Source organism: Shimia aestuarii, assembly GCF_900114635.1.
Taxonomy (GTDB): Bacteria; Pseudomonadota; Alphaproteobacteria; order Rhodobacterales; family Rhodobacteraceae; genus Shimia; species Shimia aestuarii.
The window spans coordinates 1-57671 of record NZ_FOTQ01000002.1; the positions used below are offsets into that span (position 1 = coordinate 1).

Annotated in this window: 50 protein-coding genes and 4 tRNA genes (1 of these 54 running past the window's edge); 24 read left to right on the forward strand and 30 right to left on the reverse strand. The window is 61.1% G+C overall.

Features of this window, described 5'->3' with window-relative positions:
• The 11 genes from acs to BMZ35_RS07765 all read left to right on the forward strand — a co-directional run.
• Positions 1–1842, forward strand: a 1842-nt coding sequence (gene acs, locus BMZ35_RS07715) for an acetate--CoA ligase (protein WP_093092692.1), incomplete at its 5' end; no start/stop codon positions are given.
• A 6-nt stretch (positions 1843–1848) separates the two neighbouring features.
• Positions 1849–2532, forward strand: a complete 684-nt coding sequence (locus BMZ35_RS07720; RefSeq protein WP_093092694.1) for an adenylate kinase — start codon at positions 1849–1851, stop codon at positions 2530–2532.
• Between the two features lie 73 nt (positions 2533–2605).
• Positions 2606–2866 (forward strand): DUF4212 domain-containing protein, encoded by a 261-nt coding sequence (locus tag BMZ35_RS07725; RefSeq protein WP_093092696.1) that lies wholly within the window; start codon positions 2606–2608, stop codon positions 2864–2866.
• 15 nt (positions 2867–2881) lie between these two features.
• Positions 2882–4666 carry a sodium:solute symporter family protein gene (locus tag BMZ35_RS07730; protein WP_093092698.1) on the forward strand — a complete coding sequence of 595 codons (1785 nt, stop codon included), beginning with the start codon at positions 2882–2884 and terminating at the stop codon, positions 4664–4666.
• Positions 4667–4769: 103 nt separating this feature from the next.
• On the forward strand, positions 4770–6599 hold the full coding sequence (locus tag BMZ35_RS07735; protein WP_093092700.1) for a DUF294 nucleotidyltransferase-like domain-containing protein: 1830 nt from the start codon (positions 4770–4772) through the stop codon (positions 6597–6599).
• A 67-nt stretch (positions 6600–6666) separates the two neighbouring features.
• Positions 6667–7185: a hypothetical protein gene (locus BMZ35_RS07740; protein ID WP_093092702.1), complete on the forward strand. Its 519-nt coding sequence runs from the start codon at positions 6667–6669 to the stop codon at positions 7183–7185.
• A gap of 3 nt (positions 7186–7188) precedes the next feature.
• The gene (locus BMZ35_RS07745; protein ID WP_093092704.1) at positions 7189–8601 is read left to right on the forward strand and encodes a 3'-5' exonuclease; all 1413 of its coding nucleotides are present in this window, start codon (positions 7189–7191) and stop codon (positions 8599–8601) included.
• Between the two features lie 189 nt (positions 8602–8790).
• Positions 8791–9294, forward strand: a complete 504-nt coding sequence (locus BMZ35_RS07750) for a flavin reductase family protein (protein WP_093092706.1) — start codon at positions 8791–8793, stop codon at positions 9292–9294.
• 82 nt (positions 9295–9376) lie between these two features.
• Positions 9377–10318: a bifunctional enoyl-CoA hydratase/phosphate acetyltransferase gene (locus BMZ35_RS07755; RefSeq protein ID WP_242654736.1), complete on the forward strand. Its 942-nt coding sequence runs from the start codon at positions 9377–9379 to the stop codon at positions 10316–10318.
• On the forward strand, positions 10315–11472 hold the full coding sequence (locus tag BMZ35_RS07760) for an acetate/propionate family kinase (RefSeq protein WP_093092710.1): 1158 nt from the start codon (positions 10315–10317) through the stop codon (positions 11470–11472). The genes BMZ35_RS07755 and BMZ35_RS07760 overlap by 4 nt, the downstream gene beginning before the upstream one ends.
• 84 nt (positions 11473–11556) lie before the next feature.
• Positions 11557–12372 carry a universal stress protein gene (locus tag BMZ35_RS07765; RefSeq protein WP_093092711.1) on the forward strand — a complete coding sequence of 272 codons (816 nt, stop codon included), beginning with the start codon at positions 11557–11559 and terminating at the stop codon, positions 12370–12372.
• A gap of 68 nt (positions 12373–12440) precedes the next feature.
• On the opposite strand, the gene BMZ35_RS07770 is transcribed toward BMZ35_RS07765, so the two are convergent.
• The 9 genes from BMZ35_RS07770 to BMZ35_RS07810 form a co-directional block, all read right to left on the reverse strand.
• Entirely contained in the window at positions 12441–15647 is a 3207-nt protein-coding gene (locus tag BMZ35_RS07770; protein ID WP_093092713.1) for a 2Fe-2S iron-sulfur cluster-binding protein, read from the reverse strand.
• Between the two features lie 59 nt (positions 15648–15706).
• Positions 15707–16576 (reverse strand): amidohydrolase family protein, encoded by an 870-nt coding sequence (locus tag BMZ35_RS07775; RefSeq protein ID WP_093092715.1) that lies wholly within the window; start codon positions 16574–16576, stop codon positions 15707–15709.
• 57 nt (positions 16577–16633) lie between these two features.
• Positions 16634–18451 (reverse strand): feruloyl-CoA synthase, encoded by a 1818-nt coding sequence (locus BMZ35_RS07780; protein WP_093092717.1) that lies wholly within the window; start codon positions 18449–18451, stop codon positions 16634–16636.
• Positions 18444–18929: a MarR family winged helix-turn-helix transcriptional regulator gene (locus tag BMZ35_RS07785; RefSeq protein ID WP_093092719.1), complete on the reverse strand. Its 486-nt coding sequence runs from the start codon at positions 18927–18929 to the stop codon at positions 18444–18446. The genes BMZ35_RS07780 and BMZ35_RS07785 overlap by 8 nt, the downstream gene beginning before the upstream one ends.
• 4 nt (positions 18930–18933) lie before the next feature.
• Positions 18934–19704, reverse strand: a complete 771-nt coding sequence (locus BMZ35_RS07790) for a crotonase/enoyl-CoA hydratase family protein (protein WP_093092721.1) — start codon at positions 19702–19704, stop codon at positions 18934–18936.
• 101 nt (positions 19705–19805) lie between these two features.
• Complete coding sequence (locus BMZ35_RS07795; protein WP_093092723.1) at positions 19806–21119, reverse strand: TRAP transporter large permease; 1314 nt, start codon at positions 21117–21119, stop codon at positions 19806–19808.
• Positions 21116–21700 carry a TRAP transporter small permease gene (locus BMZ35_RS07800; RefSeq protein WP_093092725.1) on the reverse strand — a complete coding sequence of 195 codons (585 nt, stop codon included), beginning with the start codon at positions 21698–21700 and terminating at the stop codon, positions 21116–21118. The genes BMZ35_RS07795 and BMZ35_RS07800 overlap by 4 nt, the downstream gene beginning before the upstream one ends.
• Positions 21701–22104: 404 nt before the next feature.
• Positions 22105–22803, reverse strand: a complete 699-nt coding sequence (locus tag BMZ35_RS07805; RefSeq protein WP_093092727.1) for a fumarylacetoacetate hydrolase family protein — start codon at positions 22801–22803, stop codon at positions 22105–22107.
• Entirely contained in the window at positions 22800–23837 is a 1038-nt protein-coding gene (locus BMZ35_RS07810; protein ID WP_093092729.1) for a cupin domain-containing protein, read from the reverse strand. Before BMZ35_RS07810 ends, BMZ35_RS07805 begins: the two co-directional genes overlap by 4 nt.
• A gap of 98 nt (positions 23838–23935) precedes the next feature.
• Between BMZ35_RS07810 and BMZ35_RS07815 the strand changes: the two genes are divergently transcribed.
• Complete coding sequence (locus tag BMZ35_RS07815; protein ID WP_093092731.1) at positions 23936–24394, forward strand: MarR family winged helix-turn-helix transcriptional regulator; 459 nt, start codon at positions 23936–23938, stop codon at positions 24392–24394.
• Positions 24395–24508: 114 nt separating this feature from the next.
• On the opposite strand, the gene BMZ35_RS07820 is transcribed toward BMZ35_RS07815, so the two are convergent.
• The 5 genes from BMZ35_RS07820 to BMZ35_RS07840 all read right to left on the reverse strand — a co-directional run bounded on the left by BMZ35_RS07820 (position 24509) and on the right by BMZ35_RS07840 (position 30138).
• Positions 24509–25054: an RSP_2648 family PIN domain-containing protein gene (locus BMZ35_RS07820; RefSeq protein ID WP_278247131.1), complete on the reverse strand. Its 546-nt coding sequence runs from the start codon at positions 25052–25054 to the stop codon at positions 24509–24511.
• Positions 25051–26247, reverse strand: coding sequence for an RSP_2647 family RNA methyltransferase (locus tag BMZ35_RS07825; protein ID WP_093092733.1), 1197 nt, complete (start codon positions 26245–26247; stop codon positions 25051–25053). The genes BMZ35_RS07820 and BMZ35_RS07825 overlap by 4 nt, the downstream gene beginning before the upstream one ends.
• A gap of 37 nt (positions 26248–26284) precedes the next feature.
• On the reverse strand, positions 26285–26947 hold the full coding sequence (locus BMZ35_RS07830) for a DUF6778 family protein (RefSeq protein ID WP_093092734.1): 663 nt from the start codon (positions 26945–26947) through the stop codon (positions 26285–26287).
• 133 nt (positions 26948–27080) lie between these two features.
• A complete protein-coding gene (locus BMZ35_RS07835) occupies positions 27081–27365 on the reverse strand; it encodes a hypothetical protein (RefSeq protein WP_093092736.1) in 285 nt (94 codons plus the stop codon).
• Positions 27331–30138, reverse strand: coding sequence for a [protein-PII] uridylyltransferase family protein (locus tag BMZ35_RS07840; RefSeq protein WP_093092739.1), 2808 nt, complete (start codon positions 30136–30138; stop codon positions 27331–27333). Before BMZ35_RS07840 ends, BMZ35_RS07835 begins: the two co-directional genes overlap by 35 nt.
• 229 nt (positions 30139–30367) lie before the next feature.
• Between BMZ35_RS07840 and BMZ35_RS07845 the strand changes: the two genes are divergently transcribed.
• Positions 30368–30835 carry a YbaK/EbsC family protein gene (locus BMZ35_RS07845; protein WP_093092741.1) on the forward strand — a complete coding sequence of 156 codons (468 nt, stop codon included), beginning with the start codon at positions 30368–30370 and terminating at the stop codon, positions 30833–30835.
• Here BMZ35_RS07845 and BMZ35_RS07850 read toward each other — a convergent pair whose 3' ends face one another.
• Positions 30836–31222: a DUF302 domain-containing protein gene (locus tag BMZ35_RS07850; protein WP_093092743.1), complete on the reverse strand. Its 387-nt coding sequence runs from the start codon at positions 31220–31222 to the stop codon at positions 30836–30838. It lies immediately after the preceding gene.
• Positions 31223–31427: 205 nt separating this feature from the next.
• On the opposite strand from BMZ35_RS07850, the gene BMZ35_RS07855 reads away from it, so the two are divergent.
• The 3 genes from BMZ35_RS07855 (at position 31428) to BMZ35_RS07865 (ending at position 33300) form a co-directional block, all read left to right on the forward strand.
• Entirely contained in the window at positions 31428–31850 is a 423-nt protein-coding gene (locus BMZ35_RS07855; protein ID WP_093092745.1) for a DUF2852 domain-containing protein, read from the forward strand.
• 88 nt (positions 31851–31938) lie between these two features.
• The gene (locus BMZ35_RS07860) at positions 31939–32388 is read left to right on the forward strand and encodes an RDD family protein (protein ID WP_093092746.1); all 450 of its coding nucleotides are present in this window, start codon (positions 31939–31941) and stop codon (positions 32386–32388) included.
• Between the two features lie 90 nt (positions 32389–32478).
• Positions 32479–33300: an arginyltransferase gene (locus BMZ35_RS07865; RefSeq protein WP_093092748.1), complete on the forward strand. Its 822-nt coding sequence runs from the start codon at positions 32479–32481 to the stop codon at positions 33298–33300.
• A gap of 43 nt (positions 33301–33343) precedes the next feature.
• Here the strand turns inward: BMZ35_RS07865 and BMZ35_RS07870 are convergent, their stop codons facing one another.
• A complete protein-coding gene (locus BMZ35_RS07870; protein ID WP_093092750.1) occupies positions 33344–34156 on the reverse strand; it encodes a helix-turn-helix transcriptional regulator in 813 nt (270 codons plus the stop codon).
• A 114-nt stretch (positions 34157–34270) separates the two neighbouring features.
• Here BMZ35_RS07870 and BMZ35_RS07875 point away from each other — a divergent pair, with 114 nt between their 5' ends.
• Positions 34271–35359 (forward strand): extracellular solute-binding protein, encoded by a 1089-nt coding sequence (locus BMZ35_RS07875; RefSeq protein WP_093092752.1) that lies wholly within the window; start codon positions 34271–34273, stop codon positions 35357–35359.
• 84 nt (positions 35360–35443) lie between these two features.
• Positions 35444–36388 (forward strand): agmatinase, encoded by a 945-nt coding sequence (gene speB / locus BMZ35_RS07880; protein ID WP_093092754.1) that lies wholly within the window; start codon positions 35444–35446, stop codon positions 36386–36388.
• 67 nt (positions 36389–36455) lie between these two features.
• Here speB and BMZ35_RS07885 read toward each other — a convergent pair whose 3' ends face one another.
• The 3 genes from BMZ35_RS07885 to BMZ35_RS07895 all read right to left on the reverse strand — a co-directional run bounded on the left by BMZ35_RS07885 (position 36456) and on the right by BMZ35_RS07895 (position 40946).
• Complete coding sequence (locus BMZ35_RS07885) at positions 36456–38810, reverse strand: TRAP transporter large permease (RefSeq protein ID WP_093092756.1); 2355 nt, start codon at positions 38808–38810, stop codon at positions 36456–36458.
• Positions 38811–38827: 17 nt separating this feature from the next.
• Entirely contained in the window at positions 38828–39742 is a 915-nt protein-coding gene (locus tag BMZ35_RS07890) for a TRAP transporter small permease subunit (RefSeq protein ID WP_093092758.1), read from the reverse strand.
• Between the two features lie 118 nt (positions 39743–39860).
• Positions 39861–40946, reverse strand: coding sequence for a TRAP transporter substrate-binding protein (locus tag BMZ35_RS07895; protein WP_093092760.1), 1086 nt, complete (start codon positions 40944–40946; stop codon positions 39861–39863).
• Between the two features lie 246 nt (positions 40947–41192).
• Between BMZ35_RS07895 and BMZ35_RS07900 the strand changes: the two genes are divergently transcribed.
• Together BMZ35_RS07900 and BMZ35_RS07905 are read left to right on the forward strand one after the other, a co-directional pair.
• Positions 41193–42623, forward strand: coding sequence for a cache domain-containing protein (locus tag BMZ35_RS07900; RefSeq protein ID WP_093092762.1), 1431 nt, complete (start codon positions 41193–41195; stop codon positions 42621–42623).
• On the forward strand, positions 42620–43264 hold the full coding sequence (locus tag BMZ35_RS07905) for a response regulator transcription factor (RefSeq protein WP_093092764.1): 645 nt from the start codon (positions 42620–42622) through the stop codon (positions 43262–43264). The genes BMZ35_RS07900 and BMZ35_RS07905 overlap by 4 nt, the downstream gene beginning before the upstream one ends.
• Positions 43265–43500: 236 nt before the next feature.
• Here BMZ35_RS07905 and ispG read toward each other — a convergent pair whose 3' ends face one another.
• From ispG to hemA, 3 genes are all read right to left on the reverse strand, one after another.
• The gene (gene ispG / locus BMZ35_RS07910; protein ID WP_093092766.1) at positions 43501–44622 is read right to left on the reverse strand and encodes a flavodoxin-dependent (E)-4-hydroxy-3-methylbut-2-enyl-diphosphate synthase; all 1122 of its coding nucleotides are present in this window, start codon (positions 44620–44622) and stop codon (positions 43501–43503) included.
• Between the two features lie 93 nt (positions 44623–44715).
• On the reverse strand, positions 44716–45915 hold the full coding sequence (locus BMZ35_RS07915) for a helix-turn-helix domain-containing protein (RefSeq protein ID WP_093092768.1): 1200 nt from the start codon (positions 45913–45915) through the stop codon (positions 44716–44718).
• A gap of 110 nt (positions 45916–46025) precedes the next feature.
• Positions 46026–47249, reverse strand: coding sequence for a 5-aminolevulinate synthase (hemA, locus tag BMZ35_RS07920; protein WP_093092770.1), 1224 nt, complete (start codon positions 47247–47249; stop codon positions 46026–46028).
• A 227-nt stretch (positions 47250–47476) separates the two neighbouring features.
• On the opposite strand from hemA, the gene BMZ35_RS07925 reads away from it, so the two are divergent.
• Both BMZ35_RS07925 and BMZ35_RS07930 read left to right on the forward strand, forming a co-directional pair.
• On the forward strand, positions 47477–48853 hold the full coding sequence (locus tag BMZ35_RS07925) for a dipeptidase (protein ID WP_093092772.1): 1377 nt from the start codon (positions 47477–47479) through the stop codon (positions 48851–48853).
• Between the two features lie 28 nt (positions 48854–48881).
• Positions 48882–49763 carry an alpha/beta fold hydrolase gene (locus BMZ35_RS07930; protein ID WP_093092774.1) on the forward strand — a complete coding sequence of 294 codons (882 nt, stop codon included), beginning with the start codon at positions 48882–48884 and terminating at the stop codon, positions 49761–49763.
• Here the strand turns inward: BMZ35_RS07930 and BMZ35_RS07935 are convergent.
• The 3 genes from BMZ35_RS07935 to BMZ35_RS07945 all read right to left on the reverse strand — a co-directional run bounded on the left by BMZ35_RS07935 (position 49729) and on the right by BMZ35_RS07945 (position 50216).
• Positions 49729–49950, reverse strand: coding sequence for an RND transporter (locus BMZ35_RS07935; protein WP_093092776.1), 222 nt, complete (start codon positions 49948–49950; stop codon positions 49729–49731). The genes BMZ35_RS07930 and BMZ35_RS07935 overlap by 35 nt on opposite strands.
• A gap of 35 nt (positions 49951–49985) precedes the next feature.
• Positions 49986–50062 (reverse strand) — tRNA-Asp (locus tag BMZ35_RS07940).
• Between the two features lie 77 nt (positions 50063–50139).
• Positions 50140–50216: transfer RNA gene (locus BMZ35_RS07945), tRNA-Asp, on the reverse strand.
• 214 nt (positions 50217–50430) lie between these two features.
• Between BMZ35_RS07945 and BMZ35_RS07950 the strand changes: the two genes are divergently transcribed.
• The gene (locus BMZ35_RS07950; RefSeq protein WP_093093300.1) at positions 50431–50616 is read left to right on the forward strand and encodes a hypothetical protein; all 186 of its coding nucleotides are present in this window, start codon (positions 50431–50433) and stop codon (positions 50614–50616) included.
• A 162-nt stretch (positions 50617–50778) separates the two neighbouring features.
• Here BMZ35_RS07950 and BMZ35_RS07955 read toward each other — a convergent pair.
• Positions 50779–50854, reverse strand: a tRNA-Val gene (locus BMZ35_RS07955).
• Between the two features lie 55 nt (positions 50855–50909).
• Here BMZ35_RS07955 and BMZ35_RS07960 point away from each other — a divergent pair.
• Positions 50910–51977 (forward strand): GlxA family transcriptional regulator, encoded by a 1068-nt coding sequence (locus BMZ35_RS07960; protein ID WP_242654738.1) that lies wholly within the window; start codon positions 50910–50912, stop codon positions 51975–51977.
• A gap of 129 nt (positions 51978–52106) precedes the next feature.
• On the opposite strand, the gene BMZ35_RS07965 is transcribed toward BMZ35_RS07960, so the two are convergent.
• The 4 genes from BMZ35_RS07965 to lon all read right to left on the reverse strand — a co-directional run.
• Entirely contained in the window at positions 52107–54893 is a 2787-nt protein-coding gene (locus BMZ35_RS07965) for a bifunctional aconitate hydratase 2/2-methylisocitrate dehydratase (protein ID WP_093092778.1), read from the reverse strand.
• Between the two features lie 317 nt (positions 54894–55210).
• Positions 55211–55285, reverse strand: a tRNA-Val gene (locus BMZ35_RS07970).
• A gap of 19 nt (positions 55286–55304) precedes the next feature.
• Positions 55305–55748 (reverse strand): HU family DNA-binding protein, encoded by a 444-nt coding sequence (locus tag BMZ35_RS07975; RefSeq protein WP_165610030.1) that lies wholly within the window; start codon positions 55746–55748, stop codon positions 55305–55307.
• A 184-nt stretch (positions 55749–55932) separates the two neighbouring features.
• Positions 55933–57671, reverse strand: partial view of an endopeptidase La gene (lon, locus tag BMZ35_RS07980; protein WP_093092780.1) — the 3' portion only. It continues 664 nt past the right edge of the window; the window shows 1739 of its 2403 coding nt (coding positions 665–2403); its start codon lies off the right edge, out of view; the stop codon is at positions 55933–55935.

A 57671-nucleotide genomic window follows, 5' to 3' on the forward strand; every position in this document is an offset into this window, starting at 1 on the left:
TTCTGGGCCGAGCATGGCAAGCGGATCGACTGGATCAAGCCGTTCACCAAGGTCAAGAGCACGTCCTTCGCGCCCGGTGAGATCGACATCAAGTGGTTCGAGGACGGCACGCTGAACGTCAGCGCCAACTGCATCGACCGGCATCTGGAGACCCGCGCCGATCAGACCGCGATCATCTTTGAGCCCGACGATCCCAACGAGGCGGCGCAGCACATCACCTATAAACAGCTGCACACCCGCGTCTGCCGTTTTGCCAACATTCTCGAGGAACTGGGCGTGCGCAAGGGCGACCGCGTCGTCATTTACCTGCCGATGATCCCCGAGGCCGCCTATGCCATGCTGGCCTGTGCCCGCATCGGCGCGATCCATTCGATCGTGTTTGCCGGCTTCAGCCCGGACGCGCTCGCGGCCCGCATCAACGGCTGTGACGCCAAGGTCGTGATCACCGCCGACACCGCGCCGCGCGGCGGGCGCAAGACCGCGCTCAAATCCAATGCCGACGCGGCACTGCTGCACTGTAAGGACTCTGTTAAGTGCCTGGTGGTAAAACGGACCGGCGATCAGACCACGTGGATTGCCGATCGCGATTTTGACTATAACGAAATGGCGCTGGAGGCGAACGACTACTGCAAACCGGCCGAGATGAGTGCCGAGGATCCGCTCTTCATCCTCTACACCTCCGGCTCGACGGGACAGCCCAAGGGCGTGGTGCACTGCTCGGGCGGCTATCTTGTCTATGCGGCGATGACGCATCAATACACCTTCGATTATCACGAGGGCGACATCTTCTGGTGTACGGCGGATGTGGGCTGGGTCACGGGCCACAGCTACATCGTCTATGGCCCGCTCGCCAATGGCGCCACCACCGTAATGTTCGAAGGCGTGCCGACCTACCCGGATGCCTCGCGCTTCTGGCAGGTCTGCGAAAAGCACAAGGTGAACCAGTTCTACACCGCGCCGACCGCGATCCGCGCGCTGATGGGCCAGGGCAACGAGTTCGTCGAGAAATGCGATCTTTCCGATCTGCGCATCCTCGGCACCGTGGGCGAACCGATCAACCCCGAGGCCTGGAACTGGTACAATGACGTGGTTGGCAAGGGGCGCTGCCCGATCGTCGACACCTGGTGGCAGACCGAGACCGGCGGCCACATGATGACGCCCCTGCCCGGCGCCCATGCGACCAAACCCGGTTCGGCGATGAAGCCGTTCTTTGGCGTGCACCCGGTTGTGCTCGACCCGCAGTCGGGCGAGCGGATCGAGGGCAACGGGGTTGAGGGCGTGCTCTGCATCGCCGACAGCTGGCCGGGCCAGATGCGCACCGTCTGGGGCGATCACGAGCGCTTCGAGAAGACCTATTTCTCGGATTACAAGGGCTATTACTTTGCCGGTGACGGGTGTCGCCGCGACGCCGATGGCGATTACTGGATCACGGGACGCGTCGATGACGTGATCAACGTCTCGGGCCACCGCATGGGCACCGCCGAGGTCGAAAGCGCGCTGGTGGCGCATGCCGCCGTGGCCGAGGCCGCCGTGGTGGGCTATCCGCATGACATCAAGGGCCAGGGCATCTATTGCTATGTCACCCTGATGAACGACGTGGAGCCGTCGGACGAGCTGATGAAGGAACTGCGCACCTGGGTGCGCACCGAGATCGGCCCGATCGCCTCGCCCGACCTGATCCAGTGGGCCCCCGGCCTGCCCAAAACCCGCTCGGGCAAGATCATGCGCCGCATCCTGCGCAAAATCGCCGAAAACGACTACGGCGCCCTCGGCGACACATCCACACTCGCTGACCCCTCCGTCGTCGACGACCTCATCGAAAACCGCATGAACAAGGGGTAAGGGCGGATGCTGGACACCAACAAAACCACCGCCCCCGTTCTGATCCTTCTCGGCCCTCCGGGCGCCGGGAAGGGCACACAAGCCCGCATGCTCGAAGAGAAATTCGGCCTCGTGCAGCTTTCGACCGGCGACCTTCTGCGCGCCGCCGTGGCCGCAGGAACCGAGGCAGGCAAGGCCGCCAAGGCCGTCATGGAAGCCGGTGATCTCGTCAGTGACGAGATCGTCATCGCCATCCTGCGTGACCGCCTTGGGGATGAAGACTGCGCGAAGGGCGTGATCCTCGACGGGTTCCCGCGCACCACGGTGCAGGCCGAGGCGTTGGACGCGCTGCTCGCGGAATCGGGTCAGAAAATCAACGCCGCCATCAGCCTTGATGTGGAAGACGCCGCCATGGTGACACGCATCTCGGGCCGCTACACCTGTGGCGCGTGTGGCGAAGGTTATCACGACGAATTCAAGCAGCCCGCCAAGGATGGCGTCTGCGACAAATGCGGCGGCACGGAAATGAAACGCCGTGCCGACGACAATGCCGAAACCGTGGCCAGCAGACTTGAGGCTTACCACGCGCAGACGGCACCGCTCATTGCCTTCTACGACGGCAAGGGCACCCTGCAACGGGTCGACGCCATGGGCGATATCGACGCGATCGCAGGAAATCTGAGCGCGATCGTCGCATCGGCGACCGCGTAAAGGGGAAGTGCAAGGGCGCGCGGGGGGACCCGCGCTAACTTGTGGAGGAAACGGAAACGAGGGAGGAGCCATAATGGCCGACAACTCATCCAACACTGCATACTGGTCCGCGAACGTGCGGATCATTCTGATCAGCCTCGTCATCTGGGCGCTGGTCTCTTTCGGGTTCGGCATCCTGCTGCGTCCGATGCTGTCCGGCATCGCCGTTGGCGGCACTGACCTGGGCTTCTGGTTTGCCCAGCAAGGGTCGATCCTGGTCTTCTTGGCGCTGATTTTCTTCTACGCCTGGCGGATGAACAAACTCGACGCCGAGCATGGCGTTGAGGAAGAGTAAAGGGACACACAAACAATGAGTCAGTTTGCAATCAACCTGCTGTTTGTTGGCGCGTCCTTTGCGCTCTACATCGGCATCGCGATCTGGGCCCGCGCGGGTTCCACATCTGAATTTTACGCTGCAGGCCGCGGCGTTCACCCTGTAACCAACGGTATGGCCACCGCCGCTGACTGGATGTCGGCTGCGTCGTTCATCTCGATGGCGGGCCTCATCGCCTTCACCGGCTATGACAACTCGTCCTTCCTGATGGGCTGGACCGGTGGTTACGTGCTTCTGGCACTGCTGCTTGCGCCCTACCTGCGCAAGTTCGGCAAGTTCACCGTGTCGGAATTCATCGGCGATCGTTTCTACAGCCAGACCGCACGTATCGTGGCGGTTGTCTGTCTGATCGTTGCCTCGACCACCTACGTGATCGGTCAGATGACCGGCGTGGGCGTGGCCTTTGGCCGCTTCCTCGAAGTCAGCAACACTGCTGGCCTGCTGATCGGCGCCTGTGTGGTGTTCGCCTATGCCGTTTTCGGCGGCATGAAAGGTGTGACCTACACCCAGGTAGCTCAGTACGTCGTACTGATCATGGCCTACACCATCCCGGCCATCTTCATCTCGCTGCAGCTGACCGGCAACCCGATCCCGGCACTGGGTCTGTTTGGCGACCACGTTGCCTCGGGCGAACCTCTGCTGGCCAAGCTGGACGCCATCGTTCAGGAACTGGGCTTCAACGAGTACACCGCACACCACGCCGACACCTTCAACATGGTGCTCTTCACCCTGTCGCTGATGATCGGTACCGCGGGTCTGCCCCACGTGATCATGCGCTTCTTCACCGTGCCGCGCGTTGCTGACGCACGCTGGTCGGCTGGCTGGGCGCTGGTGTTCATTGCCCTGCTGTATCTGACTGCTCCGGCAGTGGGTGCCATGGCGCGTCTGAACATCACGGACATGATGTGGCCCAACGGCACCAACGGCGAAGCGGTTTCGGTTGAACAGATCGAAAACGAGGCCCGTTACGACTGGATGGCCACCTGGCAGAAAACCGGTCTGCTGGACTGGGAAGACAAGAACGGCGACGGCAAAATTCAGTATTACAACGATCAAAATGCTGAAATGCAGGCCAAAGCGGCTGAAAAAGGCTGGGAAGGCAACGAGCTGACCAAGTTCAACCGTGACATCCTGGTTCTGGCCAACCCTGAAATCGCCAACCTGCCCTCCTGGGTGATCGGTCTGGTGGCTGCGGGTGGTCTTGCTGCTGCTCTGTCGACGGCTGCCGGCCTTCTGCTGGCAATCTCCTCGGCCGTGTCGCACGACCTCATCAAGGGCGCCATCAACCCGAACATCTCGGAAAAAGGCGAACTTCTGTCGGCACGTGTAGCCATGGCTGTGGCCATCGCGGTTGCAACCTATCTCGGTCTGAACCCTCCGGGCTTCGCCGCGCAAACCGTGGCTCTGGCCTTCGGTCTGGCTGCTGCGTCGATCTTCCCGGCGCTGATGATGGGTATCTTCTCGACCAAGATCAACAACACCGGCGCCGTTGCTGGTATGCTGGCTGGTCTGAGCGTTACCCTCGTCTACATCTTCCTGCACAAAGGCTGGTTCTTTGTACCTGGCACCAACAGCTTCACGGATGCTGATCCGCTGCTGGGCACCGTCAAGTCGACCTCGTTCGGCGCCATCGGTGCAGCCGTCAACTTTGCTGTCGCCTACCTCGTTGCAGGCGCCACCAAAGAGACCCCGCAGGAAATCAAGGACCTGGTGGAAAGCGTTCGTATCCCCAAAGGGGCCGGCGCGGCTCAGGACCACTGATAGCGGCTATGCGAGGGGTGCAACTGCGACCCCCCGCCCTCTTGCTAAACACGTCCCGCCCGGTGCATTCCGGGCGGGACTTTTCTTTTCAAAGGTGTGCGCCATGCCGCTGACTCAGGACCAGATTTCCCGCTTTCTTCATTCGGTTCACCCTTATGACTCGCTGCCCCCCGAAGTGCTCCCCGAACTGGCCGCCAAGTTCGAGGCCTGGGAGGTCGAACAGGGATTTTCTGTCTATGAACTGGGCGAGAAACTGCGCGGCCTGTTTCTGATCTACGAGGGCGCCATCGAAGTGTCCGACGAAAACGGCGTTGTCGTGTCCCATCTGGGTCTGCGCAACTCGTTTGGCGAACGCGGGTTGATGCGTGACGGCGTCGCCGTCACCAGCGCCACGGCGGATGCCCATTCGATCCTGTTGATGCTGCCTGCGGACGAGTTCCACGCGTTGGTGGAAACCTACCCGTCTGCCAAGCGGTTCTTCGACCGCTCGCGCGGCTCGCGCAAAGAGGAACAGAACGACCTCGCCACAAGCCGGGTCGACACGCTTATGGCGCATGACCCGGTCACGATCGCGGCCGATGACACGGCCCAGCACGCGGCACAGATGATGCGCGAACACCGGATTTCGTCGCTCTGTATCGCACAGGACGGCGCGCTTCAGGGCATCGTGACCAACCGCGATCTGGTGTCCAAGGTCATGGCGCCCGCCCTGCCCTATGACACCGCCATTTCCGAGATCATGACCCGGTCTCCCCTGACGCTGCCGTCTTCGGCCATCGGGTCCGACGTGCTGCACGCGATGATGGAACACCGCATCGGCCACGTGCCGATCGTGGATGCCGGGCAGCTTGTCGGCATCGTCACCCAGACCGACCTGACCCGCTTTCAGGCCGTGTCCTCTGCCGAACTCGTGTCCGAAATCGCCCGTGCCGACACCGCCGAGGAGATGGCCGCCGTCACCGCTCGCATTCCCCAGCTTCTCGTGCAGCTTGTCGCGGGCGGCAACCGCCACGAGATCGTCACCCGCCTGATCACCGACATCGCCGATACCGCGACGCGCCGGTTGCTAGCGCTGGCCGAAGCAAAACTCGGCCCCGCACCCGTGCCCTACCTCTGGCTGGCCTGCGGTTCGCAAGGGCGTCAGGAACAGACCGGCGTTTCGGACCAGGACAACTGCCTCATCCTTGATGACAGTGTCACCGACGAAATGCGCACCGGCTATTTCGCGGATCTGGCAAAATTCGTCTCGGATGGTCTGGATGTCTGTGGCTATTTCTACTGCCCCGGCGACATGATGGCGACCAACCCGCGCTGGTGTCAGCCGGTGCGCGTCTGGAAAGACTATTTCAACGGCTGGATCAACAAACCCGATCCCGAAGCCCAGATGCTCGCCTCGGTCATGTTCGATCTGCGCCCCATTGGCGGCCATGTCGACCTGTTCGAAAACCTTCAGGAAAGCACGCTCGACGCGGCGGCCAAGAACTCGATCTTCGTGGCCCACATGGTCTCGAACTCGCTCAAGCACCAGCCCCCGCTGAGCTTGTTGCGCGGCTTTGCCACGATCCGTTCCGGCGAGCACAAGAACCAGCTCGACCTCAAGGCCAACGGTGTCGTGCCCATCGTCGACCTCGGCCGTGTCTATGCGCTTCAGGGCCGCCTGAGCGCCGTCAACACCCGCGCCCGCCTTGAAGCCGCCGAAAGCGCAGGTGTGCTGAGCAGCTCGGGCGCGGCCGATCTGCTGGATGCCTATGACCTGATCGCCGAAACCCGGCTCGAACATCAGGTGGCCCTCGTCAAAAAGGGCCAGAAACCCGACAACTACCTTAGCCCCTCGGACCTTTCCGATTTCGAACGCAGCCATCTGCGCGACGCATTCGTGGTCGTGAAATCGCTGCAATCCGCCATCGGTCATGGCCGTGGCATGCTGAGCTGACACTTTCCGCGCGGCCCCGGTACGAGGAGACAACCGCGGCCGCGCCAACCCAAAAGGGAGGACGACCATGTTCCTGGAACTCGTCGCCACGTTCATCGCGGGTCTTGCCGGCGCTGGCCTGATGATGCTGATCAACCGCCTGACCGGGCGCCGCCTGCCCAAATGGCTGACCCCGGTCGCCGCCGGTGCCGCCATGATCGCCGCCACCATCTCGAGCGAATATGGATGGTACGACCGCACCCGGGACACACTACCCGAAGGGTTTTCCGTGGTGCAAACCGTGGAAAGCAAGGCGTTCTATCGCCCCTGGACCTATGCCTGGCCCTATACCGAACGCTTCGTTGCGCTCGATACGGCTTCTGTGCGCACCAACCAGAACCTGCCTGACATGCGCATGGCCGACCTGTTTTTTTATGGTCGCTGGTCGCCGCTCAACCGAATGACCGTCATGGTCGACTGTGTCGAGAACCGCCGCGCGCCGCTCGTCGATGCCATTGAATTCAATGACAACGGCGAAGTCATCGGTGCGGACTGGATACCGGTTGCCGAAACCGACCCGCTGCTGACATCCATCTGCGAGGCGTAACCCATGTTCCAGCACCTTTCCCTGCGCATTCGCATCCTGCTCTTCTTTGCCCTGATCGGGATCGGCGGAACGATCATCGTGGGCCTGGCGCTCTATTTCGGCTATCGCAGCGCCCTGAACGACGGGGTGGCCTCGGGGTTCCTTTTGGCCGGTATCCTTGCCGGGTTCGGGCTTCTGGGTCTCTCGGTGGGCATCTGGCTCCTGTTTGACGAAAACGTCGCCAAACCGATCGAACGACTCGCCGCCGCCATGCGCACCCGCGCCCATGCCGGGGTCAACGCTGATGTGGACAAGCATGCCGCCCGTTACCTCGGCGATCTCGCCCCGGCGGCCGAGGCGGTCTCGACCCAGCTCAACGAAACCGCGCTGAGCACGGCGCAGATGGTGGCGCTTGAAACGGAACGGCTGACGCTGGAAAAACAGCGCCTCACCGCCCTGCTGACCGAGGTGCCCGTGGCGATGATCCTGGTCAGCCCTTCCAACCAGATCGTGCTCTACGACGGACAGGCCGCCGAAGTGCTGCGCCAGATCGCGACACCGCGTCTCAACGCGTCGATCTATGACTATTTCAAACAGGAAACGCTGGAACGCGCCTACCAGAAACTGGTCAAGACCGGGATGGACGTGTCTTTCACCGCCGAAGGCGCCGCCAACAAGCTCACCTTCGATGCACGGCTCAAACCGATGGGTGCGGCCAAGGGCTACATGATCCTGATCGACGACGAACACGCCAAGATCACGCCGGATGCCGAACGCCCGCTGGTGTATGATTTCGACCTGCTCGATCAGCAGCCCGCAGATGACATCATGGTGACGCCGATCACCGACATGACCTATGTCGTGTTCGACAGCGAAACCACGGGGTTGCTACCGCATAAGGACGAGGTTGTGCAGCTGGGCGCGGTGCGCGTGGTCAAGGGCCGGATCGTGCCGGGTGAGAAAATCGACCAACTGGTCGATCCCGGCATCAAGATCCCGCCCGCCTCGACCAAGGTGCACCACATCACCGACGCCATGGTGGCCGGGGCGCCCGACATCGAACAGGTCTCACGTGAATTCCACCACTTTTCGCGCGGTGCGGTGATCGTCGCCCACAATGCCCCTTTCGACATGGCCTTCCTGCGCCGTCAGGCCAAGAGCATGGATATCGAATGGGACCACCCGATCCTCGACACCGTGCTTCTGTCGGCGGTGCTGTTCGGCGCCTCTGAAACCCACACTTTGGATGCGCTCTGCGACCGGCTCGGAGTGACCATCCCCGACCACCTGCGCCACACTGCTCTGGGGGACGCGCAGGCCACCGCCGAAGTGCTCTGCCGGATGCTGCCCATGCTGGCCTCGCGCGGCTATGACACGTTCGGCAAGGTTCTCGAACAGACCCGCAAACATGGCCGCCTGCTCGAAGACCTGAACTGACGCGATACCCGCCGCTTCATTTTGCCAGAAATACTCCGGGGGAGTCGCCCCCGGGCGACTGGGGGCAGCGCCCCCGCCCGGTCCAAACCGCGCTCTTCGCCCCACACCTGGCGACCGATTTTCCCCGCCCCCTTGCAACCCCAGCCAAATCGTCGCACATGAGGGTGAGAGGCGCGACGCAGGACAATCATGAATATGGCTCCCGAATTCGATCCCACGGCGGAAAACCAGCGCATTTATCGCGACGCGCTGGGGTGCTTTGCCACCGGCGTGACCGTGATCACCGCGTCGACCGCCTCGGGGCCGATCGGCATGACGGCCAATTCCTTTTCCTCGATCTCTCTTGATCCGCCGCTGGTGCTCTGGTCGGCGGCCAAGAACTCACAGCGCTACCCGTTTTTTGCCGCCGCCACCCGCTTTGCCATCCACGTGATGCGCGACGACCAAAAGGCGCTGGCGCTGGAATTTGCCCGTCGCGGTGACGCGTTCGACCAGACCAAATGGCATTCCGGCGCCTATGACGTTCCGCTGATCGACATCTGCCTTGCGCGGTTCGAATGCCGCACGCAGGCGGTGCATGACGGAGGCGATCACGCCATCGTGGTGGGCGAAGTCACCCATGTGACGTTGAATGACGGCGCACCTCTGGTTTTTGCCCAACGCGCCTTTGGCGGCTTCACCCCCGAAGCCTGAGCCGACCCAATGTCATAGCGATGACACGGACCACCGGCACCTTGCCAGCAGGCGAACCCACAAATACAGCAGGAGAGACGTTTTGGACGATCTGAAAGCACAGAAAGACAGCTTCGCAAAGATGCTCGAAGCCACCGCTCCGCTTGATCCCATTGCCACCGCCGTCGTGCATCCCTGTGACGTGGCCTCCCTGACCGGCGCGCTCGCCGCCCGTGACAACGGGCTGATCACACCGATTCTCGTAGGCCCCTCCGAACGTATCAAGGCTGCCGCCGCAGAGGGAGATCTCTCCCTCGACGGGCTCGAAATCGTCCCGTCCAAACATAGCCATGACAGCGCAGAAAAGGCCGTTTGCCTCGTGCGCGAGGGGCGCGCTCAGGCGCTGATGAAGGGCGCGCTGCACACGGACGAGGTCATGCAAGCCGCCATCGACAAGACCAAGGGGCTGCGCACCGAACGCCGCATGAGCCATGTCTTTGTGCTTGATGTGCCGAGCTATCCCAAGCCGCTGCTGATCTCGGACGCGGCGATCAACATTTTTCCCGACCTGCAGTGCAAGGCCGATATCGTGCAGAACGCCATCGAACTGGCCCATGCCATCGGCGTGGATCAGCCCAAGGTTGCGATCCTTTCGGCGCTGGAAACGGTCTATCCCAAGATCCCTTCCACGGTCGAAGCTGCCGCGCTCTGCAAGATGGCCGACCGGGGTCAGATCACTGGCGGTCTGCTCGACGGCCCGCTCGCCTTTGACAACGCCATTTCGAAACGCGCGGCCAAAGCCAAGGGCATCGTGTCCGACGTAGCTGGCGACGCCGACATCCTGATCGCCCCCGATCTCGAAGCCGGCAACATGATCGCCAAGCAGCTGATGTATCTGGCAGGGGCCGACAGTGCCGGACTGGTCCTAGGGGCGCGGGTGCCGATCATGCTAACCTCGCGCGCCGACGGCACGCTATCGCGGCTGGTTTCGGCGGCACTGGCACAGCTTCTTGTGCATGATCGGCTCGGAAAGGACCTGATGTGAGCGACGCGATCCTCGTTCTCAACTCCGGAAGTTCATCCATCAAATACGCGCTTTACGGCGCTTCGCCCGACCTTCCCCGCCTGCTGCATGGCCAGATCGACCGCATCGGCCTTGGGCCGGAACATGCCTGCGACGGGGTGGACACGCCCCTGCCCCTGCCGGGCGACGCCACCCATGCAGACATTCTCGACTGGTTGCTGGCCCACCTTCAACAAGAACACGGCGCGCTCTCGATCATCGCGGCGGGCCATCGCGTGGTCCATGGCGGACGCGATTTCGCCGAACCGGCCCAGATCACCGAAGACGCGATCGCCCGGATGGAACGCTTGGCGCCCCTTGCCCCCGCCCATCAACCGCACAACCTTGCCGGCATCGCCGCCGTGGCCCGCCGCTGGCCACAGGTTCCACAGGTTGCCTGTTTTGACACCGCCTTTCACCGCACCCAGTCGCGGATTGCCCAACTCTTTGCGATTCCACGGCAATTCAGCGACGATGGCGTTTTGCGCTATGGCTTTCACGGGCTCAGTTATCACTATATCTCGACCCGCCTGCCCGACGTTCTGGACAAGCCCGATGGCAAGGTGATCGTGGCGCATCTGGGCAATGGCGCCTCGATGTGCGCCATGGAAAACCGCCAGAGCGCTGCCACCACCATGGGTTTCACCGCGCTGGATGGGCTGGTGATGGGGCGGCGCTGTGGCGAGCTTGATCCCGGCGTGATCTTTCACATGCTGCGCGACCGCGGCATGACCGTTGCCGAGGTCGAAGACATGCTGGGCTCGGACTCGGGCCTCATGGGTGTCTCGGGGATCAGCTCGGACATGCGCGACCTTCTCGCCTCCGACGCCCCCGCCGCCAGCGAGGCGATCGACCTTTTTGTCTACCAGGCCTGCAAGAAGATCGGCGCCCTTGCCGCCACGCTAGGCGGGCTGGACGCGCTCGTCTTTACCGGCGGCATCGGTGAAAACAGCGCCCAGATCCGGGCCCGTATCCTTGAGGGCTGCGCTTGGCTTGGTGCCACGATGGACGCAGGCGCCAACGCCGCAAATGCGTCCCGGATCACCACCCCCGACAGCCGCCTTGCCGCGCATGTGATCCCGACCGACGAAGAGGGTATCATCGCCGTTGAAACCCGAAAACTGCTCCGCAATTAGGTGCCCCGACGGCAAGTCCTTACTTGCAAGTTACATTTTCAGGTGCTTCCCTTTCCCGAACACCTACGCATTCGGGGAAAACTGATGAGCATCAAGAACATATTGGTCGCCTATGGCGGCGAGTCCACGCGCAGCGCCGCACTCAAATACGCCATCAACGTCACCAAGTATCACGACGGATTTTTGACGGGTGTCGTGCGCCACGGCACTCCCGCCATTCAGCGCCGCTTTGCCGGCCAGGTTCCGCCGGACGTCATGGAGATGTTCGCCAAGGCCGATGCCGACCGCATGGCCGAAATCAACGAAGTCTTCACCACAAAGGCAGCCCTGGCCGGGCTTGAGGCGCGGGTTGATTTCATCGGCCTGGAAGCCGCCGACGGACAGTCGCTCTCGGCCTTTGCCCGCCATTTCGACCTGATCGTGACGGCCATCGCCCCCGAAACCGGCGAAGAGCACCTCGCTGCGGACCCGGATTCGCTTACGCTTTATTCGGGGCGCCCGGTTCTCGCCGTGCCGGACGCATTCGAGGCCAAGAAACTCTCCGATCACGCGCTGATCGCCTGGGACGGCAAACGCTGCGCTGCACGCGCCCTTGGTGATGCGATGGACGTGCTCGAAGACAAGGCCCGCGTCAGCGTCCTTGAGGTGGGCAAGGAAGAGGTGCCGGGCACCGACATCCTGCTGCGCAACCTCAAGCGCCACGGCATCGACGCCGAACTCGTCCGCCGCCCCCGTCATCGCTCGATTGCGCAGACGGTTCTGGAAACCACAGAAGAGGTCGGCGCCCAGTTGATCGTCATGGGCGCATTTGAACATTCGCGTTTCCAGCACAACCTGATTGGTGGTGTGACCACAGACGTAATGGCACAATCCAAGGTGCCGGTGTTCTTGTCGCACTGACCGGAAAGCCGACACCGACACGATACCGATAGAATACCGACGTCTTACCGACGTCGGTATTTTCGTGTTCAAAGGTCGATTTCGATCACCCCGCCCGGTTCCGCTGCACGGCTCTGGCAAAGGATAATCGCGCTTTCCCGCTGTTTCTTTGACAACACGAAATCGCGGTGCTCAACCTCGCCTGACACCAGCCCGCACTTGCAGACACCACAAATCCCGTCCGCGCATTTCACATCCACGTGGATGCCGTTCTCCGCCAAGATATCCGTTGCAATTTTATCTTCAGGAACAACAAGTTCCCGACCATCCTTCAGCCGAATCTTGAAATCATGATTCTCATAGTCGGGCTGTTCCGGGACGCTGAAATACTCCAGATGCCGCGCCTCTTCGGGAAAGCCCTGCCGCTCGGCTGCCGCCATCACACCGTCCATGAAACGGTCCGGGCCACAGGTATAGACATGCCATCCCGCCCTGTACCCGCTCAGAACCTGATCAAGATCGGCGCGCGTGCCTTTGTCGGAGAAGTGCAGATACACTTTATCTTTCCACGACATCTCTTTGAGATCATTTAGATATCCGGCGCCATCTTCCCGGCTGGCCGAATAGTGTAACTCGAAATCCTTGCCCAGATCATGCAGTCGATGAGCAAAGGCGATCATCGGCGTGATCCCGATCCCACCCCCCATCAGAAAGGTCTTTGTCGCACTTTCCTCCAGCTCGAAATGGTTGATCGGTTTGCTTACGAAAACTTTACGACCTTCGTTGAAAATCCGGTGCATCAACAGCGACCCGCCGCGCCCCTCGTCCTCGCGCAGCACCCCGATCTGGTATGTGCTGCGGTCCTTGGGATCGCCCGACATCGAGTACTGACGCAGGAATTCCGGCGCCACCAGCACGTCCAGATGCGCCCCCGCCGTCCATTCCGGCAGCGGCGTCCCGTCCAGCGAAGAAAACTCGTACTTGGTCACATCCGCGGTCATCTTCTCGACCTTGGAAAGCGTCACCCGCACCACCGGCGCATCTCCGGCCACTGCATAACGATGCACAACAGTCATGTCGCCAGCGGCAATCCGGCGTTTGTATTCTTCGGCGGAAACCATTGATTCATAAGCTTGAATCCCGGCCTCGCGATCCATCGGGAACGGGTATGGCCACGGATGCGGCGCGATCGGCGCCGGGTAAGCGGCCAGCGTCTGATCCTCGTATTTCAAGTCCAGATCGGTCTGCAACCCACGACGGTTCACCTCATGCTCGGTCGGGTGATACCCCCCGTCCGCCCCCAGTTCGAGGTCCCACCACCATTTCTTGACCTGGTTGAGCCCGCCATTGCCCACCATGTCATCCAGCTTGGCCAAGGGGCGCGCCAATGACGGCATATGCGAGGCCGCCCAGCGGAACGGCGCCTCGGCAAACAGCCCCTCTAGGTTCCACGGACAGGTTTTCATACACCGCCCACACATCGCCCCGCCTTGGGTCGTGATCCGATAGGTGGCGCATTTCTGGCTGTCGGATTTCCAGATTTCATAGCCGTTGAACATCAGCTTCGGCCCGGCAGTGATCGCCCCGCTCGGACATTCCCGCGCGCATTTGTTGCAGTTCTCACAGAAGTTTTGCAGCCCGAAATCAATGGGTTGGTCATGGTCCATCGGCATATCCGTGGTCACAACCCCAGATTTCAGTCGTGGCCCCAGATAGGGGTTCAGGATTACTTCACCAATCCGGCTCACCTCGCCCAATCCACTCAAAAGCAACAAGGGCGGCTGCAACACCTCCCCGTCCATGACGGTATGCGCCTTGGCCTTGTAGCCAAGGTTGCGGATCTGCTGCGCGATCACCCCCCCAAGCAGCGAAAACCGCAGATAGGCCCGCATCGACTGCGCCACGGAGATCCAGTCATCCCCGCTGGCGCCTTCCATGGTCTCATAGCCCTGGTCCACGATCATGCTGATCGCCTGGTCATGGGGCGGCGTGATCTCTTCGCCAGTGGCGTCATGGCTGTACCAAGCCCAATCCGGGCACCGGCTGAGCCCGACGGCATCCACTCCCAGAAAATAGGTCGCCGCTTTGAGGTTCGCCGCGTTACGCACTGAATCCGTTGGTTTTTTGACGTTGGCGCTCTCACCGTCCTGCAACAGGACAAAGGCCCCAAGCGCCCGCCTCTGGGCGAAACTCGGCGCTGCCTTGCGGGCGTAATACCCGCCTTTGGCATTGTCCTGAAGGGTCTTGCCCATGTCGCCAAACTGCGCTCGGGCGAACATATCCGCCCGCTTCGGCACCCGCGCCACACGCGCCTCGTCAATATAGGTGGTCGGGTCCTCCACCCGCTTCAGCCGCTCAAAGGGATGCGCGCCCATGGCATAGTCGCGATTGCGGAACGGGTCATGGTTCAACGCCGATTTGGCAAAGCCCTTGCCGAGCCACCACGCCGGCCCTTGCGTGCGAAACCACGGTTGCTCTGCCATTGGCTTCAGAGGCGCATCATGCGCCAGTGCCATGTCCGTCGTCACCACAGCCAGCCCGTACCGCCGCCCCAGCCAGGGCGCCACCAGCGCGTCGCCTTCGACGCTGAGCAATCCTGCTGCTACGCCAAGCCGCCCCAGATCCACATCGCTCGACGTGGCGGTATGCGCCTTAGCATTGAACCCTAAGAGCCTGATATAATTGGCGATCACCACGGCCGTTTCCGTGGCCCGCAAACAGGCCCGATGATCCTGTGCATCCAGAATCCAGTCGCTGCCCGGCTCTCCACGCTCGGGGTCGCGCCAATGTTCGACGAGGAACACGATGCTGTTGTTCTGCCCCTCGATGCCCGAAGGCGGTGCCTCCATACTGTCCTTCAGATCGGCCATGATTACGTCGATTCCGCTGGCCAGCGTCTTGGTCTGGCGCGTCTTGAGCGCGTCGGCCAACCGATCAATATCTGGGTTGCGGCGGGGCGTTTCCAACAGCGCGACAGGCGGCACGGGCCCAACACCCACCATCGACGTGTCGTTAAAATAGCCAAATGCTTTCAGATGGTTGGCGCGTTCCACAGGATCGGACGGCACGCCGGATTTAACCGGATTAACCAGCCCGTCCCGGATGGCATCCATCATCGCCTGAAACTCGCCCATGGCGTTGACGATGCTTTCGGGATGTTCGGGACGATGAAAGCTCAACGGCGCATCAAAAGGGGACGCCGCGAGGTCTGGCAATGCCCCCCGCGCCAAGCGTTCAAGCGGATACGGCCCCATATGCACGGGCCGCGCCTTGTCCGAGAAAAACCTTAACCCCATGTGCCCCTCCCCGTTTTGCCGCCATGATGCAGCCTTAACAGGTTAAGCACAAGAGCCGCCTAGAACCCCAGAAGCCGGGCCGCGTTGCCCTTGATGATGTCGGGGCGGATCTCGTCCTTGATGTTGATCTTTTCGAAATCACTCAGCCAGCGTTCCGGCGTGATCATCGGCCAGTCCGAGCCAAAAAGCACCTTCTTGCGCAGGATCGAGTTGCAGTAACGTACAAGAATCTCAGGGAAATACTTGGGCGACCAGCCTGAGAGATCGATATAGACATTGGGCTTGTGCTGGGCCACGGCCAACGCCTCTTCCTGCCAGGGAAAGCTGGGATGGGCGAGAATGATCTTGAGGTCCGGGAAATCCACGGCCACGTCATCCATGTACATCGGGTTCGAGTATTTGAGCCGCATCCCGTTGCCCCCGGGCATGCCCGAACCGACACCCGTTTGCCCGGTATGGAACAGGGCAATGCCGCCCTCGTCCTGAATGGCTTCGTAAAGCGCATAAGCCATGCGATCGTTGGGATAAAACCCCTGCATCGTGGGATGGAACTTGAACCCCTTGATGCCGAATTCCCGCATCAGCCGCCGCGCCTCGCGCACACCCATTTTGCCTTTCCAAGGGTCGATCGACGCAAAGGGGATCAGCACGTCGTCATTTTCCGCGGCCAGTTCCGCCACCTCTTCATTGGCATAGCGGCGATAGCCGGTCTCGCGCTCGGCATCGACGGGAAAGATCACGGCAGCGATGTTCTGTTCGCGGTAATGCTGGGCGGTTTCCGGCACCGTGGGCGGATGTTTCCAGGGGGCCCCGAAATAGGACGCCATGGTGGACTGCAGATCGTCATAGCCGTCGTCAGGATGACAGCCACAGGGCTCTTCTGCATGGGTGTGAATGTCGATCGCGCGGACCTTGGTGATGTCGACCATGTTTTCTTTCCTTGTCACTTGCGTAGGCACCCGTCCGATCAGACAGGCAGCCTCGCCTCAAATGCGCACAACGGCCGCGTCCTCGGCGGCGTAAAGCCGGTCCAAGAGCGCCTTGCGACGCTCTAGAATGCGGCGGTAATTCAGATTGCCCTTGGCAGTCATTTCGCTCTCGGCCATCGAGGCCGGTTCGGCCAACACGATTGCACGGGCGACACGGCTCGAACTGCCCGACACTTCGCGGTCCCGCGCCGCCAGACGCCGCCGGATTTCACCCAGCAGCAAAGCATCGGACAGCGCACCATCCGCCTCGGCCATGTCAAAGCCTTCGGCTTCCAGCTCGGCCAAATTGGGGAAAACCATCACGCCGATCTCGTCACGATCCGCCCCCGTGATCACCAGTTCGGCCGCCAACGGCGCAAGGCAGGTCAGCATGTCCAGCCGCAATTGTGCGGCGCGCACCCATGTGCCGGTCGACAGTTTGAAGTCTTCCGAAATACGTCCGTCAAACCGCATCCCCCGCGCAGGATCGTTCCGATCGACAAAGCGCATCGCGTCTCCGGTCAGGAAAAACCCCTCTTCATCAAAGGCTTCCTGCGTCTTCTCAATGTTGCGAAAGTAACCGGGCATCACGTTTGGCCCCCTAACCCGCACTTCACAGCGCATCTCGTCATCCGGTACCAGTTTGAGCGTGACCCCCGTCATCGGCACACCCACAACGCCCGATCGTTCGGTCGGCTCATGCTGGATCATGGTCGCCGGGGCGGTCTCGGTCAGACCCCAGGACGAGGTCATCAACGGCACATCCCCCCGCACCTCACGCGCCATGGCTTGCAACCCGTCCCAGATATCCTGCGGCAGCGACGCGCCGGCATAAAAGATCATGTCGAGGTCTTCGAAATAGCGCTGGCGCAGCCCCGCGTCGCCCTCCAGCGCCTTAAGCAAGAGGCCGAACCCAACCGGCACGTTGAAACTCAGCGTTCCGGTTTTCAGGCGCAGGTTCTCGACCGTGCGCTCAAACAAGCCCTTCACTGGCTTGCCTTCGTCGATATAAAGCGCGCCACCATTGGCCAGCATCATGTTGAAATTATGCGATCCGCCAAAGACATGGTTCCACGGCAGCCAGTCCACGATCACCGGCGGGCGCGCCTTGAGAAAGGGCAGCGCATCGGCGATCATCGCCTGATTGGCGCACATCATGCCATGTGTGGTCATCACCCCCTTGGGGGCCGAGGTTGACCCGCTGGTCATCAGGATCTTGACCACGCTCTCGGGCCTCAGCGCGTCAAACGCCCCGTCCACATCAACGCCGCGATCCCCCCGCAGCAAGTCATCAAAAGCCGTGACACCGGGCCGTCCATGGGTGCGGCTGGCAACGATGTCGATCCCCTCGAACGCGTCCAGCGCCAGCGCCTCGCCATATTGGTCCGCATCGACTATATAGGCCATCTTCGGGCGGATCAGCTCAATCGCATGACGCAACCGGCCATGCGCGCCGTGGATCAGCGAGTATTGTTCGGCCACGGGTACCGTCGGAATGCCTGCATACTGCCCAGCCAGCGACAGCAACCCGTGATCCACACCGTTGCCCGACAGGATCAGGATCGGTGTCTCGGCATTCAACCCCCGCGCCAACAGCGCCTCGGCAATCGCGCGCACCTTGTCGAGCACGGCGCCATAGCGCTCCTCGCGCCAGCCTGCGCCGCTGCGTTCGGCAAGAAAGACACGCTCGGGCGCTTCCTTCGCCCAGAGATGCAGCCAGTCTCCCGTCCGGCGCACGCTGTCCCCCATGTCATATCCCGACCGGTAGAGCATCGTCCCGTCGTCCCGGGTCTCCAGCGTGACCCTGTGGGGCTGGTATTTCGACAGCTCAGCCATGTTCCTCTCCTCCCTTGCCATGCCGGATCGCACCAAGCACGCGCAGCACGGCCGCGCGATCCTCTGCACTCACCCCGGCCAGCATCCGCGCTTCATGCGCCGCAACGGCCGCCGTGGCCTCCTCATAGAGTTTGCGCCCCGCCAATGTCGGCATCAGCGCATAGGCCCGCCGGTCGGTGGGCACCCGATCCCGCGAGATCAACCCGCGCTCCTCCAGATCGTCCAGGATCACCACCAGATTGGGCCGCTCGATGGACAGCGCGTCCGCCAGATGCGATTGGCGCAGACCGGGATTTTCCGCCACCATGGCCAGTGCCGAATAGGTGATCATGCGCAGGCCCAAAGGCGCAATCGCGGCGTTCATGTCCCCCATCAGAACGGTCTGCGCCCGTTTGAGATGATATCCAAGAAACCGTGTCAGCGCCGCATCTGACACTGCAACCGGTTCCGCCTCTTCCCTGACCTGTCGCTTTGCCATGGGTTTACCCAAATTTCGGCGCGCGTTTTTGCAGGAAGGCCTGCAGGCCCTCTACCGCATCGGGGCTCGTATGGGTCAGCGCCGCACACAGGCTTTCGGTGAACAGCCCGCCCGCCTTGTCCATGTCCTCGATGCGGCTCAGCGCCTGGATCATGATATAATTCGACAGCGGCGCATTCCCGGCAATCTGGCGCGCCATCTCCTGCGCACGCGCCAGCGCTTCGCCTTCGCCCACAACATAATGGGTCAGCCCAAGCGCCTGCCCGTCCTCAGCGCCATATTTGCGCCCGGTCAACATCATCTCGATCATCCGGTCGGCGCCAAGAATACGCCCCACCCGCACCGACGCGCCACCGCCAACATAAATCCCGCGCCGCCCCTCGGGCAGTTGAAAGATCGTCGAAGGCTCGGCAAAGCGCACATGAGTCGCCGTGGCAATCTCAAGCCCGCCGCCGATCACCGCGCCCATCATGGCCGACACAACCGGCAGCCCGCCATATTGCACCTTGTCCAGCACCTCGTGCCAGTTGCGGGAGTGGCGCATGGTCCCTTCGGCGTCCCGCGACACGTGTTCGCTCAGATCCAGCCCGGAACAATAATGCCCCCCGCTCCCGGTCAACACCACCGCCTTCACGCCCTCGGGCACATTGGAAAAGAACGCGTCGATCTCGCCAAACAGCGCGTCACACATGGCGTTGCGTTTCTCGGGCCGGTTCATAGTCAGCGTGGCGATGCCATCGTCACTGATCTCGACCTTCAGCATGTTCCCGGTCATATGCGGCTCCCCACTCGTGGTTCACTATAATGATTATACTTCATAACTAATATGTCAAAAAGAAAGAGAGGCAGCGCCTCTCTTTCCATGTTTTCAGCCTGTTACGGGATCAGGAACAACGTGATTGCCGGGAACAGCACCAGAATCACCACCCGCAGCAGGTCGCTTGTCACGAACCACATCACCGCCTTGTAGGTCTCGGACATGGGGGTCGTGCGATCCATGGCGTTGATGATGAACAGGTTCATCCCCACCGGTGGCGTGATCAGCCCCACCTCGACCACGATGAGTACAAGGATACCGAACCAGATCGCGACGTGTTCCGGCGTCATGCCAAAGTCCAGCGCGCTGATGATCGGGAAGAAGATCGGGATCGTCAGCAGGATCATCGACAGGCTGTCCATCAGGCAGCCAAAGACAAGGTAGAAAGCCAGGATAATGACCAGCACCGTCCAGGGGGAAAGCCCCAGACCAACGATCCAGCCCGCCAACTCCTGTGGCACCTGCGAAAGCGCGAGGAACGAATTGTAGAACCCTGCCCCCAGCACGATGAAAAAGATCATCGCCGTGCTCATCGCCGTGGCGATGATGCTGTCGACAAAGACCTTCCAGCTCAGGTTGCCTGAGATCAGCGCGATCACACCGGTGCCCGCCGCGCCAACAGCCGCGCCTTCGGTCGGGGTGAACCAGCCAAGGTAGATACCGCCCACAACAAGCCCGAAAACGAGCAGAACCGGCCACACATCAATCAGCGCCTTGATCCGCTCGGCATAAGGGATCGGTGCGCGGGTGCCAGCCGCCTTGGGATTGACGCGCACATAGATCGAGATGGTGAGGATATAGCCAATCGCCGCCAGGATACCCGGCACAAAGGCCGCAAGGAACAGCTTGGCGATGTTCTGTTCGGTCAGGATCGCATAGATCACAAGGATCACCGACGGCGGGATCAGGATGCCCAGCGTCCCCCCGGCGGCCAGCGTCGCGGTGGAAAAGCCCCCGGCATAGCCGTACTGGCGCAGTTCAGGCAGCGCCACGCGGCTCATCGTGGCCGCTGTTGCCAGCGACGAGCCACAGATCGCGCCGAAGCCGGCGCAGGCCCCGACCGACGCCATCGCCACGCCGCCCTTCTTGTGCCCAAGCCAGCTTTCAGCGGCCTTGAACAGCGACGACGACATGCCCGACAGGGTCGCGAACTGCCCCATCAGAAGGAACATCGGAATGATGGTCAGCGAATAGCTCGAAAAGGTCGAATAGGTTTCGCTTTTCAGCTTGGCCATGAACATGTTCGGCCCGCCCATGGCAAAGTAAAGCCCGCCAAGGCCACACAGCATCATCGCAAGCCCGATGGGCGCGCGCAGAAAGATCATGACCAGCAGTACGGGGAAGGACATGTAGCCCAGTTCAAGCATGCTCAATGGACCGCTCCTTCAGACATGGGCAGGAATTTGCGTCCGGTGACGAGTTCGAGAACCCGCGCAACCGCGCAATAGATAGCTGTGATCGAGGCCACGACAGCCGCCGAAAAGCTCAGCGCATAGGCCCACCAGACCGGAAACTGCAGCAGGAACGAGGTCTCGCCATAGCTCATCTTGTTCATCATGCCTTCATAAAGGCGTGCCGTGATCAGAATGATCACCGCACTCAGGATCACGTCCCAGAAGGTGATCAGAATCTTGTTGACCCTGCGCGACATCATAGATGTGAACACGTCCACCGTGGCGTGCCCGCAATAAAGCTGGCAGACCGGCAGGAAGGCAAAGATCGCAAATGCGACGCCCGCTTCGACCAGCTCGAAATCGCCATTGATCGGGCCCACGCCGGTTGCCAACAACGCATCGGCAACCCCTTGTGACAGGCCGGTCAACCAGTCGGAATGACCAATCGTGTTCAGGCTGCGCCCCAGAATGCTCAGGCATGTCAGGATCACCAGTGCCGTCAGCACGATCCCCCCGAATATCGCCATGAGCCGGGCCAGCCGCTCCATGAGTTTCAACATATCGTCTCCTCCACAACCGGGTCTCTGTCCCGGCGCCACTCCTGATTCCCAGGTCACCCACCCTTTTGGGGTCGGGGCGTCCGCACAATTCCTATTTATGACCGACCAGTCGGTCAATGACCTTTTTGTGCCGGAAGCATCCCTGCGTTCAAACGCCGCTCCCAAACCACGCTGCAATGGCGCCCGGTTTCATTCGCTCAGCGCCATGTCCCTTTCCGATAGGAAATGAACCGACACTTAACAATGCAATCAATTGCACTGCGCCCGAATTATTAGTTGATTTTGTAACTATCAAGCGCGTTTGCACGCTTTTTTAGATCGGCGCCTGCCGTTGCGGCCCGCGCTTAAACCAAGGCGCGGGCAGCCACGGCATTACCCGCCACGCACGCCCCAATTGCCACGTTTTATTCAGGTGAGCTGATCTCAAGCTTGATCGGGTCCAACCCGTCGATCCCGCCCGTAATGGTCTGCCCGGCCTCAACCGGGCCGACCCCGGCCGGTGTACCGGTCAGGATCACGTCACCGGGACGCAGATGGTAATAGTGCGACAGGTGCTTGACCACCTCGACACAGGACCAGACCATCTCGCTCAGACGCGCATCCTGCCGGGGCTCGCCATCCACTTCGAGGTGTATCCGCTGATCCGCCACGGTGCCGAAGTCGGCTGCGCGGGTCATGGGGGCGAACACGGCAGACCCCTCGACATCCTTGCCAAGATCCCAGGGGCGGCGGTTGTCCTTGCCATCCTGCTGGCGATCACGCCGCGTCATGTCAAGCGCACACCCATAAGCATAGATCGCCCTTTCAGCTTCCTCCGCATTGGCCCGGAACACCGGCGCGCCAATGGCAAAGGCCAGCTCCATCTCATAATGGAAATTGGACGTTCCCGGCGGATAAGGCACGCTGGCCCCGCTCAACACCCCATGTTGCGCCGCCTTTGTGAAATACCACGGCGCCTCGCGATCCACTTCACCGCCCATCTCGGCAGCATGGGCGGCATAGTTGCGCCCCACGCAAAAGATGCGCCCAACCGGATAGGAGGCCGTTTCCCCCCGGACCGGAATCGAGAAAACCTTTGCCGTGTCGAACAGATAGTCACTCATTTCGCGCGCTCCTCGTAATATCCAAGCTTTTCCTGAAGCGGACGATCATGCACCCGCACCATGTAACACGTCTCGCTCGCCGCGATACGAATATCGGCAAACACCGGTGCCGTGACCGTCGCCTTCGGCCCAAATTCAAAACGTGTCCCGTTGATCTCGACCACGCCCTGCCCCGCGATCACATGATATGCCCCGGAAGACGACCGCAGGGGCGGGGTGCAAACCTGCCCGGCCTCGATCCGCATGGCCGTAAACCCCATCGTCGGCAAGACGTCCGCACCGGTTTCGGGGTTTACATAGTCCAGTTCAGCGATGTCTCCGTCGCCATGTGCCGCCATCGCGTCCAGCGCCGCCCTGGCGCGCGCCCACGGGTAGCGCATCATCGGATAACGCCGCACTGCGCCATCCGCCCTGCGGGTCGGTGCCAGCCCCGACGCAAGGTATTCCACCTGGCTGGCGTCCGGGCGATTCCGCTGCGCCTGCAAGGCCCCCTCGGTCGCATACGAGCCTTCCAGATAGTGAAACAGCGGCAGGTCCAGCGCATCAAGCCAGACCACGGGTCCGCTGCCTTCATGCCCGTGATCATGCCATTCGCCCCCCGGCGTCAGCACGAGATCGCCCTCCTCCATCGGCAGTTTTTCTCCGTCAACCACCGTATAGCCGCCCGTGCCCTCGATCACGATCCGCACCGCCGAAGGCGTGTGCACATGTGCAGGCGCCGTTTCGCCCGGCAAAAGCAGTTGCAGGCCAAGATAGATCGAAGCCGTCGCCTGCATCGCCCCCACCCCGCGCCCCGGATCGGACAGAACCAGAACCCGGCGTTCGGCTTTTTCAACGGGGGTCAGTTCCCCGGCCTTCAACAGCAAGGGGCGGATCACGGAGTAATCCCAAAACCCCGGTTGCGTCACGGCGTTGGGACGCCCATGTGGAAGCACATTGCGCATCATCGGCCAAAGCGGCGCAACCCCGGCATCCGCCAAGTCGGCGCGATAATCCTCCGGCAGATCTTCGAGCGTTCCAAGCGACTGCGGCATGTCTTCCTCCCCGGCTCTTTAATATGCATGCTGATTATTGGCATGCTTGTCAATCGCGTGGTTTTGGTGTCTCCTTTCGGAAAGAAGGAACCAACTCGATGGCGGAACTCTACAATATGGCCGGTCATCTGATCCGGCGCCTCAACCAGATATCCGTGGCCGTCTTCACCGATCATATGGCAGCCGCCGGGATCGACCTGACTCAGGTGCAGTTCGCGGCCCTATCCGCAATAGCCAGCCGCCCCGGAATGACCCAGGCAGAACTGGCCGGCGCCATCGCCTATGATGTCACGACACTGGGCGGCGTCGTGGACCGCCTTGCCTCCAAGGGAAACATCCGGCGTGATATCAGCCCCCGGGACCGCCGCGCGCGGGTGCTTTTTATCACGCCCGACGGAGACCATCTGCTCGCCCGCGCCCGCCCCGTGGTGCGCGCGTTGCAGGACGACATCCTCGGCGGCCTCGACGCCGAAGAACGCGCGCAATTGCTTGCCCTTCTGCGCAAGACCACGGATGCGGGAAACAGCAAAAGCCGTGCCCCGCTGCGCACGCCCTGAAACGACAGACAGGGGCAAGGGCATTTGAAACCCCCGAGAAGTTATTGAGAATGGACATTTCGACGGTCTCGAATACGCTGTCCCGGTATCCTGGCATTCGAGCGCGCCGCCGGATCAGCGACTGACCGCCTTGGCCAGTCGCGGCAGGCGGGCCTTCTTGAGAAGCGAGCGCATCGGCCAATCTTCTCCGGAGAGCCGTTCGGCCTCCTGACGCACCGCTTCGCACACGGCCTCGACCGCACCGGGTGCTTCTTCCCAACAGGCGCGCAACAACGTGTCTGGGTCGATCCGCTCCACGCCTTCCTCGGCAAGGACATTGCGGGGAAAATCCTTGGCATTCATGGTCACGATCGCATCCGCGGACCCTGCAATCGCCGCGGCCAGAACATGGGCATCCGCCGCATCCGGCAACCACAAACGATCTTCCAGCGACGGTTTCCACGTCACCTCGGCGCCCGGCCAGGCGGCACGCAACAGGGCAATCTCGCCCCGCGCCTGTGCCTCTCCGGTCGGGCCCAGTTTGCGCGCCGCGCGTGCCCATTCTTCAAGGATGCGCGCCGACCACAGGGGGCGGAACGCACCTGTGCGTGCCACCCCAAGCAACACTTCACGCATCACCGTCGGATAGAGCACGCATGTATCCAGAAGCAGCCGTTTCAAAGGCGAAAGAACAGGGATTTGAGATACCCGCTTTCCGCCAGTTGCGGCATTAGCGGGTGATCCGGCCCCGCAAAGCCGGTATGGATCAGCTGCGCCTGTCGACCAGCCCGCCCGATCCCGCGTACCGAGGCGCCGCGAAACCGCGCAAGGTCTGCCGCGTGTGAGCAGGAGCACAGGCCAAGATAGCCGCCCCCGGCCACGAGCGACGCTGCAAGCCGCGCGACGCGTTCATAGGCGCGCAACCCCTTTTCAAGGGCAGATTTCGACGGCGCGAAGGCCGGCGGGTCACAGATCACGACATCGAATTCTGCGCCCTCCTCACCCAGGGCCGTCAGCACGTCAAAGGCATCCCCGCGCCGCGTCGCAAAGCGCTCTGCCACACCTGCCGCGGCGGCCCCCGCCTCGGCCAGCTCCAGCGCCGCTGCCGATCCATCCACCGCCAACGCCTGTTTGGCGCCACCCGCCAGCGCGGCCAGAGAAAATCCGCCGACATGGCTGAACACATCCAGGACACGCGCGCCGTTGCACAACTGTGCCGCAAATCCGTGATTGGGGCGCTGATCGAAGAATAGCCCGGTTTTCTGACCCCCGGTGAGGTCCGCCATATAGGTCGCCCCGTTCATCACCACCGGGACAGGCGCATCGGGGGCCTCGCCCACCAACACGGCGCTGTCCTCGTCCAGTCCCTCAAGCGCCCGTGCCCGGCCCGAACCGTTCTTGATCACGCAGGACACGCCCGTCACCGCGACCAGCGCCGCCACCAAGGGTTCCAAAAGGGTTTCGGCCCACGCTGCGTTGGGCTGTACCACAGCCACCTCGCCAAACCGGTCCACCACGACACCGGGCAACCCGTCCGCCTCGGCATGGATCAGGCGGTAATACGGCGTCTCGTAAAGACGTGCCCGCATCGCCAGCGCGCGCGCAAACTTGGTCTCGAACCATCCCTGGTCAATCACCGCCTCGGGATCACGGTCCAGCATCCGGCAGAAGATCCGCGAATTCGGGTTGGTTGCCACCACCCCCATCATTCGTCTTTCACCGTCTTCCAGCACCGCCAACGCTCCGGGGGTCAATCCCTTGGTGCGGCGGTCCGTGACCAGTTCATTATCATAGATCCAAGGGAACCCGTGCCGAATGGCGCGGGCATTGGCTTTGGGTTTCAGGCGGACAACAGGCAAAGAGGACGGCATCATGCCGTCCTCCTAAAGCTTTCCTTGGGCGGTGAAAAGATCAGAGTGGTTTCACCGGTGTCAGCGGGGTGATCCGCGCGGTCACACCCTTGGGCGGCGCTAGGAACCCTTCAGCAAGGCTCATCTCGTCACGCACCACGCGGGCCAGATGCTGGGTAATCCGGTACTTCTGGGTCAGGCCACGGGCCTCAGCCTGAAGCGCCTTGGATCCACCATAACCAACAAGGTCGGCCTTGATGAACTTGGGACCACGCAGAACAGCGCCCGTTTGCGGGTCGCGGATCGTCATCACGAACTCAAGCGAATGGATGCCACCCACGCTGTAGCGGGTCTTCTCGGTCAGAGCATGGAAGCGCTTGACTTCGATCTCGACGACCACGGGCATTTCGCCTTGCAGAGGGCCCCCACCAATCTGGATGGCTTCTTCAAAGATGGCCTGCACCTGCTGGTAGCGATTTCCATAGGCATCCCCGCGCCATACAATGTCACCTCCGGGGTAATACATGTTGGCTTCGGAAACCTTCAGCGTCGTCGGCACGTTCACATTCATGCCTGCCAATTGGAAAGACGGGGCCGGAGCTGCAATCTGGCTCGGCGTGGTTTCATAAGGCGCGTTCCGCGTTGCGGTATCCACCGTGCCACAAGCTGCCACACCCAGTCCAAGCGCCAAAGCTGCAATCAGTCGAACATGTTTCACGTTCATCTCCTCGGGCCGTTCTGACCTCTTCCGTTCAGGAAGGTTTTGATGGCCAAATGAGGCGAGATTGCGACATGAGCGGTTCCTTTTCGGGGAGTTTGCTGCCAATCGCCCCCCCCTCGAAACCTGTAGATACCCCTTAGTTTCTTGACCGGGAGCGCCAGCCTCCGCGACGGCGCGGGGCTTGCATTCTGACCTGCCCCTGCCGCATCACATCGGTCATGGGATGATCTTCATTGCCCGCCGCGTAGCGGTCCAGAAGGGCCGAAAGAACCTCCTGAACCTCCTGCCCGTCGGGCAAGGACAGGGCCCAGTCAAGGAAGATGGAGCGGCATTCACCCTCGGTGATGCCGTCGATCCGATAACTTTCCCGGATCAGCCCCTTGGGGTCATGTTTGTCCTTTTCCACCCTGATCTCCCGCATGGGCAGGCCGCGCCAAGGCCGCCGAGATAATCTCCCCGGCGCGCGCCGCGCGATCCTGCATGTCCGCCTCCAGCACCTCAACGCTCTCATCTCCGGTTTCGCGCAGCAGAAAGGCCCGCCCCCCTGCCCCGATCTCCTCGGGCTTGATCGTCGCCCCCGAGAGCAGCTTGGACGCCAGCTGCACCTGCCAGAAAAGCCCATAAGTGGCCGCCAGTTCTGTCGCCTCGGCGGCGTCCAGCCAACCGATTGCGACACCGGCCTCCAACCCCTCGGCCACGCTGCGCCCCTTGGCACCCGCCAGAAGCGCCCCGGACTGGCTCAGCAGCTCGACATCCTGCAACCGTCCCGCACCGATCTTGGCATCCCAAGGCCCGTCCGGCGCCTTGGCCGCCGCGATGCGGGCGCGCATTTCGGCCACGTCAGCGCATAGCTTGGACGCGTCGCGGGGCCGCGCCAGGATCTCCTGCCGGAAGGTCTCCACCTCGTCCATCAACGATGCTTCACCCGCCACCGGGCGGGCCCGGGTCAGGGCCAGGTGCTCCCAGGTCCAGGCTTCGTTTTCCTGGTAATTACGGAACGACGCCAGCGAGGTCGCCACCGGGCCTTGCGTCCCCGAGGGGCGCAACCGCATGTCCACTTCGAACAACCGCCCCTGCGCCATCGGCGCGCTGAGCGCCGTGACCATGGCTTGCGTAAGGCGCGCATAATAGGCCCGCGCCGCAAGCGGACGCCGTCCTTCCGACGCCTCCACACCGGCGGCGTCATAGATCACGATCAGGTCAAGGTCCGAAGACGCGTTGAGCCGCTGCGCCCCAAGCGATCCCATGCCCAGCATCATTGCGCCGCGTCCCGGCTGAGGGCCGTGCTTTTCGCTGAACTTCTCCACCACGACCGGCCAGAGCCCGGACACGCAGGCTGTGGCCAGATCGGCATAATGCCGCCCCGCCTCATCCGCCGAAATGACGCCGCGCAAGTGGTGCACCCCGACCCGGAACCGCCATTCCTTGGCCCAGCGGCGCGCGCTGTCGAGCTTGCGCTCATAGTCATCGCCTTCCCGCGCCAGCACCGTGGCGAGGTCCTCGCGCAGCCCGTCTTCGCCCGGCCACGGAGTAAAGAACGTGCCGCCGATCACCGCGTCGAACACACCCGAGTTGCGTGACAGGTGGCGCGCCAGCTCGGGCGCCGTTCCCACGATATCGACCAGCAGGTCGATCAACTGGGGGTTGGCATCGAACAGCGAAAACAGCTGCACCCCGGCGGGCAGCCCCTTGAGGAATCCGTCCAGCGCCAGCAAAGCCTCATCCGGGCGCGCTGTCTCGGACAGGCGACGCAGGATTTCCGGGCGCAGGCGGTGGAAAATCTCGACCGCGCGCTGCGAGCGCAGCGCCGGGTAAGTCTGCCAGCGTTCCAGCACCTCGGGGTCAAAGGCGTGATCCTGAAGCGGCTTGCGGTCCTCGGGGGCAAAGAACCCCTCGGTCAGCTCATGCACCTCGGTCAGACGTTGGCGGAGCTCGTCCTCCAGTCCCGGCAGATCGCGCCCCATCAGGCAGGCGATCCGCTCGAGCCCCTCTTCGCTTTTGGGCAAAAGATGGGTCTGGGCATCGTTCACCATCTGAATGCGATGCTCGACCTCGCGGTGGAACCGGTAGTGATCGGCCAGCGTGTCGGCCACGTCCTCGGGCACCCAGCCCTTGCCAGCCAGTTTACGCAGCGCGGGTACCGTATGGCGGTCGCGCAGATAGGGATCGCGCCCACCGGCGATCAACTGCCGGGTCTGGGTAAAGAACTCGATCTCACGAATGCCCCCCCGCCCGAGCTTCATGTTGTGTCCCGGTAGGGTGATGTCGCCCCCCAGCCCTTTATGCTCGCGAATGCGCAGGCGCATGTCATGGGCGTCCTGAATGGCCGCGAAATCCAGATGCTTGCGCCACACAAAGGGGCGTAGAGTTTCAAGGAACCGCGCCCCGGCCTCCAAATCACCTGCCGAAGGGCGCGCCTTGATATAGGCGGCACGCTCCCATGTGCGCCCGACACTCTCGTAATAGCGTTCCGCGGCCTCCATCGCGAGGCAGACCGGCGTCACCGCCGGGTCTGGACGCAGACGCAGATCGGTGCGGAACACGTAGCCCTCGCCGGTGATGTCGTTCAGCATCGCCGCCATCTTGCGCGTGGCCCTGATAAAGCTGGCCCGCGCGTCGTGGTAATCGTCCGGGTCAAAGCGGGTTTCGTCAAACAGGCAGATCAAGTCGATATCCGAACTATAGTTCAACTCGTGTGCCCCCATCTTGCCCATGGCAAGGCTGACCATACCGCCGGCGGTCGGAATATCGTCCTCGGTGGCGCCGGGCAATTTTTTGCGGCGGATCTCTGCCCCGATCGTGGCCTCAAGTGCAAGCTGGCTGGCAAGATCGGCAAAATCCGTCAGGGTCCCGGTCACCTTTTCCAGTTGCCAAGCGCCCGACAGGTCTGCCAGTGCAGTGATCAGCGCCACTTTTCGTTTGCCTCCGCGCAACGCGGAGGGCAGTCGATCCGGCGCGGTTTCGCGCAAGTCCTGAAACAGCGCGGCGAGTGCTGTCTCGGGATCGGACAGGGCCTCGGGGAGCCAGTCGCGCTCTTTCTCGATCAGGGACTTGAGGTAAGGGCTGGAGCCACCGGTGCCCGCGACAAGCCGGGCCAGGTCGCCGCTGAGACCCGGCACAACGGCCAGCGCTTCGGCGCCCCGTTCGGGATCAAAGGCACGGGGAAGTCGGGTGATACGCTGTTCAAATGTCATGGCGCGACTTTGTGACCGGGCGCGGACAAGGTCAATGTTCGTTCCGGTCGCAGGGACGGTCGCGTACCAGTCCCGCACTCGCCCAAAGCGGGGGCCAGCCCCCGCACACAGGACAAAGCGGGGGCCAGCCCCCGCACCCCCGGGGTATTTCCGGAAAAAGAAAGATCAGAAGGTTTACAAACTGTCTGGCGCGGGGCTTTCTTGCCCTTCTTCAATGCCGGGAGGACACATGAGCAAAAGCCTGAAACGCGTGCGCGCAGCGCTTGAGAGGGCCGGGCTGGCCGATGACATCCGTGAAACCGGGGGCGCGCGCACCGCACAGATGGCGGCAGATGCGGTGGGATGCCAGTTGGATCAGATCGCCAAGTCGATCATCTTTCGCGGAGAGACCAGCGGCGCAGCGATACTGTTCCTGACGGCGGGCGGTAATCAGGTCGAGGAGACCAAAGCCAGCGCGGTTGCAGGCGAGCCGCTGGGCAAGGCCGATGCCGCGTTGGTACGGGCGCAGACGGGATTTGCCATCGGCGGGGTCAGCCCGGTGGGCCACCTCTCCCCGATTCGTGCCTTCATCGACGCGCGCCTGCTGGAGTTCGATCGGATCTGGGCCGCAGCGGGCACCCCCAATCACGTCTTTCCCATCGACGCACATCTTCTGCCCGATCTGACCGGGGCCATGGTGGCGGATTTTGTCGCCTGATCAGATATCGGCCACCACGCCAGCCAGCATGTCTCGCACCTGTCCAGCAACGGCGTGCAGATCGGGATTTTCGATGGCGCTCATCGAGGCCACGGGATCAATCGCGCTGACCTCGGTTCCCCCGTCCACCTCGCGCAGGATGACATTGCAGGGCAGCATGGCGCCCACGCGGGGCTCAAGCCCAATGGCTTCAAACGCCATGCCGGGATTGCAGGCCCCGAGAATGCGATAACCGGGCATATCCTTGCCCAGCTTGGCCTGCATCGTGGCCTGAACATCAATCTCGGTCAGCACACCAAATCCGGCCCGACCCAGCGCCGCGCGCGTGCGCGCATCCACGCTCTCCAAATCCGCGTCCGGAACGGTCCGATCAATCGTATACCCCATGATTTTCCTCCTGAAATTGTATATTTTTTCAGTATCGAGAGTTTTTGCCACCGATCAATGCGAATTTTAACACACAATTTCAGCCTCTTATCCGAAAAATGTAAAAAACGTTCACATTGACCCTTGCACCAAGCCCCCCAAATGCCAATCTTGGTAATGTAAACGAGTTTTACATTGTCAGTAAACGCCAACAACGGAGCACCACATGACACCTGTAGCCGCCACCCCCACTGCCACCCCCATGGGATGGTTTTCGCGCGCAGAGGCCTGGCTCGACAGCAAGGGTAAAGGCGCCTGGATCGCTCTGATGGTCCTGAGCTTCGTCTTCTTCTGGCCCGTCGGACTCGCGCTTGTTTTCTACATCACCTACACCAACCGCTGGAGCAAAGACATGTTCAAGAAATCCTCCTGCAGCCGCCAGTCCCGCCGCATGCACATGATGGCCCCGACCGGCAACACGGCGTTTGACGCCTATCGCGAAGACACGCTGCGCCGTCTGGAAGAAGAGCAGAAGAGCTTTGAGGATTTCCTCGAACGTCTGCGCGCCGCCAAGGACAAGTCGGAATTCGACCAGTTCATGGACGAACGTGCCCGCAAGGCCGGCGAAGAAACCACCGCGGACGCCTGACCCCAAGTCTTTCCTAAACCAGGCGACCTTTCCCGGAGCGGCCCCTCCTCCCGTTGCTCCGGGTTCCCTTTTGTCAAAGAGTGAGACCATGTCCTTTCGCAGCTTTGCCCTGCCCGACCCTGAAACCCAGTCCGAGTTCTATGCCGATGTCCCGACCAAGCGCCTGATTGCGTGGGTCGTGGATGTTGTGCTGATCGCGCTGGTCTGTGTGGTCATCCTGCCCTTCACCGCCTTTACCGGCATCTTCTTCTTTCCCGCCCTGATGGCGGTGGTCGGATTTGTCTACCGGGTGATCACGCTGGCCAGTGGGTCGGCGACCTGGGGGATGCGCCTCGTGTCGATCGAAATGCGTCGCCAGACCGGGGACAAGTTCGACTTTGCCAGTGCGCTTTTACATACGATCGGTTTTTATGTCTCGGTCGCCATGGCACCGCTTCAGCTCATTTCGATCGTGCTGATGCTCACCTCGGCCCGCGCGCAGGGTCTGACCGATCATGTCATGGGCAGTGTCGCCATCAACCGCGCCGCCCGGTATTGATCCGCCGACCGCCCCCGGACACCCAATCCGGGGGCTTGGCCTATCCAATTCGTGTTGCTATCGTCGGGCTTGAATTACTGACGAAACGACATGCGCCACACCCTTCCCCTTGCGCCCCAGTTTTATGTGACGGCTCCCCAGCCCTGCCCCTATCTTGACGGGCGCATGGAGCGCAAACTGTTCACCGCCCTGCAGGGAGACAATGCCACTGCGCTCAACGACGCCCTGTCCCACCAAGGGTTCCGCCGTTCGCAGAACGTGCTTTACCGGCCTTCTTGCGCCGATTGCAGCGCCTGCCTGTCCGCGCGCATCGACGTGGCCCGGTTCCGTCCCTCCAAGAGCCAGAAACGCACGCTGCGTCGTAATGCGCATCTGCAACGGCGCGCCACCTCGCCATGGGCCACCGAAGACCAGTACGACCTGTTCCGCCGCTATCTCGACAGCCGTCACGCGGATGGCGGCATGGCCGATATGGATGTGTTCGAATTCGCCGCAATGATCGAGGAAACCCCGATCCGCAGCCGGGTGGTGGAATACAGCGATTCGCGCACGCAGGACCTGATCGGGGTCAGCCTGACCGACATGCTCGAAGATGGGTTGAGCATGGTCTATTCCTTCTACGAACCCTGCCTGCCACGCAACAGCCTTGGCACCTACCTCATCCTCGACCATATCGAGATCGCACGCGAAGCGGGATTGCCTTATGTCTATCTCGGCTACTGGGTGCCCGGCAGTCCCAAGATGGGCTACAAGGCCGGTTTTTCCGGGCTTGAGGTCTACGCAGGTGGCCAATGGCAGCGCATGCACACCCCCGAGGACTTTGACGCCGAGCTGCACCCGCTTTCGACCGATCCGATCGCCGAACAGGTGGCCAACATCTCGTTGCCGGACATGCGCGCGCCGCGCCCCTGAAATGTTCCCACCGCCGAAAGACGCCAGCTGGCATCCAGCAGCATCAGGACTGCTTTGATGCCAGGTATCGGGTCGCAACAGCAAACAATTCAGCCTGCGAACTGACCCCAAGCTTGCCATAGGCATTGTGCCTGTGCACCTTGACCGTCCCCTCGGTGATCCCGAGAAAGGCCGAAGCCGAACCCGCCGTATGCCCCTGAAGAATAAGCCGAATGACCTCGGCCTCGCGCGGGCTCAACCGATCGGCGCCAAAAGTCGCCAGCCGTTCTTCGACATCGCGGCCGTCGTCCTGAGACCTGACGGCTTCGCCCAGTTTCCAATGCCGGATGACCGCTGCGGAAAGAGTCCTGTGGATGGCATTGATGCGTGCCACATCCTCGGGGCCGAACCGGGGCTGACGGGCACCCCGGGACAGGGAAATGACAACCCAATCGCCGGGTGCATTGCGGATCAGGATACCCAACTCGTCGCTGATGCGGACCTTGCGGTAAAAGGTTCGGTAATACTCCGACCGAAAAAACGACTCGTTGACCAGATCGCTCAGCCGATAGGCGCCCTGCACGGCATTTGACAGACAGGCCTGCGCGAAAGGATCAAGAAGATAAGGTCCGGTGGCATAGAACTGGATCGAGATCGCCGCCTGCACGTCGTCAAGGTCGTGATAGAGCGACACCGGAGGGGCCTGATTCTGATAGCGCGTCACCACCATGGATTCGATCCCGACATGCAGTTCTATCAGCTTCCGAAGCGCCAAGGGGAAAATATCCGTCCCCAACCGCTCCAACAAACGCGCAAATGCCTCATCCCACTGCGGCGACCAGCTTGGGTCCGTTCGGGGGGTGTTTTCCAAAGACATCGCAACTTTGCCTATACTTTTGGATATATATCTTTACCTAAATTTACAGGCAAATCCGACTTGGTCCAAGGTCAAACGCACTTCTTGCATGTCCCGCGACCGAAAGGATGAACCATGAAACTGCACCTTGGACGTGTCGCCACCGCCGTGGCTCTGATCAACGCCCCCTTGCCCGCCCTGGCTCAGGAGCTCTCGATCTATAACTGGGCCGATTATTTCGGCGAGACGACGATCGAAGATTACACCCGTGAAACCGGCACCTCGGTTGTCCTGGACTATTTTGACTCGAACGAGGTGCTGGAAACCAAGCTTCTGACCGGCGCGACCGGCTATGACCTTGTTTTCCCCGCCGCTTCGAACGCGCAGCGGGCATTCCGGGCCGGGGCGTTGCACCCGATCGACCCTTCGCGGTTGGGCAATTTCGGCAATCTGAACCCCGACATTCTGGCAAGACTCGACGCCCTGCCTGGCGGTCGCGCCATGGGGGTGCCCTATACCTGGGGCACGATCGGCATCGCCTATAACCCGGCCAAGATCATGGAGCGGCTCGGCACCGATCAGATCACCTCGTGGGACGTGGTATTCGATCCGGCAATCGCCGCCAAGCTGGCGGATTGCGGTATCCCCATGCTGGATTCCCCGGTCGAGATGATATCGGTCGGCCTGAATTACATGGGCGCCGATCCCTATTCCGAAGATCCCGCCGATCTTGAAAAAGTGCGCGATCTGTTCACCGCCATGGCGCCCGCGGTCAAGTACTTCCACAATCAGAAACCCTCGACCGACCTGCCCGGCGGTCAGGTCTGCCTCGCGGTGATGTATTCGGGCGATGCCGGGATAGCACAGGCGCGCGCCATGGAAGCCGATACCGGGCACGACATCCTTTATGCGATCCCCACCGAAGGCACGCTGATGTGGATCGACCTGATGTCGATCCCGACCGACGCCAAGAATGTGGACGCGGCCTATCGCTTCATCGACTACATGCTGCGCCCCGAGGTCATCGCACAGGTCTCGAATTTCGTCTATTTTGCCAACGCCAACGCGGCAGCGGACAATTTTGTCGACGAAGCGATCCTGACCGATCCCGGCATCTATCCCGACGCGGACACGCTGGGCCGCCTGTTTCCCGACCGCAGCATTGACGCAAGAACCCTGCGCAACCGCAACCGCCTGTGGACCAGCGTAAAATCAGGCACCTGATCGGGCAACGCCACGCTCACGGATCAACCAAGCCCCCATGCCCGCACGGCATGGGGCACCCAATTCAAGATATGGAGCCAGACCATGGACAACACGACCGACCGCGCCTTCATGACACGCGACGCGAGGGGCATGGGCAACGAGGCCACTTATAGTGGCGCTTTGAGCCTGTTTCGCCGCAAGTATTCGCGTGACCTGCGAGGCGTCGATATGGTGACTTGGGGCGTTCCCTACGACCTGGCGGTCACGAACCGCCCCGGCTGCCGGTTTGGGCCGCGCGCCATCCGGGCGGTGTCGTCAAACCTCGCGTGGGATGGCGGCCCATGGCCATGGGGGTTCGACCCGTTCGAGACCCTGAATATGGTCGATTATGGCGATTGCGACATCGATCCGGGCTATCCGCATCAGATCCCCGAGCAGATCTTTGAGCAGGCGCGCGCGATTTTGGCATCCGGTGCGTTCCTGTTGACTATGGGCGGCGATCATTCCGTCACCTATCCCCTCCTGAAGGCGCAGGCCGAACGGCACGGGCCGATCTCGCTGATCCAGATCGACGCACATTCCGACACGTGGGAAGAACCCAACAAGCGGATCGACCACGGCACCATGTTCTTTCACGCCGCCGCCGAGGGCATTCTCGCACCCGAAGCCTCGGTTCAGGTCGGAATGCGCACCATGAATGACGACACGCATGGCTTCACGGTGCTCGATGCGAACTGGGTGCACGAAAATGGCATCGACGCCACCGTCGCCCGGATCAAGGAGGTGGTGGCCGACCGCCCGACCTATCTCAGCTTCGACATCGACGCGCTTGATCCTGCTTTTGCTCCGGGCACGGGCACGCCGGTCTGCGGCGGCCTGTCGACTCATCAGGCGCAGTCGCTGATCCGCAAGCTTCAGGGCACGAACCTCGTGGGGGCCGATCTCGTCGAGGTCTCCCCCCCTTATGACCATGCCGAGATCACTGCGCTCGCAGGCGCCTCTCTTCTACTGGACATGATCTGCCTTGTCGCCAAGGCCCGGATGTAGGCACCAGCCGGGGCGCAAATGCAAACGGGGGCCCAGAGGCCCCCGTTTCTTTTTCATCGATCCATGATCAGTGCCCGATCAGGGCCGGCAGGATCGTCACCACCGACGGGAAGGCCCAGAGCAGCCCCAGCCCGACAACCTGGATCAACACGAACGGAATGATCCCCTGGTAGATATGGCCCGTCGTGACCTCCTTGGGTGCCACGCCGCGCAGATAGAACAGCGCGAAGCCAAAGGGCGGTGTCAGGAACGAGGTCTGCAAGTTGACCGCGATCATGATTGTCACCCATTTCGGATCGAAGGTCCCACCATAGATGACCGGCCCGACGATCGGGATCACGATGTAGATGATCTCGAGGAAGTCGAGCACGAAGCCCAGCACAAAGAGCACCAGCATCACGATCAGGAACACCGTGAACTCGTTGTCGAACGACTTCAGGAAGCCCTGGATGTAATGCTCGCCACCAAAGCTGATCACCACGAGGTTCAAGAGCTGCGACCCGATCAGGATGGTGAACACCATCGACGTCACCTTGGCGGTTTCCCGCACGATCGGCGTCAGCACCTTGCCCCGCATCAGCACCCAGCAGCCATAGAGAATGCCGAAGATGGCAAACAGGTAGGCGGCTTTGGCGACGGCAAAGGCAATGATGTTCTCAACCGCAACATCCTGCTGGTTCATCCGCAGATCGAAGTTCACCCCGACAAGAATCATGATGATGATCGCAAAGGTCGCCCAGATGATGATCGCCCCGGATTTCTCCTGATCCCTGAGCTTGCGATAGGCCGCCAGCATGATTGCACCACCGGCCCCAAGCGCCGCTGCCGGCGTCGGGTTGGTGATCCCACCAAGGATCGACCCCAGCACCGCCACGATGAGCACGAGCGGCGGGAAGACAACGCGCAGAAGCTCGTTCTTGCCCAGCAGCCCGGCCGCATAGCGACAGGCATAGAGTGTCATCGCCAACGGGATCGCAAGGTAGACAAGCGTCCAGCCCGGCGTCGTAGTCGGCGTGATCAGCAGGATATCGACCAAAAGACCCAGCACGATCCCTGCCCCACCAATCAACAGCGGCGTGGTGTTCGCGCTCGGCGACACGCCCCGTGCGGTGGTCAGGATCAGACCCAGCAGCAGGAAGCCGATGGCAATGCCCGACCCGATCGGCGCCGCGGCGGCAACCTTCTCGGCAAAGACCTCTGCCCGTTCCTCGTCGGTCAGCTTATGCGCCTGTTCGACACCACCGGCCTCGTCAATCGCCTTTTGTTCGGCCACGGCCTCATCCCAGGCACTCTGACCATGCAGCTCGATCATCGACGCGGCGCATTCCTCGCTCACATTGGTGCGCAGGCTTGCGGTCTGTCCGGCATCCGAGAAGCTGTCCACGACGATGTTCTGGTTGCCGATCACGTTGACCTGACCCAACAGGATCACAGCCGCGATCAGCGCCACCGGAACGCCAAGGAACCAGGTGAAGGCTTCGCCGCGGGTGACAGGTTCGTTGCTGGATGCGCCCAGTTCCACGGCGGGTGCCTTGGACGGGTTGAACAGCGCATACCCAAAGGCATAGAGCCCGTAGAGAATGGCCAGCATGATCCCCGGCAGCAGAGCCGCCTGGAACAGCGTGCCCACCGACACAACCGCCGGTTCCCCGAGATAGGTCAGCGCATCCGAACACCCTGCCACCTGCGCACGCGTTTCCTGCGCCGCCGAGTAGAGGTCGCCAGCGAGCGTACCCAGAAGAACGATCACGATCGACGGCGGAATGATCTGCCCCAGCGTGCCCGACGCGGCAATCACGCCGGTGGCCAGCTGCGGCGAATAGCCGGCGCGCAACATGGTGGGCAGCGACAGAAGACCCATGGTCACAACCGTCGCGCCAACGATCCCGGTCGAGGCTGCAAGGAAGGCCCCCACGACAACAACCGACACCGCCAGACCACCGGGCAGCGGGCCAAAGACGCGCGCCATCGTGGTCAGAAGATCGTTTGCGATCTTCGAGCGTTCCAGCGTGATCCCCATCAGGACGAACATCACAACCGCGAGCAGCGTTTCGATCGACTGACCGGCCAATACGCGTTCGTTCATACGGTTCACGATGAACGACAGGTTGCGGTCCATGGCCTGTTCCCAGCCACCAACGAACACCGGCTCGGCGATCCGTGGCAATTCCGGGTATCGGAATATGGAAATCGTGTCCGCCTTGACCCCTTGCGAAATCAGCTCGGCATACATGGCCGATCCTGTATCAATCGCCTGGTGGATCAGGATACCGGCACTGTCCAGTGCCGCGATGATCGCGAATGAGATGACCCCGGCGCCACCGATGGCGAACGCCACCGGGAACCCCGACAAGATGCCTCCGAAAAGGCAGAGAAAGACGATAATCAGGCCGATCTCGACCCCATCAAGTCCAAATAGCATTGTTTCTGCCCCTTAGATTAGTGCGTGCCTTCGTAGGCTTCTTCGCCCTCGCCCAGCGTATCGCGGTCGAGGTACTTGCCTGCGCTGGCTTCGCCTTCCTTGAATTCAAGGTACGAGCGATAGAAGAACGCAATGGCTTGCAGGAACACCATGCCCGCAAAGGCGACAAGCAGCACCTTGAACAGGAAATAGGCGTTGAAGCCGTTGGGTGAGAAGCCGATGGTTTCCACGTTCCATTTCAGGATACGGGCCTTTTTCATCAGCAGTTCGACCTTGTCGCTGGCCGATACTTTCGGCGTCACAAGGTGGCGCCACATGAAGAACCAGCCATACATCCAGGTCAGCACAGCCGCCGGCATCATGAAGATCAGCGAGCCGAACATATCGATCACGCGCTTGGCGCGGTGGCTGATCGTCGAATAGACAAGGTCCACCCGCACATGGCCGCCCTGCACGAACGTGTAGGTGGCACACAGGCTCACGATCATGGCGTTGTAAAGCTTGAGCTCTTCGGCCCACCAGCTCACGTCAGCGGTGAGGAAATCTACGTTCCAGATCAGGCTGATCTCGGCGACGGTAAAGATCCGCTGCAGGAAAACGATCACGATCTGCTGGATCACCATCAGCAGGCCCGCCCAAGCAAAGAACCGTCCAACCGTGTTGGCAAACCCTTCCAGCACCCGCACACAGCCCCACATGAAGCTGTTGCGCCAAAGCCCGATGGCCGTGATGATCAAGAAAGTGGTGAACACCACAAAGAAAAACTCGGTCGAGCCACCATAATAGACAAAGCGCATCAGCGCCTGCTTGTCCTCCGTGGTTTCAAGACCGCCAATCCAGCTCAGCCACTGACCGGGATGCGTGATTGCATACCCCGTATTCACGAAGGCTTGGCCGATATTGGAAAAGAACCAGACCAGAGCGTCCAGCATTGTCCCCCATCCCCTTTTTGTCGAAAACATGGGACGACACCGCCAATCCGTCCCGATTTTTGCAAAAGGCCCCCCGGGTTTCGGTCCGGGGGGCCAGTTTGCTTAGCGATACAAGGCCTTAGCCCATCACACGGTCACGCTGGGCGCGGTACACGCCCTCGGACTTGACCAGCCAGCCCGACGATGCGCGCATCGAGGTTTCCACCGAGTTGCGGATCTTGGCGAACAGTTCGTCATCCATGTAGCTGTCCATGGTCTCTTTCGAGGCGGCACCCATCGCATCCCAGACGCTGTCCGGGAATTCCAGGGTCTTCACGCCACCAGCCTGCAGACGCTGAAGCGCGGCACCGTTGTTGTTGAGGAACTGCGCAAGGTTCCACTGGTGCGCGGCTGCGGCTGCGATCTCGATGATCTTCTGATGTGCCGGCGACAGCGAGTCATAGACTTCGCGGTTGGTCGCAAGCGACAGACCGGCGCCCGGCTCGTGGAAGCCCGCGGTGTAGTAGAACTTGGTGATTTCCTGGAAACCGGCTTTTTCGTCGGCCCACGGACCAATCCACTCGGTGCCGTCGATCGCACCCGAGGCCAGTGCCTGGTACACTTCCGAACCCGGAAGGTTCTGCACGGAAGCGCCCATTTTACCCAGCGCCTGGCCACCCAGACCCGGCATACGGAACTTCAGGCCCTGGAAGTCTTCGGGGCCGTTGATTTCCTTGGAGTACCAGCCACCCGCCTGGGCACCGGTGTTCCCGGCCAGGAAGGATTTCAGGCCAAAGATCTCGCCCAGCTCGTCATGCAGGCCCATGCCTTCGCCGTGGTAGTACCAGTTCACCAGTTCCTGCGCGGTCATGCCGAACGGCACGGCGGTGAAATAGGCGTAACCGGGGTGCTGGCTGACAAAGTAATAGTCGGCAGCGTGATACATGTCGGCCTGACCTGCGGTCACGGCGTCGAACACTTCGAACGCGCCCACGAGTTCGCCAGCCGCCTTGATGTCCACGGTCAGGTCGCCGTCCGACATCGCGGTGATGGTGTCAGCCGCGTACTGCGCCGCGTCGAACACACCCGCAAGGCCACGGCCCCACGAGGTCACCATGGTCAGGGTGCGCTTGCCCTGCGCATACGCCGGTGCTGCCAGAGTGGTGCTGGCTGCGGCTGCGGCGCCGCCAAGAGCAGAAGTTTTCAGAAAAGAACGACGATCCATTAGGTTCTTCCTCCCAGAATTGGTTCAGTCCGGGCAGTCTTTCGCTCCCCGGACGGATCGTTGAAGTAGGGCAAGCCTAGCGATGCGCCTTGAAACTTGGAATACCTAGTAATGCGTAGAATTCCGCCGACTGGGCAAAAAACTTCACCAATTTGATCCCCAAAACTGCGTAGCGCGGCATTGGCACAGCGACTTTTTTCGAATCGAGCCTATGATTCGAAGTCGAAGCAACGTAACGAATCAATCATGCGCCGCCTTCTTTCGCAGATGCGCCTTTCTTATGGGCAAAAGCTCTTCCTGCTGGCCACCGTACCGCTGATTCTGGCGGTTGCGGCCATTTCCGTCTTGGTGGCGTCGCAGTCGCGCCAACTGGCCGAGCGCGAGATTCGCGCGCTTGAAAACCAGCTCATCGAAGCCAAGAAGGCCGAGCTCAAGAACTACCTGTCGATTGCCCGGACCGCCTTTGTCAACATCTACGGCCGCGCCGCACCCGATGATGACAAGGCCAAGCTCGCCGTGACCCAGATCCTGTCCTCGATGCTTTACGGGCAGGACGGGTATTTCTTTGTGTTCGACTACGAAGGCAACAACCTGGTCAGCCCGCGCCAGACCTACCTCATTGGCAAGAACTGGCGTGGTATGACCGATCTGCACGGCACGCCGATCACGGACGAGCTGATCAAGATCGCCCGCTCGGGCGGCGGGTATCACAGCTTTGACTGGACCAAACCCAGCAGCCGGGAAACCGCGCGCATGGTGACATACACGATCGGGCTTCAGGACTGGCGCTGGGTGGTGGGCACGGGGATCTTCATCGACGACGTGCTCGACACCGTCGCCATGGCCCGCGCCGAGGTCGAGGCACGGGTGCAGCGCACCTCTTTCTACATTCTCGCCATCACGGTGGCCGCCCTGCTCCTCGTATTCCTGTCAGGCATGGTGATCACCGTGCGCGAACGCCGCCTGGCTGACGCCAAGCTCAAGGCGCTGACCCAGCGCGTGTTCGACGCCCAGGAAGAGGAACGCGGCCGCGTGGCGCGCGAATTGCATGACGGCATCAGCCAGCTTCTGGTGGGTGTACGCTATGCGCTCGACACGGCGCGTCGCCGGTTTGCCAGCGGTGACGATCGCGCGCCCGAGATGCTCGACAAGGGCATCGATCACCTGTCCGGCGCCATTCAGGAGGTACGCCGCATCTCGCGCGATCTGCGCCCCGGCGTGCTCGACGATCTGGGCTTGGGCCCCGCGCTCAAGGCCCTGACCGAGGATTTCAGCGCCCGCACCGGGATCGAAACCCGTTTCGAAACCGTCGTGTTCCGAAACCGGCTGGATCAGGAAGCCAAGATCGCTCTTTATCGCATCGCCCAGGAGGCGCTCACCAATATCGAGCGCCACGCCAACGCCACCGAGGTCTCCGTGGATGTGCGCGGGCACAAACGGGGCGCCACGCTGCGCATTGCCGATAATGGACAGGGCCTGCCGCTTGATCGCAAGGGCAATGCCACCAAGGGAGGGTTGGGCCTGCGCAACATGCAGGAGCGCGTCGAACAGCTTGATGGCACGCTGCGCCTCTTCACCAGCCGCTCCGGAACCGTGATCGTGGCCGAGGTGCCCTTGACTCACATGCTCACGCCGCAGGAAGACGGCCCTGACAAACGCAGAAAGGCCAGTGCATGACCGATATCGTCCGCGTCGCCATTGTCGACGACCACCCGATGGTGGCCGAAGGCATCCAGTCGATCCTTGAAAGCTATGACGACCTGACCGTGATCGCGACCCTCGCCAATGGACGCGAGGCGCTCGACACCCTGCCCGGTCTCAAACCCGACGTCATCCTTATGGACCTGAACATGCCCGAACTCGGCGGCCTGACAGCGACCGAGATGCTTCTAGAACGGGACCCCGACCTGCGCATTCTGGTACTGTCGATGCATGACAGCCCGGAATATATTTCAACGGCCCTCAGCCACGGCGCTATGGGTTACGTGCTCAAAGACGTACAGACCGACGAGATCAAAACCGCCATCGACGCCGTGATGCGCGGCGAACGCTACCTGTGCACCGGTGCGCAAGGCTCGCTGGAACCGCCGGAGGGCGGTGCGCGCGAACAGCTCACCAGCCGCGAGCAGACGGTGCTTTTGCAACTGGCGCAGGGCAAGTCCAACAAGGAAGTCGCGCAGGTGCTCAATATCTCGGTGCGCACGGTGGAAACCCACCGCAAGAACATCAAGCGCAAGCTGGGGATCTCCTCGACCGCGGGGCTGACCCGCTACGCGATGGAACATGGTGTTCTGCAGGGCACCGGCGCCGATCTTTGAAGCTCTGAGGGGCGCGCTCCCGCCCTCTTCGGGGCCTGGCGGCCCCTGCCAGAGGTTGGGCGTGGCTCAGCGGAGCTGAGCCTGTTTTGAGTATTTCCGGCAAAATGAAGAAATGGTTGCGCGCGCAGGCTTAACGAAGCGATTTCGCGTCCTGCCCCGTGCGGAATACCGACGCAATACCGACGTATTACCGACATGAAACCGATCGCAGGTATTCTGTCTTTTCAGGCATTTACCTATGATTCGGTCGCATTTGCGGCTTCGATCTCTGCCGCCTTCTTTTCGACCTGCTCAACGATGTGATCGATCATCTCGTCATTGGACAGTTTGTGGCTCTGTTTTCCGGCGAGATAGACCATGCCCGACCCGGCCCCACCACCGGTAAACCCGACATCAGTCATCAGCGCCTCACCGGGGCCGTTCACCACGCAGCCGATGATCGAAAGGCTCATCGGCGTGTGGATATGGGCCAGCCGGTTTTCCAGGGCTTCCACGGTCTTGATCACGTCGAACCCCTGCCGGGCGCAGCTTGGGCAGGAGATGATATTCACGCCGCGATGGCGCAGGCCAAGTGACTTGAGAATTTCGAAGCCGACCTTGACCTCTTCCACCGGGTCCGCGCTCAGGCTGACGCGCAGCGTGTCGCCGATGCCCATCCACAACAGCTGCCCCAGCCCGATGGCGGATTTGATCGTGCCACTTACAAAGCCGCCGGCCTCGGTCACACCGAGGTGAATCGGCGCGTCTGTGGCCTCGGCCAGCATCTGGTAGGCGGCGGCCGTCATGAAGACGTCGCTGGCTTTCACGCTGATCTTGAACTCGTGAAAATCGTTGTCCTGCAAGATCTTGATGTGTTCCAGCCCGCTTTCGACCATGGCGTCGGGACAGGGTTCACCATACTTGTCCAGCAGGTGTTTTTCCAGAGAACCGGCATTCACGCCGATACGGATCGAACAGCCGTGATCCTTGGCCGCCCTGATCACCTCGGCCACCCGTTTCTGATCGCCGATATTACCCGGATTGATCCGGAGGCACGCCGCGCCTGCCTCGGCGGCCTCGATCGCGCGCTTGTAGTGAAAATGGATGTCCGCCACGATCGGCACCGGGCTTTCACGGGTGATTTCCCTGAGCGCCGCCGTCGCCGCCGCATCCGGCGTCGAGACTCGCACGATATCCGCCCCAGCCTCGGCCGCCGCCATCACCTGTGCCAGCGTGGCCTTGACGTCGCTGCTGTCGGTGTTGGTCATGGTCTGAACGGCGATCGGGGCATCCCCGCCGACGGGCACGTTGCCCACCATGATCTGACGCGACTTGCGCCGCTCGATATTGCGCCACGGACGGATATGGTTCATGGACATGAAAAAGCCCCTCGCCGAATTGGTTCAGGGCCTTATCTAGTCGTCATCTTGGGCGGGGGCAATGCGCCAGAGCGCCCGAAAGCCCGATCCGGCTCAATCCTGCGAAACCACCACGTTCTGCGCCGCAGCAAGCGCCACGATCCGCGCCAATTCGGGATCATCGTCCAGATTGGCAACGGTGTAGGCTTCCTTGAGCGCCCCGGTATCCAGAGCCAGGTCACGCACCGTGTTGGTGCCGCTTCCGGCAGGGCCGAACAACTCGCCATTCAGCTTGAAATAGACCGATCCCGACATGCCCGCACGCAAGGTCGGCGGTTCCTCGGTGGTGGGAAGAACATACTCCTCTCCCGCATCGAGAATTTTCTCGAAAATCACAGTGCCATCCGCGGCACGCACTCGCACCCAGGCCGGGCGCACGGCCATCAGAACGATTTCGGGGGCGTCATCCGCGACCACCTTGGGCGCGACAGGTGTTTGCGCAGGCGGCTGGATCGCCGCCAATGTCGGAGCCGTGGGCGTAAAGACGCCATTGGCGTTCGGGTCGAGCTGCGAGATCGGTGCATCGCGCGCCACCAGAACGGGCACATCCAGCGCCTGTGGGCGATAGAGCCGGTCAAGGGCATCACTGGGCGGTGCAAACACGCCCGTCGAAGCCACGATATCCTCAGATGCCTCAGATGCCGCACCTTCCTGTGCGGCCGTAACCGGATCAAGGTCCGAGAGCACGACCGGCTTCTGCTCCACCGGGGCGAGCGTGACCCGCTGAATTTCATTCAGCACGCTCCAGCCGCCATAGCCGATCGCCGCAATCAGCGCGACCAGCACCAGCGACGACCCAATGGCACGTGGTTCGATCCTTGACAGGATCGATTCCTGAACCGGTGTGAACGCCATGTTGGAAGACGAAAAGGGATCCTGCCCCGCCGGTTTGGCGATGGCCTCCGGCTTGCGAATGCTCGACGCTTCGGCAGACATGCCATGCGCGGTCGAAAAGCCGCTTTCCTCGCAGAATGTGGCGAATGCCTCGTCCGGGTTCATGCCCAGATAACGCGCGTAAGAGCGGACGTAACCGGCAATGAAGCCGGGGGTTTCAAACGCGCTTGGATCGGAATTCTCAATCGCTGCGATATAGGAGGCCCGGATGCGCAACTCGCGCTGAACGTCCAGAAGGGACTTGCCCATCGTCGCCCTTTCGCCCCGCATCGTGTCACCAAGACGCAGGTCGAAATCGTCAAAGCCCTTGGGCCTTTCCTCTACTGCTTCGGTCTTACGCTGTCCCTTGCGCCCGATCATGCCATACGCCCCATGTTCACGCCGACCCGCTACCGTCCCACGATTCGGATCGGTCCCTTTGTTAGTGGCATCCTAGCACAAGGCAACGCTTTTTGCACCCGGGGCGCGGTTCACCCCGCCAGTTCGGCACGATTCAGCGCACAGTGGCTCCAAAGCTGATCCATGGCCGCGACCAGACGGTCCATCTCCTCGGGCCCGTGCACCGGCGACGGCGTAAAGCGCAGACGCTCGGTGCCGCGCGGCACCGTCGGAAAGTTGATCGGCTGTACGTAAATACCGAATTGTTCCAGCAACATATCGCTCAGCGCCTTGGTGTGCACCGGGTCGCCAACGATCACCGGAACGATGTGGCTGCCATGATCAATGATCGGCAGGCCCAGCCCCTTGAGCCGCAGTTTGAGCACCTTGGCCTGTTCCTGGTGACGGTCCCGGCGCGCCTGATCTGTCTTGAGATGTGCCACCGATGCGGCCGCCCCTGCGGCCACAGCGGGCGGCAGCGAGGTGGTGAAGATAAAGCCCGGTGCATAGGATCGCACGGCATCGCACATCTTGGCCGACGCAGCGATATAGCCTCCCATCACGCCATAGGCCTTGGCCAGCGTGCCGTTGATGATGTCGATCCGGTGCGCAAGGCGATCCCGTTCGGTCACACCACCGCCGCGCGGGCCATACATGCCAACCGCATGCACTTCGTCGATATATGTCAACGCGCCAAATTCGTCGGCAACGTCGCAAATTTCTTCGATGGGGCCGAAATCGCCGTCCATTGAATAGACCGACTCAAAGGCGATCAGCTTGGGGGCTTTCGGATCGTCCGCCGCGATCAGCTCCCGAAGATGGGCCACGTCATTGTGGCGGAAGATGCGCTTGGCACCACCGTTGCGGCGCACGCCTTCGATCATCGACGCATGGTTCAGTTCGTCAGAATAGATGATCAGGCCGGGGAACAGCTTGGGCAGCGTCGACAATGTCGCATCATTGGCAATGTAGGCGCTTGTGAACAACAGCGCAGCTTCCTTGCCGTGCAGATCCGCCAGTTCGGCCTCAAGACGCTTGTGATAGGCCGTGGTGCCCGAGATATTGCGCGTACCGCCCGATCCGGCGCCGGTGGCGTCAATGGCTTCGTGCATGGCATTCATCACAACCGGATGCTGGCCCATGCCCAGATAATCATTGCCACACCACACCGTCACAGGTGCAGTCGTGCCGTCGGGCTTGTTCCAGACCGCGTGCGGGAAATTGCCCCGTTCCCGTTCGATGTCGATGAAGGTCCGGTAACGTCCTTCGTCATGCAGTCGCTGGATGGCAACATCTAGCTGAGCAGTATAGTCCACGCGGTTTCCTCCACTTCGAATAACAGGCCCGGAGGATGCGCGTTTCCGGCCTGCACCTATTCACGTTCGTGAATACATATATCGTACGCACCTTTGAGACAACAGGTAACAAATTGTCCCTGCGCCTCACATTGACTCATGTCAAGGGATTCAGGCCCAGTTTTGCCCCTCTGGACACCAACCAAGCCAATGCTAGGGTCTGACCAAACGTCAAAGCAGGAGACCCCATGTCGCTTGATTCCGTACTCGCCCGCATCGACCAGGAAATGCCTCAGGCGCTTGACCGCCTGATGGAACTCCTGCGCATTCCCTCAATCTCCACCGATCCCGCCTTCAAGGACGATTGCCAGACCGCTGCCGACTGGCTTGTCGCCGATCTGCAAAGCCTCGGGGTGGACGCGTCCAAACGTGAAACACCTGGCCATCCGATGGTCGTGGGCCATGTCGACGGAGACGGCCCGCACCTTTTGTTTTATGGGCATTATGACGTACAGCCGGTGGATCCGCTGGAGCTTTGGGACCGTGATCCGTTTGATCCCGTACTTGAAGACACCCCCACCGGCAAAGTGATCCGGGGCCGCGGATCTTCAGATGACAAGGGGCAGTTGATGACCTTTGTCGAAGCCTGCCGCGCATGGAAAGCCGTACATGGCACCCTACCCTGCAAGATCACCTTCTTCTTCGAAGGCGAAGAGGAATCCGGGTCGCCTTCGCTGATTCCCTTCCTCGAAGAGCACAAGGATGAGCTTTCCGCCGATATCGCACTCGTCTGTGACACGTCCATGGTTTCACGCGGCGTGCCCTCCATCGCCTCGCAACTGCGCGGAATGCTCAAGGATGAATTCACCCTGACCGGCCCCCGAATCGACCTGCATTCTGGCCATTACGGCGGTCCCGGCCTCAACCCGCTCCGCGAACTGGCCCGTATCGTGGACAGCTTTTATGACGCCGAAACCGGCCGCGTCGCAGTCGAGGGTTTCTACGAAGGCGTACACGAAGTGCCCGACGAACAACTGCGCCAATGGCAAAATTGCGGCTTTGACGAAGGCGACTACCTCGGCACCGTGGGTTACAGCCAACCCCACGGCGAAAAGGCCTATTCCACCCTCGAGCAGCAATGGGCCCGACCCACACTCGAAATCAACGGCCTTTGGGGCGGCTATAACGGTGTTGGCTCCAAAACCGTGATTCCCTCCAAGGCCCATTGCAAGATCACCTGCCGCCTCGTGGGCGACATGGACCCCGATGCGCTTCGCGACAAGATCCGGAAACACGTACAAGACCGGCTGTCACCTGATCTCAGCGTCGAGTGGGACAATGATCTCGAAGGTTCCCGTGCCTCGGTCATGAACATCGCGCGCCCCGAATTCGAATCCGCGCGCCAGGCCTTGTCGGATGAATGGAACCGCGAGGCAGTCTTTACCGGCATGGGCGGCTCGATCCCGGTTGTCGGCTTTTTCAAGTCGATCCTCGAACTGGATGCGATGCTGGTCGGCTATGCCAACGAAGACGATCAGATCCACTCACCCAACGAAAAATACGACCTTGAAAGCTTCCACAAGGGGATTCGCAGCTGGGCGCGCATCCTTGACGCCCTGACCTGAAGACCTTTCCCAAGGAGGGACACTGTACATGTTTGAAGACGTTTCCCTCCAATTCGCCCAGGTCAACGAACAGACCATCGCCTATCGCAGGATGGGCGATGGCCCGCCCGTGCTCTTGCTGCACGGCTATCCGCAAACTCACGCGCTCTGGGCCCAGATCGCACCGCTTCTGGCGAACCGCTTCACAATCGTGATGGCGGACCTACGCGGCTATGGAGACAGTTCCAAACCCGAGGGCCTCAACACCTACACGTTTCGTCACATCGGCACCGACCAACTGGCCCTGATGGCCCATCTTGGATTTGAGCGTTTCCACCTCGTTGGTCACGACCGGGGCGCGCGCACGGCGCATCGTATGGCGCTGGATGCGCCGGACTGCATCACCTCTCTGACCCTGATGGACATTGTGCCCACCCATCATCTGCTTGCGGATCTGCGCAAGGATGTGGCACGCGCCTATTACCACTGGTTTTTCCTGGCCCAACCCGCGCCGTTTCCCGAAAACCTGATCCTGTCGAACCCGGATCGCTACTACGAAACCTGCCTGACCGGATGGGGCCACGCAACGCTGTCTGACTTTGATGCGGATCAGCTTGCCGCCTACCGCTCCGCGTGGCGCGATCCGGAGACAACCCGGGCCATGTGCGATGACTACCGCGCAACACTGGATCTGGATTTCGAACTGGATGCAGCGGATCTCGACCGGCAGGTGGCCTGCCCGACCCTTGTTCTCTGGGGCGCCGATGGCGCAATGGGAAAGATGTACGACGTGGCCGCCACATGGTCCCCGCGCCTTGCCAACATGACAGCACGGTCTCTTCCCGGCGGGCATTTCTTCCTGGATCAATACCCCCAAGAAACCGCCGACGCGCTGCTCAGCTTCCTGCCCGGACCTGCCGCAGGCCCTTGAGCGCCAACAGCACAACCGGGGCGCCGTGCATCAACAGATCAAACCAGTCGATTGGCTTCACCAGCGTCCCTGAAACAAGCATTTTGAGTTTTTCCCAAAGATGCGGCTCTGGCGAAAACGGCGCCAGTCCGAGAATCACCGCCACCAGCAGCAACGTTGTCCACGAAATCCTGTCGAGAAACGCCATTTCCTTACCTTGTCTATTGAACTGAGGGAGAAAAGTGGCGCGGTTGACGGGGCTCGAACCCGCGACCCCCGGCGTGACAGGCCGGTACTCTAACCAACTGAGCTACAACCGCGCATTTTTCGTCTTTCGACATGATCCGTTTCCGGGAGGTTTCTCCCATCTGGAACCCCGGATCGGGGCTGGCAGCGGTGGCGCGGTTGACGGGGCTCGAACCCGCGACCCCCGGCGTGACAGGCCGGTACTCTAACCAACTGAGCTACAACCGCTCACTGCCCGCTTCCGGACGGTGCCCGTCAGCGTGAGCCGTGGTTTATGCCGCCCATCCGGGTACGTCAAGCGGATATGCCGCCCCAAAAGCAAGAAAATTTGCAGCGGAGACACACCGACCCGCGGACCATTTCGAACGGGCTTTGTTTCCTCCCGAATTTGTGTTCATATACCCTCATCAACTTTTTGATACCTGGAAAGGACAATGCCGATATGAAACCTCTTTACGCCGCCCTTTGCATCGCTGGCATCACTCTCGCAGCTTGTGGTCAGCAGGAAGAACCGACCCCGGTTTACATGCAGCCCAACTTTGACAAGCGCGGCAACGCAAGCTGTGACATGGGTTACACTCTGATCACCACCGAATCCGGCTCGGTTGCCTGTGCACCGGCCAGCTGATCTCCAGACAACCTGAAGATCGCGAATTTGAGACGGGCGGGATCACCCCCGCCCGTTTTCTTTTGGATGATCTGAAAACGGATGCAGGTCTGACAGCCCCTTACTGCAAGACGCGCCAAGCGCAGACCGGCGCGGGTTCCAATTACGAAAGCGGGAGAAGAATGGTGGGTCGTGAGAGGCTCGAACTCCCGACATCTTCGGTGTAAACGAAGCGCTCTACCAACTGAGCTAACGACCCGGTGACGGTGGATTTAGCGATTGTTCCGCGGGCTTGCAACCGCTTTTTTTCCGTATTGCACACCCTTTTTCTACGCTACTATGTCAGCGATCCGAAAAGCCTTTTCTGTACAGGTGCCGACTTGCCAGATGCCATTGTCCCAAAGGGAGTCGCCCACGTCCCGCTTCCCCCCGTTGCCGCTGCGGAACCGATCGTTTTTGCCCTGTTGCCAAACCTGTCGATGCTCGCCTTTACCTCGGCGGTGGAAACCCTGCGCATTGCCAATCAGCTGACCGGACAAAGCCTCTACAGCTGGACGACGGTGTCCGAAACCGGTGAAAACGTGCGCTGTTCGAACGGGATCGAAATCGGCATTGACGCTCCCATCGGCGACACCCCGTCAAACGCCCGCATCTTCGTGTGTTCCGGCGTACAACCCGAGCGCTCGATAAGCCCGCGCACCTCAGATTGGATTCGCCGCCAATGGCGTATGGGGCGCACTGTTGGCGGTCTGTGCACCGGGGCCTATACGCTTGCGCGCGCCGGGATTCTCGCTGGGCGCACCTTTACCCTTCACTGGGAAAACATCGCACCGTTTCGCGAGCATTTTCCCGGTCTGGACCCGGTCGAACAGCTCTACGCCATCGATGATCGCATTCTCACCTGTGGGGGCGGCGCTGCGGCGACGGACCTTTTCATCAAGCTGATCTATGAACGTCATGGCACCGATCTGGCCCGCGCGGTGCTCAACATGTGCCTGCACTCTGTGCAGCGTCTGGAAACCGACCGGCAGCAGGCGTCCACCTCGGCAAGCCTTGGCACCCGCAACGAGAAACTCCTCGCGATCATCGCCCATTTCGAAGAGAACCTTGATGGCGAGATCGACCTTGGCGCCCTCACCCGCGACCTTGGTGTCTCGCGCCGCCAGATCGAACGGCTTTTCCGCACCCATCTCAATACGACCCCGAAACGTTATCTTCAGGATCTGCGCCTGCACCGCGCCCGAATCCTTCTTGCAGAAACCGATATGCCCGTGGTCGAAGTGGCCATTGCCTGTGGCTACGAAACCGCTGGAAACTTCTCCAAACGCTTCCGCGAAGCCTTTGGCATGTCGCCCTACAAGTTTTCGACCGGAAAAGGGTAATCCGATCCTGCCCGACAGGGTCTTCTCCGGCACCTGAACGACGCGCCTGTTATCGAAGGAAAAGGGCGCCACCCATGTGCCGCCCTTCCCGAACTTGTTCTTCCCGGCGCAATGGCGCCGGAACACGCCTTAGAAGTGCACCGAACGCGCGCCTGCGGGTTTTTCCATCGGCGGCGCGAACTTGGTCAGGTCAATGCCTTCAACGGCCTGCTTGTATTCGTCCAGCGTCGGTGTACGGCCAAGAATGGCCGACAGCACCACAACCGGGGTCGAGGCCAGAAGCGATTCACCTTTCTTGTCCGGCAGGTCCGCAACAACACGGCCCTGGAACAGGCGGGTCGAGGTGGCCAGAACGGTGTCGCCCTTTTCGGCCTTTTCCTGGTTGCCCATGCAGAGGCTACAGCCGGGCCGCTCGAGATAGAGAATGTTCTCATACTCGGTGCGGGCTTTGCTCTTGGGCATCAGGTCGTCGAACTCGAAGCCCGAGTACTTCTGCAGGATGTCCCAGTCGCCCTCTTCCTTGAGCTCGTCGATGATGTTGTAGGTCGGAGCGGCCACAACCAGCGGTGCCTTGAACTCGACACTGCCCTGGGCTTTCTCGATGTTCTTCAGCATCTGGGCAACGATCTTGATGTCCCCCTTGTGCACCATGCACGAGCCGACGAAGCCGAGATCGACCTGCTTGTCGCCTCCATAGAAGGATACCGGGCGAATGGTGTCGTGGGTATAACGCTTGGACACGTCGGCGTTGTTCACGTCGGGGTCGGCGATCATCGGCTCGTCAATGACGTCCAGATCAACCACAACTTCGGCGAAGTACTTGGCGTTGTCATCCGGAGTCAGCGCAGGCTTTTCACCCGACTTGATTTCCGCAATGCGCTTGTCCGCCTTTTCGATCAGACCTTTCAGGGTCTGGGCTTCGTTGTCCATGCCCTTGTCGATCATGATCTGGATGCGCGACTTGGCCAGTTCGAGCGAACCGATCAGCGTGTCATCATTCGAGATACAGATCGAGGCTTTCGCCTTCATCTCTGCGGTCCAGTCAGTGAAGGTAAAGGCCTGGTCCGCCAGCAGTGTGCCGATATGAACTTCGATCACGCGGCCCTGGAACACGTTGTCGCCATGCTGCTTGAGCATCTGCGCCTGCGTGGCATGCACAACATCACGGAAATCCATGTGGTCCTTCATGGTGCCCTTGAAAGTCACCTTGACCGATTCCGGGATCGGCATGGTGGCTTCGCCGGTGGCCAGCGCCAGAGCAACGGTGCCCGAGTCGGCTCCAAAGGCAACGCCCTTGGACATACGGGTGTGGCTGTCGCCGCCGATGATGATGTCCCAATCCGACACGGTCAGGTCGTTCAGAACCTTGTGGATCACGTCGGTCATCGAGTGATATTGGTCCTTGGGGTCACGTGCGGTGATCAGGCCGAACTTGTTCATGAACGCCATCAGCTTGGGCGTGTTGGCCTGTGCCTTGAGATCCCAGACCGACGCGGTGTGACAGCCAGACTGATACGCGCCATCAACCGACGGCGAGATCACGGTGGCCGCCATCGCTTCGAGTTCCTGCGACGTCATCAGGCCGGTGGTGTCCTGCGAGCCCACGATGTTGACCTTCACGCGAACATCCGAACCGGCGTGCAGGGTCTTGCCCGGGGTCACGCCACGTGCGTTCTTGTTGAAGATCTTTTCAACAGCGGTCAGGCCCTGCCCTTCATGGCTGATCTCTTTGGACGGCGCGAAAGCCGACTTGAGCTCCTGACCAAGGGTTTCGGCGGCAAATGTCTGCAGCTTCTTACCAAAGACCACGGCATAAGAGCCGCCAGCCTTCATGAATTCGACCTTCTGCGGCGTGAAGGCCGCCGACACGTCAACCAGCTCGGTGTCGCCTTCGTAAAGCTTCTTGGTCTTGGTGTTGATGGTCAGAACCTTGCCGGTTTCCACCGAATAGGCCTGTTCCAGAACCGGATCGCCGTTCTCGTCCATCACCACATTGCCGTCTGCGTCGGTTTTCTTGACCCAGTTCTTGAGGTCGATACCGATACCACCGGTCACGCCAACCGTGGTCAGGAAGATCGGCGAGATGCCGTTGGTGCCAGCCACGATCGGGGCATAGTTCACGAAAGGCACATAGGGGCTGGCCTGCTTGCCGGTCCACAGTGCGACGTTGTTGATGCCCGACATGCGCGACGAGCCAACGCCCATCGTGCCTTTTTCAGCGATCAGCATCACGTGCTTGTCCGGATGCTGCGTTTTCAGCGCTTCGATCTCGGCCTGCGCGGTCTCGGAGATAAAGCACTTGCCGTGCAGCTCGCGGTCCGAACGCGAATGCGCCTCGGCACCCGGCGACAGCAGGTCGGTCGAGATATCACCTTCGGCTGCGATATAGGTCACAACCTTGATCTCTTCATCAATCTCTGGAAGCTCGGTGAAGAACTCTGCCTTGGCATAGCTTTCCAGAATGTCGGTGGCGACGGCATTGCCCGCCTTATGCGCGTCCGACAGACGGTCCATATCGGCTTCGTAGAGGAACACCTGTGTCTTCAGAACATCGGCGGCCTGCGCAGCAATCGCCGCGTCGTCACCAAGGGCCAGATCAAGCAGAACTTCGATCGACGGGCCACCTTTCATGTGCGACAGCAGCTCGAACGCGAATTCCGGGGTGATCTCCGCAACCACGGCGTCGCCCAGAATGATTTCTTTCAGAAAGGCCGCCTTTTCGCCTGCAGCACTCGTGGTGCCGGGCAGCGTGTTGTAGATGAAGAAGTTGAGCGACGCTGCGCGGTGCTCATTGGCTTCATCCTTGATCTGGGCCACGAGCTCTTTGACAAGCGCGCCGTCATCAATCGGCTTCGGGTGCAGTCCCTGCTCTTTGCGGGCATCAATTTCTTTAAGGTAGTCAGTATACAAGCTCATGGCGTTCCCAGCGATTTTGAGTTGGCTTTTGCGAGAGCGCCGGGGCAGAGATTCCCCCCCAAATCCCGGCACTCACTGTATTTGTATGCCGCGGTATACTAAAAGGGGGCGCGTTGCAAGTCCGATGACCCCGGCCTTGATGTCCCACCTGATGTCCGGACACTCTCGATCAATGTGCTTAGTAAGCTATTAAGCGGCATTTGGCATGCCCATTAAACGCCAAAAAGGTGTGAGAAAACGTCCCATCTTCCAGTATGGCCATTTGCAAAAAAGAAAACGGGCGCTCAACCTTTTCAGGGAGCGCCCGCTTCAAAGAATGGTGGGTGATAAGAGATTTGAACTCCTGACATCTTCGATGTGAACGAAGCGCTCTACCACTGAGCTAATCACCCGATGACGGGCTGTTTAGCGTTACTCCGCTGCGTCCGCAAGAGGGTCGGACGCACTTTCTTGGACGGCATCTAGGGATGCATTGTCCTTGCGCCGCACCCGCGTGATCAGAACTTTTCCACCGGAAATTTCCTTTTGTTTGTGCACTTTGACCTTGCCCAACGGCTGCAGGTTCAACGGGCGTCCATCAGCAAGCGCCTCGCCCAGAACCGCAAGCATCGCTTCGATCGTCGGTTTCGCAAAGCGTTTCTTGATTCCGGAACGATCCACCACGGCCTCGATAAGCTCTTTCTTCTTGAGCTCTGCCCCGGCAACAACGACCGTCGGCTCAGAAGCGACCACGGTTGCGTCTGGCGCGGCCTTGGGGGCCGTCGTCGCCTTCTTCGCACGGCTCGTGGTGCTGCGGGTTGTTTTCTTGGCGGTTGCCGGTTTGCGAGTCGTGCTCGACTTGCGAGTGGTGGCCATGGGTGCCTCTGATCTATTGCTTCGTTTGTTGCTCGATTGGAAACAGCCTATCAGTGTGCCGCTGACAAAGCCACCCTAGCCCGCAAAATCTTGCCAAGATGGTAACAAGAGCCACAATATGTGCGCAAAGAAAAGGCGTGCACCAATCCCTTGATGCACGCCTCTCCATGATTTCATATTCGGATCAATGCGCCGTCGCGCCAGCCCCCTTGTCCGATGCCATTGCGGCGGCGGCGGCTTCCTCGGCGGCTTCGTCCCATTCCACCGGCTCCGGCGCTTCGACCAATGCCAGCTTCAGAACTTCGGAGACATGCGTGACGGGAATGATCTTGAGACCGTCCTTCACGTTGTCCGGGATATCGGCCAGATCCTTTTCGTTTTCTTCCGGGATCAGCACCGTCTTGATACCCCCACGTAGCGCCGCCAGCAGTTTCTCTTTCAGGCCGCCAATTGGCATCGCGTTGCCGCGCAGGGACACCTCGCCCGTCATCGCAATATCCTTGCGTACCGGAATGCCGGTCAGCACCGATACAATCGACGTCACCATGGCAAGTCCTGCCGAGGGGCCATCCTTGGGCGTCGCGCCATCGGGCACGTGCACGTGGATATCGATCTTGTCGAACATCGGCGGCTTCACCCCGATCTGCGGGCTGATCGAACGCACATAGGAAGACGCCGCATCAATCGACTCTTTCATGACGTCTCCCAGCTTACCGGTGGTCTTCATCCGCCCCTTTCCGGGCAGTTTCAGCGCCTCGATATGAAGCAGATCGCCGCCGACGCTGGTCCAGGCCAGCCCGGTGACAACGCCCACCTGATCGGACTGTTCAGCCAGACCATAGCGGAACTTCTTCACGCCCAGGAAGTCGTCGAGGTTCTCCTCGGTCACGACCACCTTGTCGACATCGCCTCGCACGATCTGTGTCACCGCCTTGCGGGTCAGTTTCGCAATCTCGCGCTCAAGGTTCCGCACCCCGGCTTCGCGGGTATAGCGGCGGATCATTTCCGTCAGCGCGCCGTCGGTCAGCTCGAACTCACCTTTCTTGAGGCCATGGTTCTTGACCTGCTTGTCCAGCAGATGCTGCTTGGCGATCTCGAGTTTTTCATCCTCGGTGTAACCGGCCAGCGAAATGATCTCCATCCGGTCCAAAAGCGGGCCCGGCATGTTGTAGCTGTTCGCCGTGGTCAGGAACATCACGTTCGACAGGTCGTATTCCACCTCAAGGTAGTGGTCCACGAACGTGCCGTTCTGTTCCGGGTCCAGCACCTCAAGCATGGCCGAGGCCGGATCGCCACGGAAGTCCTGCCCCATCTTGTCGATCTCGTCGAGCAGGATGAGAGGGTTTGTGGTCTTGGCCTTTTTCAGCGCCTGAATGATCTTGCCGGGCATCGAGCCGATATAGGTCCGGCGGTGGCCGCGAATTTCGCTTTCGTCCCGCACACCACCAAGGCTGATGCGGATGAACTCGCGCCCCGTCGCCTTGGCCACGGATTTGCCCAGCGAGGTCTTACCCACGCCCGGAGGGCCGACAAGGCAAAGGATCGGGCCCTTGAGCTTGGCCGAGCGCTGCTGCACCGCGAGGTATTCGACGATGCGTTCCTTGACCTTCTCCAGACCATAATGATCCGCATCCAGCACGCCCTGCGCCTTGTTCAGGTCCTTCTTGACCCGGCCTTTCTTGCCCCACGGAATGCTCAGCATCCAGTCGAGGTAGTTGCGCACAACCGTGGCCTCGGCGCTCATCGGCGACATGTTCTTGAGCTTTTTCAGCTCGGCATCGGCCTTTTCCCTGGCTTCCTTGGAAAGCTTGGTCTTGGCGATCTTTTCTTCAAGCTCGGCAATTTCGCCTTCGCCCTCTTCGCCGTCGCCAAGCTCCTTCTGAATGGCCTTCATCTGCTCATTCAGATAATACTCGCGCTGGG

What these genes read in the sequence shown, in the direction of transcription:
- BMZ35_RS07965 (WP_093092778.1), bottom strand. Translation starts at nt 54,893, where the DNA reads ATGAGCTTGTATACTGACTACCTTAAAGAAATTGATGCCCGCAAAGAG.
- BMZ35_RS07875 (WP_093092752.1), top strand. Translation starts at nt 34,271, where the DNA reads ATGAAACTGCACCTTGGACGTGTCGCCACCGCCGTGGCTCTGATCAAC.
- BMZ35_RS07740 (WP_093092702.1), top strand. Translation starts at nt 6,667, where the DNA reads ATGTTCCTGGAACTCGTCGCCACGTTCATCGCGGGTCTTGCCGGCGCT.
- BMZ35_RS07745 (WP_093092704.1), top strand. Translation starts at nt 7,189, where the DNA reads ATGTTCCAGCACCTTTCCCTGCGCATTCGCATCCTGCTCTTCTTTGCC.
- BMZ35_RS07855 (WP_093092745.1), top strand. Translation starts at nt 31,428, where the DNA reads ATGACACCTGTAGCCGCCACCCCCACTGCCACCCCCATGGGATGGTTT.
- BMZ35_RS07800 (WP_093092725.1), bottom strand. Translation starts at nt 21,700, where the DNA reads ATGTTGAAACTCATGGAGCGGCTGGCCCGGCTCATGGCGATATTCGGG.
- BMZ35_RS07840 (WP_093092739.1), bottom strand. Translation starts at nt 30,138, where the DNA reads ATGACATTTGAACAGCGTATCACCCGACTTCCCCGTGCCTTTGATCCC.
- BMZ35_RS07720 (WP_093092694.1), top strand. Translation starts at nt 1,849, where the DNA reads ATGCTGGACACCAACAAAACCACCGCCCCCGTTCTGATCCTTCTCGGC.
- BMZ35_RS07895 (WP_093092760.1), bottom strand. Translation starts at nt 40,946, where the DNA reads ATGGATCGTCGTTCTTTTCTGAAAACTTCTGCTCTTGGCGGCGCCGCA.
- BMZ35_RS07870 (WP_093092750.1), bottom strand. Translation starts at nt 34,156, where the DNA reads ATGTCTTTGGAAAACACCCCCCGAACGGACCCAAGCTGGTCGCCGCAG.
- BMZ35_RS07810 (WP_093092729.1), bottom strand. Translation starts at nt 23,837, where the DNA reads ATGCCGCAGTCGCTTGGAACGCTCGAAGATCTGCCGGAGGATTATCGC.
- BMZ35_RS07900 (WP_093092762.1), top strand. Translation starts at nt 41,193, where the DNA reads ATGCGCCGCCTTCTTTCGCAGATGCGCCTTTCTTATGGGCAAAAGCTC.
- BMZ35_RS07865 (WP_093092748.1), top strand. Translation starts at nt 32,479, where the DNA reads ATGCGCCACACCCTTCCCCTTGCGCCCCAGTTTTATGTGACGGCTCCC.
- BMZ35_RS07860 (WP_093092746.1), top strand. Translation starts at nt 31,939, where the DNA reads ATGTCCTTTCGCAGCTTTGCCCTGCCCGACCCTGAAACCCAGTCCGAG.
- BMZ35_RS07950 (WP_093093300.1), top strand. Translation starts at nt 50,431, where the DNA reads ATGAAACCTCTTTACGCCGCCCTTTGCATCGCTGGCATCACTCTCGCA.
- BMZ35_RS07935 (WP_093092776.1), bottom strand. Translation starts at nt 49,950, where the DNA reads ATGGCGTTTCTCGACAGGATTTCGTGGACAACGTTGCTGCTGGTGGCG.
- BMZ35_RS07765 (WP_093092711.1), top strand. Translation starts at nt 11,557, where the DNA reads ATGAGCATCAAGAACATATTGGTCGCCTATGGCGGCGAGTCCACGCGC.
- BMZ35_RS07805 (WP_093092727.1), bottom strand. Translation starts at nt 22,803, where the DNA reads ATGAGTGACTATCTGTTCGACACGGCAAAGGTTTTCTCGATTCCGGTC.
- BMZ35_RS07825 (WP_093092733.1), bottom strand. Translation starts at nt 26,247, where the DNA reads ATGATGCCGTCCTCTTTGCCTGTTGTCCGCCTGAAACCCAAAGCCAAT.
- BMZ35_RS07785 (WP_093092719.1), bottom strand. Translation starts at nt 18,929, where the DNA reads ATGGCAAAGCGACAGGTCAGGGAAGAGGCGGAACCGGTTGCAGTGTCA.
- BMZ35_RS07845 (WP_093092741.1), top strand. Translation starts at nt 30,368, where the DNA reads ATGAGCAAAAGCCTGAAACGCGTGCGCGCAGCGCTTGAGAGGGCCGGG.
- BMZ35_RS07750 (WP_093092706.1), top strand. Translation starts at nt 8,791, where the DNA reads ATGAATATGGCTCCCGAATTCGATCCCACGGCGGAAAACCAGCGCATT.
- BMZ35_RS07925 (WP_093092772.1), top strand. Translation starts at nt 47,477, where the DNA reads ATGTCGCTTGATTCCGTACTCGCCCGCATCGACCAGGAAATGCCTCAG.
- BMZ35_RS07725 (WP_093092696.1), top strand. Translation starts at nt 2,606, where the DNA reads ATGGCCGACAACTCATCCAACACTGCATACTGGTCCGCGAACGTGCGG.
- BMZ35_RS07930 (WP_093092774.1), top strand. Translation starts at nt 48,882, where the DNA reads ATGTTTGAAGACGTTTCCCTCCAATTCGCCCAGGTCAACGAACAGACC.
- BMZ35_RS07775 (WP_093092715.1), bottom strand. Translation starts at nt 16,576, where the DNA reads ATGGTCGACATCACCAAGGTCCGCGCGATCGACATTCACACCCATGCA.
- BMZ35_RS07830 (WP_093092734.1), bottom strand. Translation starts at nt 26,947, where the DNA reads ATGAACGTGAAACATGTTCGACTGATTGCAGCTTTGGCGCTTGGACTG.
- BMZ35_RS07780 (WP_093092717.1), bottom strand. Translation starts at nt 18,451, where the DNA reads ATGGCTGAGCTGTCGAAATACCAGCCCCACAGGGTCACGCTGGAGACC.
- BMZ35_RS07885 (WP_093092756.1), bottom strand. Translation starts at nt 38,810, where the DNA reads ATGCTATTTGGACTTGATGGGGTCGAGATCGGCCTGATTATCGTCTTT.
- BMZ35_RS07790 (WP_093092721.1), bottom strand. Translation starts at nt 19,704, where the DNA reads ATGACCGGGAACATGCTGAAGGTCGAGATCAGTGACGATGGCATCGCC.
- BMZ35_RS07915 (WP_093092768.1), bottom strand. Translation starts at nt 45,915, where the DNA reads ATGATCGGGCGCAAGGGACAGCGTAAGACCGAAGCAGTAGAGGAAAGG.
- BMZ35_RS07735 (WP_093092700.1), top strand. Translation starts at nt 4,770, where the DNA reads ATGCCGCTGACTCAGGACCAGATTTCCCGCTTTCTTCATTCGGTTCAC.
- BMZ35_RS07770 (WP_093092713.1), bottom strand. Translation starts at nt 15,647, where the DNA reads ATGGGGTTAAGGTTTTTCTCGGACAAGGCGCGGCCCGTGCATATGGGG.
- BMZ35_RS07815 (WP_093092731.1), top strand. Translation starts at nt 23,936, where the DNA reads ATGGCGGAACTCTACAATATGGCCGGTCATCTGATCCGGCGCCTCAAC.
- BMZ35_RS07905 (WP_093092764.1), top strand. Translation starts at nt 42,620, where the DNA reads ATGACCGATATCGTCCGCGTCGCCATTGTCGACGACCACCCGATGGTG.
- BMZ35_RS07730 (WP_093092698.1), top strand. Translation starts at nt 2,882, where the DNA reads ATGAGTCAGTTTGCAATCAACCTGCTGTTTGTTGGCGCGTCCTTTGCG.
- BMZ35_RS07975 (WP_165610030.1), bottom strand. Translation starts at nt 55,748, where the DNA reads ATGGCCACCACTCGCAAGTCGAGCACGACTCGCAAACCGGCAACCGCC.
- BMZ35_RS07850 (WP_093092743.1), bottom strand. Translation starts at nt 31,222, where the DNA reads ATGGGGTATACGATTGATCGGACCGTTCCGGACGCGGATTTGGAGAGC.
- BMZ35_RS07835 (WP_093092736.1), bottom strand. Translation starts at nt 27,365, where the DNA reads ATGCGGGAGATCAGGGTGGAAAAGGACAAACATGACCCCAAGGGGCTG.
- ispG (WP_093092766.1), bottom strand. Translation starts at nt 44,622, where the DNA reads ATGTCCATGAACCATATCCGTCCGTGGCGCAATATCGAGCGGCGCAAG.
- speB (WP_093092754.1), top strand. Translation starts at nt 35,444, where the DNA reads ATGGACAACACGACCGACCGCGCCTTCATGACACGCGACGCGAGGGGC.
- BMZ35_RS07890 (WP_093092758.1), bottom strand. Translation starts at nt 39,742, where the DNA reads ATGCTGGACGCTCTGGTCTGGTTCTTTTCCAATATCGGCCAAGCCTTC.